Here is a 57,671-nt window from a genome sequence, read left to right on the forward strand (position 1 = left end):
TGTGACTGTCGAAATTCAATTCTCGATAAGGCATTAGGTGTCTCCTTTGTGGGTCATTGAAAACTCTAGGATACACCTTTTGTCTTTTACACACTTCTAAAGATATTACCTCGAACGCTGTTTCCGGGAAGTCAGACGGCGGTTGAAAGTGATGGGATACTTCCAGAGCTCAAGAAGCTATGATCGTATTATCTACGCCATCTTCAATTGCTTAACACCAAATGGCAGAAACCTAAAGGAAAGATCAAAACCATCAAACAGTTAATAAAGATAGCTGCATGAAGAATATGGATGCACTTTTTACACACAACTCTTGACACTGCTGTGGCTTTTGCTGCTCACAACGTCAATTCCCGTGGTTACCGCGAAACGACCTATACCTCTCCCCCACAAAGCAAAAGGGATGATCACACTTGAGTGTGTTCATCCCTTCGCCTTAAACTCTAGCGGTACGGGGAATCGAACCCCGGTTTGATGGCTGAGAACCACCCGTCCTAACCCCTGAACGATACCGCCAAAACTCAATACGCAAAGCTATAAAAGCAACGGGCGGAATATAGAGATTCTCGGCCCCTTGTCAATAGAATCAATAGCGTTGTTGTTCAATCAGTTACAGGCAGCACTCTCGTAATGTGAAGGAAACCAACCAATTAGCAGAGTACAGTTTTCGACAATAAGGGATCACTTTTTTTCTTGTCAGCAAGCGTCAACTTGTCGCACTACGCCTGTTTATGTCCACTAAGCTGTTGTCGTTTCTCATAGTTAGGAGTTCTCCGATCATGTGTAGGGGAGATCGGTAGAAAATTACAGGGATTTAAGTCAAACACGCCTTAAAGCCCTTCCTGCTGCGGAACAGGATGAGATTGACATATTGGAGTGGCGCTATCGTCGGTTGTCTTTTGTTGATTGCAATGAATCGTTACAACTATATTGGGAGGAAAAGCAATCGGGCTGCTTTGGCGTGTGACCGAACGGGCGGCCCATGGAATCCGAATGGAGGAGTGGATGGCGCGCAAAACAACGCCCTCGGCCAAGCAACCACGAGAACTCAAGGCCACCGATCTTGACTACAAGATAGACTTCAAGCCGCGAGGCGTCAAAACATCCGATGATATCTGTGCCTGTACGGGAGTGATTGGCCAGGAGCGGGCAGTCGCAGCGATGAAAACAGGGCTGGAGATCGACAGTCCGGGGTACAATATGTTCATCGCAGGAGCTGGCGGAACCGGTCGGGTGGCGGCTGTGAAACAGGTTCTTCAAGACGCCAAATCCAAACGGCCGAACCTATCGGATGTGTGCTATGTCAACAACTTCAAGAACGACGATTGCCCGATCATTCTGACTTTCAAAGCGGGTGATGGAGTACGTTTTAAAAAGGACATGGCGTATTTGGTAAATTCCATGCGTAAGGCGGTGCCAAAGATATTCATGTCTGAGGATTACAAAGATCGACAGAATCGTGTCGTGCGAGAGTTTGAGGGGCGCCAGAAGAAACTCATTCATGGTTTTGAAGAAAGACTTAGCGGAGCCGGATTTGTGATGGTCCAGCTTCAGGCCAGTATGGGGATTCGCAACGAGATTCAACCTTTGATTGATGATGAACCGGTATCGCTGGAGAAGCTGGAACAATTGGAACGAGACGGGAAATTCTCACTATCCCGGCTCGATGAATTGCGACGTACATGGGACAGTCTCCGCAGGGAGTTTGATGCTACCACTGTTGAATCAAAAAAGCTGACCAACAAAATGGAAGATGCCCTGGAGAAACTGAGCCTCTCGATAGTATCCCCTTTGGTTTCCGATAAGATCAGCTTGATCAAGAAACGTTTCCCTGATGAGAAAGTGGTTTCGTATCTCGAGGAGGCGGAGGAAGCAATGTTGAGCGATCTGGATCGCTTCCGGGAAGCTCAGCCCAGGCGCGGCGAAGAGGAACCACCACCATATCGAAAACGGGAACCATTCGAAGAATTTTCGGTCAACCTCATTCTGGATAATTCATCGACCGAGACAATCCCGGTCATAATTGAGAAATCCCCATCATACAAAAATTTGTTTGGTTCACTTGAACGCGTGGTCGATCGTTTTGGTTACTGGCGGACAGATTTCACGCGCATCTTTGCCGGTTCACTCCTCAAGGCCGCGGGCGGATATCTTGTCCTTGATGCGATGGACGTGATGACCGAGCCGGGCGTGTGGATGCATCTGAAACGAGCCCTACGCAACCAGGAAATCGAAATCACTGGATTTGATCCGTTCTATATGATGGCCGGTTCTGGTATTAAGCCGGAACCGATCCCGTTCAATGTCAAAGTGATCCTGATCGGAGAGGCACGAACATATCACTTGCTCTGGCGGCTCGATGATGATTTTAAAAAAATCTTCAAAATCAAGGCCGAGTTTGATACCAATGTCAAGAGCGACAACAAGCGACTACGAACTCATTATGAATTCGTGCGTCGGATAGTAGAACAAGAGCAACTGCCCACCTTTGATCTGAGCGGTATGCAGGCTGTGGCCGAGTATGGGATGCGGTTGGCTGGTCGCCGCGGAAAACTAACAACCCGATTCAGTTTGATCGCGGATATTATCCGAGAGAGTTCCTTTTGTGCTCGGACGCGAAGGGGGCGGCAAGTACAACGCAAAGATGTCTACCGCGCTATGGAGCTGAAGCGGTCGCGCGTTAATCTGGTTGAGGACAAGATTCAGGAGATGATCGATACCGACACTCTGATAATCTCATCATCAGGGACAGCCGTCGGTCAGATCAACGGACTGTCAGTATACAGCATGGGCGAGTACTCTTTTGGACGGCCGACCCGCATCACGGTCAGCACTTCAATGGGTCGAGCGGGTGTTATCAATATTGAGCGTGAATCCGATCTCTCCGGTCCCACACACAACAAAGGCGTATTGATTCTCAGCGGCTATCTGCGGGGTATATTTGCTCAGGACAAACCACTGCAAATGACGGCGTCAATTTCATTCGAGCAATCATATGGCGGCGTTGATGGCGATTCAGCTTCTTCGACTGAGATCTATGCTATAATCTCATCCCTCAGCGGTATTCCACTGAAACAGAGCATTGCAGTAACCGGATCGGTAAATCAAAAGGGAATTATCCAGCCTATCGGTGGCGTGAACGAAAAGGTCGAGGGGTTCTATGACGTTTGTCGAAGTAGGCGTCTGTCCGGTAACCAGGGTGTGATGATCCCGTACCAAAATGTTACTGATTTACTATTGCGACCGGATGTCATCGACGCTGTAAAGACAGGCAAGTTCCATATATATCCCGTCAAGACGATTAGCGAAGGTATTGAAGTTCTTACCGGCCGAATTGCTGGACGACGACTCAAGAACGGCAAGTTCACTTTGGGATCGGTTTTTGCCGCAGTGGACGAACGGCTTCAGGAGATGGCAATTACGTTGCAAAACTTTGGTCGTAAAGATAATGACAACGAAGATAATAAAAGGAAAGGTAGAAAGAACAGTCATTCATCGAGCAAGAGATGTTAACGAATTGTGATTGTTCTATGTGAGGTTCCAAGGTGACGTCGGTGATGGTGTCGCGTTTCTGCTCAATTGATCGTGTGCGATTGATGTTCTAATTGGAATCCATGTTGCCTTTTTTCTTGACACGTTACAATAAAAGTTCTTTTGTAACTGTTGACCATTAACTCTTAAGGGAGAAGCTAAATGCGCAAAGCTAAGAAAGCAACCCCCAAGAAGAAGAAGCCAGCTGCCAAGAAGAAAGCTGCACCGAAGAGAAAGGTCAAGGCCAAGAAGAAAGTGGTCAAGGCCAAGAAGATCCGCTGTGCTGCAAAGACTGCAGCTGGCCGTCGGTGTAAGCGCTTCACTAATGGGAAGAGTAAATTCTGCTCTGCCCATAAGAGAAGGTAGCTTGGCGACAGTTTGTTCTGAAGAACGCGGTCATTGACGACCGCGTTCTTTTTTTGTTTTATCAACTCTCTGTATAATAAACCATCCCTAACAAGCTCGAAAGTCAGGTTGCTTGTCAACCTGATCACTACTACACGAGTTGACTAGAAGTCTGCACCAAACGAGAAGTAGTAGGTTGGCTTGTCGGAAACGTTCTGGAAATCGGTGGACCAGGCCAGGTCATAACGCAGGAGAATGAACCCCATATTGGCTCGCATGCCAAAGCCAAAACCGCTTTTCATATCTACCAGCCGGTTACCATCATGGCGGGTGCCAAACTTGAAATTGTTATCGGTCCAGGCGGCACCAAGGTCGGCAAAGATTGCGCCGCCGACATTGGCGATGACCAGCGATAGTGGAAAGCGCATCACAAAGTATTCGATCATAGGGAACCTGAACTCGAAATTGGCCAGGACGAATCGGTTACCGGCCAATTCGTAGTAGGGCACGCCGCGAAGGGGAGTGACGACATCGGCGAAGTACAGATTCTCGACATCGTAAACGTTGGCATCAAGTGTCCGATTGCCGATCCAGTTGGTGGTGCCACCGAGAAAATACTGTTTGGGAGTTCTTCCAAACGAGGCTCCACCGGCCAGACGGAACGCCATTGAGAAGGTTTTGCCAAGATGTCGGTATTTGCGATAATCAAGTTCGACTGATTGGAAATCGATGTCCCTGGAGTCGAAGAGATTGATCCCGCCCTGGATCGAAAGCTTTGCCCTGCGTCCGTTGAGCGGACCGGTCAAACCCCAGATGATATTGTCGGTAACATAGGCAAACTCGCCGGTAGTTACTTTGGTGCTGCGATCCTCGCGGTAGTCGTAGCGGTCGTGATATTCTCGATCAATGAAGTATTGCGAAACAACAAATTGCAGGCGACTGAAGGTGGAGAATGGACGCCCGGCGAATGCCGTTAGCCCATAGAAGCGATCAGAGAATAGAAAGTCGGTATTGTCGATATAGTAGTTTTTCGAGTGAAAGAACCCCGCCCCTACATTAGTTCGATGGCGATTGTAGAAATAGAATGCCTGTATATATGACTGATCAATAGTGTTCACGAGATCGGTGGCAATCTGGATCTGATGATTGCCCAGATAATCGGAAAAAACAAACTGTGTCTGACCGCGAAGACCAAAAAACGTGTCATAAGCGAATCCACCTCCAATGTAATCGGGGGTGAATTTCGTTTTGTATTTCCTGATCGTATAGTCACCCGAAGCCAGAGGGGGCGGTACAGAGTCAAACAAAGCCGGTTCAGTCAGGCCGACAGTAAAACGACCAGTCGTATCGTTGATGTTTATCATCACCGAATCGAGTGGATCAATATCGGCCGGTGCTACGTAAACATATTCACCGTCGTGGATACCGGTTTCAGTTACAGTTGATCCGTCGGCAGTGGTGTCCACCTCGGCAGTCGATGTATCCAAGTTCGAATCGACAAGACTCGAATCATGCTGAGTCCATGTAGTAGAATCGGGTGTGTAGGTCTGGTAGTCGTTATCCCAATCAATGGCGTCCTCCGATTGGGATGAAGTATCATTCGTATTGTGACGAGTAACCAGGGTTTTGTTTCCCCGATGAGGTTTGAGCAGATCATACTTACCCAGTATGAAATCAGTCGGTGACAGAACACCACCTTCACCAGCCGGAATAAGGTCTTTAAGGATAAAGATATCGAAGGCACCTTGAAAGAACGCACTGAAAGCAATCTGTTTGCTGTCGGGAGACCATGAAAGCGATTTCACTCCGGAGATGATATCAGTCACAGCAAATTGTTGGGTGCTGTCGAGTAGGGCTACATAGAGATTGTCAATTCCATTGCGATTGGAAATGTAAGCTACTTTACTACCGTCGGGTGAAACGGCCGGGGCTTTGTTTTGGCCCGGGCCAACACCAAGTTCGGAAATGGTAAGATCCAGGAGATCTATGCGAAACAAATTATAGTATCCATATTCGAAGTCGCCGGGCATGAACGCGCCAGAGTCAACATAGAGATGCTTTTCGAGATCAATGGTTGGGCTTTGCTGGTGGGGACGGTCAGAGCAGAATATGAGTTGGTTACCTTCCGGTAGCCAGGAAGCCTCGACATCATCATATCTATCATTGGTCAGGCGTTTGACCTGGTCAGATTCGAGATCATACAAAAACAAGTCACGTTTGTAGCCTTCCAGAGCTGAGAAAGCAATTTTCTTACCGTCGGGTGACCAGGCTGGTGAGATGATGTTGTGGTATCCGGTACGTTTTTTATGAGTAACTTTCCCCTGCGACAAATCATACAGAAAGATGGACTCTTTACCTCCGGACTTGGCCGCAAAAGCTATCTGTCTACCGTCAGGCGACCATGACATACCCGAGACGTAGGAGTGTAGTGATTCCAGGTCTCCGGAGCGTTGCGCCTCGACCAACCGATCAACCACTTTGCCGTCGGCCGCAGATATTAGAACGATCTCAGTATAGTCGGACTTGTCGGTGAAGATCGCGATACGATCCCCTTCGGGTGAGAAGGCTGGTTTTTCGTTGAAGTAAGAGCCATCTTTCCTGGCGTGGGTAAGCTGTTTAGAGATTTCGTCGGGATCTTTTCGTATGGCTATTTCGGGCCAATAGCGGCGCTTCATTTCCTTGCTGAACTCTTGCCAGAATTTCTCCTCGTCAATACCGATGGTTTCCTTGAGGGTACGGTTCATGGTCAGGTGTATTTTGCCGTTGCGAAAGATCTCCCCCAGTTTCTCTTCGCCATACTTGTCGGCGATGTATTTAATCATCGCCTGCCCTTCCTTGTATGCCAGGTAACCTCCAAGCGCCCAGGGTGGAGCCAGGTAGCCATTGACGCAAGCATCCCGCACGACCATGTCGGACCAGTAGTCCCAGCCGTGACGAGAGGAATACTCCGCATAGCCTTCAGCGAGCCAAAGAGGCATGCTGAAAAACCGCTGACGAGAGATCAACGAAGAGAGGGCATTGCCGTAGAGCATGTCGAAAGTGACAGCATGGGTCAGTTCATGATGGAGAACGTGTCGAAAATCCTCGTAGGAACCGGAGAAGGGAATGACGATACGGTTCTTGAACATTTCCGTGAAACCGCCGGTTCCCTCGGAAATGAGCGACGAAATGATATTGGTCTGCTGGAAATCATTATGCGAATTGTAGATGAAGACCGGAATCCGACGTTGAACAAGATAGTTGAGTTCCCCGGAGATTTCGACATACGATGATTCCATCACAGCGGCCGCAAATTTTGCCGCCGGGTAGGCATCTTCATAGAAATGCATATCGAAGTGTCGGGTCTGAAGGTAGCTCCAATCGAATTGTTTGTAGCGAACCTTGTTTTTACCAAACCTTACTTCCTGGGCGGAGAGAAAGCTTGGGCACACGATGGAAACTATCAATAGAGCCAGGATCGATTTCTTCATTCCAACAAATCCTCTAAACAATAATACTTCTCATAATGGTCTGCCAGACCATCAATTATATCATGCCCCCCGGCCGTAATCTACCGAAGCGTTTACTACGCTCCTATTCTCCTGATATCGGCTCCAAGGGACGACAACTTTTCCTCCAGTCGATGATAACCTCGGTCAATATGATACACTCGCAACACCTCCGACTGGCCCCGGGCGGCCAGACAAGCCAGCACGATGCCAGCCCCGGCTCTGATATCAGACGCCATAACCTCAGCGCCGTGTAATTCTTTAACACCGGTGATGACTGCTTCGTTGCTCGAAATGGCAATTTTTGCGCCTAAGCGCCGCATCTCCATAGTGTGGGAGAACCGGTCTTCGAAAACGGTCTCCGTTACATGCGATGTTTCTGTGGCGACACAACCGGCAGCCATAATACAGGCCTGAAGATCGGTCGGAAAGCCGGGGTAGGGAAAGGTCGTAACCGCCACCGGCTTAAGGCGACGCGGAGCTTTCAAAGTCACGCTCTTGGCGGTCTGATCTACCCGGCACCCCATCTCCTGTAATTTGTGGAGCACGACCGTCAATGTATCCGATGCGCAGCCGGTGATTTTGATGTTACCACCGGTAATTGCGCCAGCCATGAGATAAGTCCCGGCCACGAGTCGGTCACCCGATACGGTGTATTCTACCGGCTTCAGGCGTCGCACCGGATCGATGACTATTGTCGGTGTACCGGCTCCATGAATACGCGCCCCGGCCTGGTTGAGAAAATTGGCGACATCGACCACTTCTGGATCGCAGGCGGCGTTGACAAGCGTAGTCCGTCCTTTGGCCATAACCGCCCCGTAGAGGAGGTTCTCCGTGCCGGTGTGTGAAGGTCGGTCAAAACAGATGACTCCGCCTTTCAACGGTTTACCTTTGGCCACAACATAGCCGCTGCGTTCGCTTACTTTGGCTCCCAGAGCGCGAAAGCCGGCCACGTGAAAATTGACCGGACGTGCCCCCAAAACACAACCGCCCGGCAATGAGACGCGAGCTTCGCCAAGACGGGCCAGGATCGGTCCCAATGCAAGGAAAGAGGCTCGCATCTGCCGCATCAGTTCATACGGAGCCGTATTCTGATTGAGCCCACCGGCTTTGACTGTCATTACGCAACGACGCGCATCGTAGGTTACTTTTGCTCCCAGATACTCCATTACTCTGATGGCGGTATGGACGTCCCGCAACGGGGGAACATTCTTGATAACACTCTCGCCCTTGTCGATAAGGAGCGCTCCGAAGATAATTGGCAGGGCGGCGTTTTTGGAGCCGTCGATTTTGACCCGACCCTTAAGGCGGTGACCACCGTTGATTACGAATTTGTCCATTGCATTCCCGGATGTTTCGGTTCACTTTCGGGCGTCGAGCGCCCGGTTATTATACACTCGCCGGAAGCGGCGGGTCGGTTTCGAATAAGCGTAAGATTGGCCAGAGGATAAAGCTTTAACTGGAGAATGAAGATCGGTCGATAGCCCACGGTCAGAAAATCGACCCTACATCGCTAAGTTTGGTTACCTCCCCCTCGCTATCGGTAGCATCAAAGCTCTCACGTACGCGATTGAATAAATCCATCGCCTCACTGTGACAGAAATCAGGATTTGTCCAGGGAAGCCGCATGAACTGCCCTTGAGAGTGAATCAATTCTATTTGGCCAAACACGCCGTTGCCGAGGTACAGCCGGTGGTTGTATTCCCGGTGTGAGGCCATCACCAATTTGTCGGGAGTAAGAATGCCAGGGTCGATATTGACCGTACGAAAATGGAAATCACGAACACAATCGGAGAACATCGGCTCGATCTTGTGGCAGTTGGCCTTGATCTCCGGGAGCGAGTCGACCGGTACTGGTTGCTCGAAAGAGAATATACGACGCTGGAGATTATCCCCCATTTCTTCACGGTATCGATCCTGAGTGCTGCACGGAATTTCAATCGTCTCACACTCCACACGGGAGAATTTGCGTTCGATCACACGCAACGAGTCAGCCAGCGCATCAAGCGAGGAATAGATAATCGAGACGACCAGCCGACCGGGTGGAGGTTTCTGTATTCGTGCCACAGCCTAAGGCTGTCTCTTGGGAAACTCAAAATCAACAAAAACTGGGGGGATGATGCCGGCGCGCGACTCGGTTCACTCGTCGCTGTCGAAGTCGGTCTCGTCGATGGCCTTCTTTAGGACATTGTAATAATCGCTCTTCATTTCACGGAGAATCTGTAGTTCCGAACGGGCAGCGGCCTCGTCTTTCATTTCGGCGTGAGTTAATCCCTTTGAGCACCGAGCCTGAGGGAAGTAAGGATCCAACATGAGAGCCTTGGAACTGGCGTTCAACGCAAGTTGCCATAGTTTCTGTTTGCGGTACGCTGCTGCGAGGTTACAATGAGCTTCCTTGTAGTCCGGCTTGATTTCAGTCGCCTGCCAGTACGCCTCTGAGGCCTTGGCATGTTGCTTGAGTCCAGTATATGCACGACCCAGCGAGAAGTAGATATCCGCTGATTCGGTTTCTAGCAAATCAAGGCCTTGCTGATAGAATGTCACCGACTCCTCAAACTGCTCCAATCCGAGAAAGGACTCAGCTTTGATGAGAATCCCAGTGACATCGGCGGAATCGATGGCCAGAACTACTTCGGCCGCGGCGATGGCTGCCTCGAAATCGCTCTTGTACCAGTAAGCCAGGGCGATCACTCTTTCAGTCCCAGGCACCTCAGGATCTATTTTTCTCGCAAGACCACATTGCTCGATGACTCCGTCGGCTAATTGCGGCGACACGATATGAAATGCACGGACAACCAGGGCTTCGGCCGAGCCGGGGTCGAAAACGGCGGCCAATTGGGCGCTGGCCGATTTGCTAAATCTACTCCACGAGTTTGATAGATGGGACAATTTGGCCGAGGCGAGATGGGCTTTGGCGAAGTCCTGGTCGTAGCGGAGGGCGTTCTCATAGGCTGCGTTGGCTAGGGCGGGGCTCTGAAAGATTTCATCGCAAGTGCCCTTATAGAACCAGCCCGGACCGAATGAAGGCTCAGCCAGTGCTAGTTCATTGAACAGTCGACGAGCGATGTCCAATCTCCCTTCCCAGAGGTGATTGAGTCCGAGCACATACAACGAATCAGATCGTTTGGACAATAGGTCTACATTCTTCTTCTTCCAGTCGTCTATCAGGTCGCTCTCTCTGGAGCCGATGTGGAAGTTGTAATTTACCCGCGCCCGATGAAGCACAGTCAACTGACCCGCCGGAATAACATAGGCTACGTCCGCTCCTGGCAGAGCCTGTCGACCTCTCCAGCCAATCAGTTTTCCCCGTCCTGAGAGGACGAGCTGCAATTCATCACTAGGGGGCGCACTCGTAGCTACAAAAAAGAGACGCCCAAAACCGGGTATTCGACGATCGTCCGTTACAATTCCTTCCCAGCACGACCAGGAAGTATCGGCAGACAATTGAACCAGAAGAACCGTATCGGTTATCTCAGGAATCGCAGTTTCCAGACCGCTGAACTTCTTCTTCTTGGAAGGAACACATATACGAGCAAGATTGTGATCCTCGCTGTCACTATGTATACCCTTGTTCTTGTATTTTTTGCCGGACATGCTCTTGATGTTTATCTTGGAGCACCCCAGTAGGAGATCGCGTCGTACTACAGGATGAGGGACAGTATCAACTACAAACCCCAGCGTGTAAACAGTCCCTATTTTCTTATCCTTGAGTTCTACCCGATAGACAGACTTCTCCAACCCCTCTATCAACCGGGCACAGATGTCACCGTCGTCGTCCACCGTCTCATAGCCCAGTGCTGTTACCGCGAGTATCAAGAGACATATCAAAGTTGGGAACAATAGTGTTCTTCGAGGGAGGGTCGAGTTCAGATTAGTCATGGTCTATATGCCATTCCTCTCGCAGGCGTTGCTGTAATTGAAACTATGGTCAATATAGACAGCGTTGGTTGAGATGGCAAGGAACGTGGACATGTTATCGATTACACGTCGCGTGTCAGCTACTTCTCAGCCTTGATCTTCTGGAGGGCGTCGATGACTTCGTCGAGCTGGTCGCGGCGGAAGGTCACGCCTTTTTTGGTCGGGAGCCATTCGTCCTCTTTGGACTGAAAGTAAATCCTGAGTGACACCAACTCGTGGCCTTTGAACTCACTACCCTCGATGAAAATTCGTTCTGTCGGTGTTCTTTCCAATTCGTAGCGCATGATAAAACCTCCATAATGTAATCATTGTTGTCGTCATCATTATCAAGCTCGATGTCTCCGGCTTCGTGTAACTACAGTGCGCCTGCCGATACATGATGGCGGAACCGCAAAAGGATTCCGCCCTACTACTACTCAGCTAAAGCCTCAAGTGCTTCCGCTGCTGCTTTCAACATCGGCTCGGTTGTGATCGGATTTCCTACCGCCATTTGCATCCACATATCAGGTGTCAGCGATCCCTGGGTGCACATACGCTCCATCTCGGTCGCAAGGTCCTTGTCCTTCAAATACTCCTCGATCTGGAATTCTATAACTGATCCTATTGGGTAATCCGGTAAATACAGACCAGAGCTGATCATGTGCGAGTAGACAGCCAGCAACTCGATATCCTTGATACCAAATACAGGCGCGAAATACTCATTCCAGACATCTTTGGCAATCTGGATAATTGCTTCTTTCAGCTCTATCGGAGTGGCCTGTGGATTGGCGTACATCCAGCGCCACACGCGCATATCAACAAGCGACACACCGCTGATCTCATAGGCCCCCCAGACATCATCCAGAACTTTCAACTGCTGCGCGTCTGGATTATCGTTTTCGATACCCAGTAGCCACAGATCACGCGACTGGAATACAAACGCAAACGCCTCCGTGAAGGCTGTGTTAGGCACGCCTCGTAGCTGGGTGTGATCGATACGGCATGTCGAAAACACTTGTTCAACATTATGCCCAAACTCGTGCATCGCGATATTGTAACCCTTGTAGTCCATTCCTGTCGGTGTCACGCGTGTGCGAAGCCGAGCTTTGCCGTTCTTATCGGGTGGACCAGCAGCGTGACCAATACCGCGTGAGGGATCAATGTCAATATGGTCATCCAGGAATTGCGCCGTCGCCTTGTCGAACCCTAGATTCTGAAGGATATTCGGTATGTCAGTCTCGAACGCCTCAACGGTTGGGTATTTCTCGCGGACAATCTGGTCAAGCTCATCCTGGCCAATAGCGGATCGCGCCTTGAAACCATCGTACCAAATATCGAACGGGCGCAAATCACGGCTGAGTCGCTTTTTTATCAACTTACCGATTTGAGGCATTACGTTCGAACCAAGGATTGATGTCAAAAGTTGCTCGACTTCTGTTTCTTTCATTTCCCGATTGCGTTCGAACCGTCGGTCAATCATCGTCGGCAGTTTGGGATTATAGGGATCAACAAGTTGCTGAGCTTTGAAGATATTCAATAGATGCTGATAACGCGTGTTTGGCTCAGGGTTGTTGGTAAGGTTGTCTGCTGCACCGTCGGGCTTCCAACCTTCGCGTGGGTCACCATCAACGATCGAAGAAATAAAAACTTCGCCCGTCGATGGTTTCCAATCAACGGCCGGATTATTTATCACGGCTTCCGGAATGTCCTGGCGGATGATATGATTCATAACATTATAAATCATTTCCTGGCGCACAAGGCCGTCATCTTCTCCATACTGTGCCTTGAGTTCATCGCGTAGGTTCCAATGTGTAACCAGCTTCTGACCTTCGGGGAAAAGACGCTCACCGTCTGGCGTGAGTAGATGATGCATCCAAATATTGTACTGACTGATGTAGTTACTGGCGGCTAGATAAGCCTCGCTGATTTTCTGAGAGGCTTCCGGTGGAACACGTGATGAAAAACTTTCGGCCAGTCTAGCCTCAGCCCATTGCTGACGAGTCCATGTCGGTCCCAATTCCTGGATTTCGGAGAGCGAATACTGAGGGTAGTTAAGCAACACGATAAAGGCAATCTTGTTGTTGAACATGTCCTCGCTCAGATGTGTATACGGAGAATATCGAGCCAGTTCGTAGTCGATAGGAAGCAATGGTCCGGTTTCGATATCGAGATTCCAGGAAAGATCGCGTCGTATTCTGCCCATATGACCATAGATTGACGCCAACGCGCTTTCCAGTCGATCCGTGGTTTTCTGGCGTTGGTCTTCATCAGCGATGAAATTGCGTTCGCAGAACGTGGCAAACCCATCGGCATTACCATCCTCTTCACGCCACAGATGTGCGGTTTGCCTTACTCCTCGTTCTAAACGAACCAGATCGACCTCGGTGTGTATAGCTTTCAACTTATTAATTGCAGTTGTGATCTGAGTCTCATTGATGTAATCAGTTGCGGCCATCGCGACTCCCATCCCCATAATCACCAGCAGAGTGGCTATCACTATAAAGATAAAGGGACACCATGTATTCTGGTCTATTCCCACCACAGCAATCCGTTTCTTCATCATATCCTCCTGGAGGAAGGTCTTTTCCGGTTATTAACACGAAGAACATTATTTGCAATATCCTGTTTTATCAGTGGTCGGGAAAAACGGCAGCCATTTTCCTTCGTCCGGTTTGGGCGAAAGCAAGCTGACCACAACCAAGCCAGCCAAAGACAGCGCGAGTGCCGGGTAGACTGTCGGAATATCCCACGGTGAGCCCATCACTTCCCACACAATGGTAACAACCATACCGGCGGCAATTGATGTAACGCCGCCAGCGGCTGTGGCTCGTTTCCAGAAAAACGCTGCCATCACAGCAGGAGTGATTCCGACCCCATACATTGTGTACGCATAGATGGCCATCTCCAGTATTCGTTCAAAGAAGCGAACCTGGGCAAAAGCGAAAATTCCAAGTATGACAACCACAATGCGAGAGTATAACACCATCCGTTTCTGTGGCAGATTGGGATTAATGAACCGTTGATAGATATCCCGCATGATATTGATTGACGGCACCAGCAGGAATGAATCGGCTGTAGATACAATCACAGCTACAATTGCCGCCAGGCACAAACATCCGGCTATGGCAGGCAGGCCGTGACGCACCAAATGAAGTATGATCATTTCGGATTCGATATCTGTATATAATGCACTCCCGATCACAGCCAGAACAATTATCAGAGTCTCGATAACAATTGTTCCGATAATCCAGCCGGTCACAGCCCGTTTGGCAGTGCCGGTATCTTTGGCGGAGAAGAAACGCTGGTACATACCCGACTCGCCAAGTAACAACAACATTGCGGGAAGAGAATAGCCAAACGCCTGCAACAATGTGAGTTCACCAAGTGGTTGTAAATGTGTCTCGGGCAATCTGGCTGCGATTTCGCTCCAGCCGCCAGCCTCGCCGAGAAGATAAGGAAAAGCAATCAGCAGTCCCACGCTCATGATGATACCGTTGACAACATCGGTGTATGCTACCGAAATCAGTCCCGCCAGAACGGTATACCCGATAACAAAGGCGGCGGTTATTATCATACCCTGGTCGACAGAGATGCCGGTAACCAGATTGAGAACCATACCACCGGCGCGGAACTGATAACTGACAATGGCAGTGTAGGCTACGATAGTCACAATTGTCCCCAGTACACGTGCCCATTTATTGTAGCGTAGTTCAAGTAAGTCGGGAACAGTATACTGAGCCAGTCCACGAGCTCTTCCGGCAATGAAGTATAGGACCAACAGGGCGACCCATACTCCGACACTGAACCACAGAGCCGGCAAGCCCCGATCATACGCCAGTCCTGCCCCCGCGATGATCGATCCCGATCCGATCCAGGTTGCAAGCAGTGTTCCAACCAACACCTTGGCGGACAGTCGTCGCCCGGCGACCATAAAATCATCCTGCGTTTTGACCTGCTTGCTTCGAAATGATCCCACACCGATTAAGACAGCCAGGTAGGCAATGATAACCCAGAAGTAGAGCATCGTATAATGTGAGTCATTGACCTCCTTTTGTCAATCGCTATGGTGGGTAGAAGATGACGTTTAATCTGGTCGTCAATCGCCGGGTCTGGTTTATTGTTTGGATGATCATTTATCAGAAATGGAAAGGTACGCTATGAAAACCGTTCTTTGTCTCGCATTATTTATTACGCTCATTTCTTCTGCAGTTACAGCCCAGACAGATTCGGATATTCTTGGTCGCATTCTGAATGAGGTGGGGTTCACCCGAGCAGATTTAGGTTATCAGCCGAAGGGTTATTGGAACAGGTTCCCCCTGGACGCTCCGCATCGCTTGACCTCGTTTGACGATCTTTTCGCCGAACCATTCAAACTGTACGACTATGCTATTGTGATGGGGAATGTCGTGGAGTTGTATCTTGATCCGGCCTATGCTGACAGTGTTGATGACGGTCTGTACAAGATGGTTTACAATCTGGGTGTGGATCGCAAGCTGGGTGGATTCCGGTCGTATTCGGCCAACCTTGTTCCTGCCCCGGATGGGCCAACGCCGTTGGTAACTGCAGTCGAGCGTCTTTATACTTTGGCAGGTCGTCAGGTCGAATACTATACTTTTGGCAGCCGTGTCGAATCACCTGACATAGAACAGGAGATAAGAGATAAGACGAAGTCTTTACCGGACACGGTCAAGACCATCCTGGCGGAACTGATTGTCAACCTGGCCGACGCGATAAGATGGCGCAATCTTGCTTTCCGTAACTGTGATCGCGATGATATGGAAAAGGCGTTCACTATCCGCGACCTCGCCGAAACCCAGGGGGACGGCATGGTGTATTATCCGGAGCTTGACGATATCGCCGCCACAATTGACCTGCCATCTTTGCATTATGCCGCACTCAAAGTTGCTGCCGCCGCCGAAAAAGCAGAACGCGCCCTCCTGCCACTGGCGAAGGACATCCCGCATGATTTTGATATGGTGTTGGAAACGCCTTTTGGCAGTATTGTTATTCTCTCGGCAAGCTACAGAACCGAATCGGTCCCGCCACCCAAATCACAGGCAAGCCTGAGAGCGTCAATTCCCGGTTGGTACGAATATGACGCGACCAATACGCTACTTGTGATTGATTTCGGACGTAACTCTATCTGGCAAGGTACCGGAGGTACAGTCTCTTCTCTCTTGAACCCGGTTTCGGTTTTGATCGACCTCGGTGGTGATGATTACTATGGTTACCAACGCAACAGCTACCCCCCAAATGCCGGAGTGGGTTTGCTCGGTGTGGGGCTGGTCATTGATTCGGAAGGTGATGACCACTACGCTGGTTCTGTGTATGCCCAGGGAGCTGGTCTTTTTGGGGTGGGCGTTCTTCTGGATCGAGCTGGAAACGATAACTATCGGGCCGATATGTCCGCGCAGGGATGTGGTTACTTTGGCATCGGGCTATGTCTCGACGGTACCGGCAAAGACGATTACTATCTCTATGCCGATGGCCAGGGAATGGGTGGCGTCGGGGGCGGAATCGGCGTTTGTGCCTCGTTTGATGGTGACGACAAATATACCGTCGAGCCATTCTCAGAAGTCTACAATCGCGGCGACTACCACAGCGGGTACAAAATCAACATTAACACTGCCCAGGGAGCCGGGTTCGGGCGTCGTGGCGACGGTTCCGATGGTCACGCCTGGGCGGGTGGTCTCGGAGCAATTATCGATATTCACGGCAATGACCACTATTATAGCGGTAATTGGACACTGGGGGTTGGCTACTGGTTTGGCACCGGCATGGTGCTTGACCGCAACGGCAATGACAAGTATGAATCATGCTATTTCACCCAGGGCTCAGGGGCGCATTTCTGCAATGGCATCCTCCTTGATGAGGACGGTGATGATACCCACGAGCTGTTTGAGACAGCCGGAGCAGCTCTTGGGTTCGGCTGGGACTACACCAACGCTTTTCTTATCAACAAGGGGGGCAATGACAGCTACCGGGCGAAGATGATCTCTATGGGTTTGGCGCAGATTCGATCTAATGCTTTCCTGATCGATATTGGTGGTGATGATAGCTACTCTCTGGGTGAAAACACACCTGGACTTGGTGAAGGAACCTTCCGCAAAGGTTATGACAAGCCGGGCCGACTCACTCCGTACTATAGTTATGCCAAATCGTTCGGCGGTTTCATCGACATCGGCGGTACGGACACCTATCAAGTGTTTACCGATTCTTCACAGGGAGATCATCCCCAGGCCAGAAACGGAGCCGTTTGGCTCCAACCTGCACGCGATGATTCGCTGTATGGGTACGACAACTATGGAGTCGGGATCGATATCGAAGAGGGCACAATACCGGAGTTTTTCAAGTGGGAATGAGTATGCCATCGCGTGCCATCATCTCCTTCTCTCCTGAAATCTCTTGACTTGATAGGCCGAGGGAATAAATTAGTAAGATGTCACAGAGTAAGCATCAAGAATTCTTTGACCAACTAGCTGCGGAATGGGATCTTATGTTCACCGCTATTGATCTGGAATTCCTTTCTCACATTGTAGATGGTCTTTCGGTTGAGGAGGGAATGGATATCCTTGATCTCGGGTGCAGCACCGGAATCCTTTTTGATATGCTCCGACGGAAAACAGGGAAATCCGGTTCTGTAACCGGGGTTGACTTCTCGTTTGAGATGGCCCGGAAAGCGCACCGCAATTTTCCTTTTCCAAATGTGAATGTCGTTGGCGCCGATGCACACAATCTCCCGTTTGCCGATTCTACCTTTGACATGGCGGTAGCCTTTTCGGCCTTTCCACATTTTGCCGACCAGCGAAGGACTCTTGAGGAAACCCACCGGGTGCTAAAAAACAATAGTCACTTTTGCATAATACACTTGGCTTCATCCAAGGAAATCTCGGAAGCGCATCATCGCAAAGGTGGGGTTCTCGAAAACGATGATTTCCCTCCGGCCGATAAACTGCGCGAGATGTTCCACAACAGCCAGTTTACTAACGTGACCATCGAAGATCACCCCGGCTTGTTCTTCGTCTGCTCTACTAATCTCAAGTAGTCGGATTATGGCACCTGTCGCACGTACCCGGATCATTTCCCATAGCGCTCTGTTCCTGGCCATAGCTGTTCTTTTACCGGTAGGGTTTCACACCTTTGGTTTGGCCGGACGAATATTTCTCCCGATGCACATTCCCGTTTTACTGGCAGGATTTCTGGCCGGACCGTGGAGCGGTCTCGTGGTGGGACTGTTGGCCCCAACCCTGTCGTATCTGTTAACCGGTATGCCACCAACCTACGCCGTGCCATTGATGTCTATGGAACTGGCGATCTACGGTTTCGTGGCCGGGATTACCTATAATCGTCTCCGACTCAACATCTATATTGCACTCATCTTAGCCATGCTTCTGGGTAGGCTGATGTTTGCGGTTGGCCTTATCGGGTTGGGACTATTCATGGAGCTGCCGTATACTGCCGCCCAGTTCATCGCCGGTGGCGGTGCACTCTGGTCCGGTCTACCGGGAATAATGATACAGCTGGTTCTGGTTCCTGTCGTTGTGGCAGCAGTCAACCGCGGTCGGCATTCTGAGTAGACTCCCCGGGGTCAGTGATTTGTTACCGTAACTTCCCCGCATGTGATTGCCATCGTCTCGCCATCCTTCTCAACCAGAAGAGCCCCATCGGGACCAATACCAACCGCTTTCCCCTCAATAGTGCGGTTGCCGGATACAAGCGTCACCTGCCGACCATTGAGATACGAATAACGGCGCAATCGGTCAATACAGCCGGTAAGCCCATCTGTGCAGAAAGATTCGTATTCTGTTTCAAACTTCTGGAGAAATGTTCGCACCAACTCGATCCGGTTGATTTCCCTACCGCAGGCAATAGACACTGAAGTAGCCAGATGACTAATCTCAGTGGGGAAATCTGAGTCGGTCTGGTTAATGTTGATTCCCATTCCAACCACAAGATGGTGAATGTTATCCGATTCGGCGGACAGTTCGGTCAGGATACCGGCAACTTTTTTACCGTTGATATAGACATCGTTGGGCCATTTAATCTGTACCGCGCCGGGACAATATGATTGCAGGCATTCGATCAGTGCCAACCCGGTCAGAAGCGAAACACCGGGGGCCCGGTCGGGCGTGAATGGAGGGCGCAGGAGGATAGACAGGTAAGCTCCCGATGACGGTGCCGAATACCAGTGGCGCCCCAGTCGTCCGCGCCCTTTGGTCTGTTCCTCGGCGATAATCACGGTGCCATTGTCGGCTCCTTCGTTTGCCCGTTCAGCTGCCAAGTCGTTGGTTGAGCCAACCCGGCGATAGGCCAGAATGCGATTCCCGATGGAATTGGTGTTCAACCCATAACTGATTTCCGTCTCAGTTAGAACGTCAGGGATGGCCATAAGACAGGCATCGGTGGTAGTTATATTAAACTCATAACCCCATTCCCCTAACCGCGCCAATCCCCCATTGATTTCCAACAAAGAGACCATACACTTGGCTGCCAATTCGCCCAGAGGTACTATGCTACCCTGCGGCTCACGCAGGAGGAGAAGAATATCTTCTGCGAGTTTGTCCACCGCTGTCTGGTTCATACAATGGTTACTCTACCATCCGCATACTCAGGTCAACGGCCGGTGCAGAGTGCGTCAGGGTACCAATGGAAACATAGTCCACGCCGGTGGCGGCGATCTCGGCCACGTTGTCGAGTGTGATGTTACCCGACGCCTCCAGAGAGATGTCCTTGTCGAGAGTTCTTGCTCTTTTCACCATTGCTCGAAGCTGGTCGGGAGTCTGGTTATCCAGTAGTAATCGCTTTACGCTGACAGCGATCGCTTCTTCCAGCTGAGCCGTCGATGATACTTCGACTTCAATTTCAACTTGTTGTCCGTCTCGGCCGAAACGAACGCCGAAATCCGGCGCAGCCAGAAATTCACGCGTGCGGACGACAGCTTTTTCAATGGAGCCAGCGGCAGTAATATGGTTGTCTTTGATTAGAACCATATCGTACAAGCCGTGTCGATGGTTGGTTCCTCCGCCATGGGCTACAGCTTCTTTTTCAAGAAACCTCCACCCCGGAGTTGTCTTGCGTGTGTCAAGAATCCGGCACTCCGTGCCACTAACAGCTTCTACGAATCGAGCCGTCAAAGTAGCCACACCGCTGAGATGTGCTAGAAAATTGAGTGCCACCCGTTCCGATACCAGCAATGTCTGATTGAAACCGTCGATTTCAATGATGGTATCCCCGACTTTGAACGAATCGCCATCATTAATAAGCGGGCGTACTTTGTTGGCCGAGTCTACCGCCTCAAAAGCAAGCAACGCCGGTTTCAACCCGGACAGAACCCCTGTCGATTTGGCAATTATAACTGCTTTGGTTTGTTCTGGAACGAGACACGCCTGGGAAGTAATATCACCGGGTCCAATATCTTCCACAAGAGCGGCTCTGACCAGATTTCGTACTGATTGACCGAAATCTATCATAGAATTAAGACAATGAAGTTCGTGTCATTTGTCAATTGGCAATGCACTGGTCAACAGCTATATTTGTGACATGAACAAGACACAACCTGATCAGAATTGCATGATTGCCGTTATCGGTTATGGTTCCCAGGGTCGTGCGGCTGTGCTCAATTTCCAGGATTCCGGCTACGAAGTAGTAGTTGGCCTGAGAAAAGATTCTTCTTCAATCGCTGCCGCAATGAAGGACGGAGTCTCTACTGTGGCGACGATTGCTGAGGCCGTCAAAACGTCGGACATTGTCTGTTTTGCTTTCCCGGACCATCTCCATGAGCCGGTTTTCGCAACAGATATCGGGCCGAATCTGAAAAAGAACTCAACCTTGCTATTTCTACACGGTCTGTCGGTTCACTTTGGCTTGGTATCGCCTCCGGAGGACGCTGATGTCATCCTGGTGGCACCGCATGCTCCCGGAGCAACAGTACGCGAGAATTATCTCGGCGAGCGATCTGTCTCAGCTTTCTATGGCGTGGATCAGGACATTAGCGGCAAGGCGGAACAGAATGCGATTGACCTGGCTCTGGCGCTCGGTATCAAGAAGAAACTGCTGGTAAAAACCACGTTTGAGCATGAGGCGGTCGGTGATCTGTTTGGTGAGCAGGCGGTTCTCTGTGGTGGATTGGCCTCACTGGTCAAGAATGGATTTGACGTACTGGTCGCAAATGGCATCCCGGCTGAGAATGCTTATCTCGAAGTAGCCCACCAACTTGACCTTATTGTTGATCTGGTCAAGACCGACGGTATTGAGGGTATGTTGCAGCGTATTTCTGTGGCTGCCCGGTTTGGATCGCTTCAGGCGGGACCAAAAATAATAGATCAAGGCACTCGTGCCCGGATGCAGTCCGTCTATGATCGTATCCGCACCGGTCGATTTGCCGACAGCCTCAGGAAACTGACGCCGGAAAAGATCGCCGAACTTGATCACGCTTGTGCTGAAATGTCCGACCCTCGGCTGGAGAATGTGATCCGCAAGTACTCGCGGTGATGGCAAACCGACTATTTCAAGTCCATCAAACAAGTTGACGGCTGTTTCCAGTCGTCTTAGATTTCCATTATATGAAAAAAGCAATTAAGAAAATCCGCCTGGCGGCGTTAGTGTTAATACTGGTCCTTGCTGGCCTTTACGTCATAATGGTTCTCCAGCCGGCTACTCTCAACGATAAGCTCGCCACGATAATCCACCTTGAGGATCGACGGGAACTCTCAGGTCGACTAAAACAGTACCTCAAAGATGACAACCCGCAGGTCAGGACTCGTGCCACACTGGCTGTTGGTCGCATTGGCGGTTCACAAGCTGGCGGACTGTTGATGGAGATGCTTTCTGATTCGGTCTGGAATGTCGCCTCAACTGCAGCCTTTGCATCGGGTCTGACCGGGGACAAGAGCCTAGCTCTTTCGCTTCTGGATTTGGCCTACGAAGCTCCTGCGGCTATTACTGTTAAGGCGGTCGAAGCAGCCGGTCGGCTGGCCGACAGCAGCATGACCGAAGAGATTTCACTCCTATTGACCTTTCTGGACCACGCCTCGCCTGATGTCCGGGAAGCTACCCTCATGGCCCTCTTTCGCGCCAATGCCAGAAACACAATCTCACATATTGTCCAGTTTCTGGAAAGTGAACCTGACGATATTGTCCGCCAGGCTGGTTTGTATATGTTGGCTCGGATGGGTGCACCTGAAGCATTGGACCTTTTTGTTCACTATTTGGGTGATCCCGATCCGTATCTGCGCACTCTGGCCGTTCGGGGTCTGGACCGGTCCAGGTTACCGGAAGCCGACCAGTACATCAATATCGCTCTCAATGATGCAGATCATTATGTTGTCGCCCAGGCCATTGGAGCCATCGCATCCGGTCAGAAAAAGGCTTCGGCGTCCAATCTTGGTCGGAAACTCAATACCGAGTCTGATGAGAAACTAATAGTGGCTCTGATTGATGCTCTCCGCCGCTTGCATGATACAGCTGGAGTGGGAATCGCCACTACGCGTGCAGCTCAGCTTCGACGGCCCAATATCACGACGGCTACGGTCAACTATGCCGCAACGGTACTCGAGGAACGTGCCTATAATTATGTCGATTCTCTGATGCGGGAAGATGATCCCACGCTCCGGTCCGCGTGTGCCTCGGCACTGGAAGCCATTGGCACGGACAACGTGATTCCACGGTTGGCTATACTCTTCGGAGATGAGGATCCGACTGTGAGAGCGAACGCCTTTGATGCTCTGACACGAGTCGATAGCGCCAATATCAGTTTCTATATCGATCAGGCGCTTAACGACCTTGACTATGTTATAAATAGTCTGGCGGTTGACCAGATAGCACAACACCAGCGAGCCGGTTATTTGCCCATCTTACACACCCTTATGTCACGTGGGTTTGTGATTGATGTCGATCTTCGGCGCGCACTGGTGGATGCTATGCGGTCCTTCGTTGATAAGGAATCTCGTGATTCCGTCGCGCTGGACATCGTACGAATGGGGTTGACCGACCCAGATTTTGTGGTACGTCGAGAAGCCGACGAAATACAACAGACTCTTCCCGAGGACTTGCAACAACCTGTGTCACTTATCGCCCAGACCCGAATCAGTCGCGACAAGATTAAGAGCGCCCTGAGCAAGTACGAAATAAACCCCTATGCCATGATTGTCACTTCCAGTGGTGAAGTCGAGATGGAGTTGTACTTCGATGCGGCTCCGCTGACTGTCCTGAATTTCATCGACCTCGCCCAAAGCGGATTCTACGATAATCTGCTTTTTCACCGTGTCATCCCCGGCTTCGTGGCCCAGGGCGGCGACCCGCGCGGCGATGGCTGGGGCGGTTCTGATTATTATATCCGCTGTGAATACTCCGATGAACCATACCTCCGAGGCACCGTTGGTATTGCCACTTCCGGCAAAGATACCGGCGGGTCTCAGTTCTTCTTCACAACCCTGGCGCAACCCCATCTTGAGGGACGATATACTGTTTTTGGACAGGTATTATATGGGATGGATGTTATTGACGACCTGGTAGTGGGTGATACTATAAAGACCATCCGCATTGAGAAGGGATCAAAATGAAGGTTGTGTTGTATCTCGGAATATGGGTTGCGTTGCTTTGGCTGTCCCCCACCGGAGCGGCTCAGCAACGGACGGACGGAATCGACCCCGAAGCCCTTATCGAACAAATCGTACACGTCGAGGAGGGACAGCGAGAGCAAGTTAGGGACATTGTGTTCGATGTCGAATTGCTCAGTGGCAAACATGACAAGAACAAGGGTTTCCAGGAAGAATCCCGCTTTGTAATGAAAGTCTTCTTGAAATTCCAGACCGACACCACCTGGTTCCACCAGGAGTTTTTGGAGTTTTACGATAAGGGAAAGTTGCAATCACCGAAAAAGTGTGCCGAGAAAGCCAAAGAAAAGATCGAAAAGGACCACAAGCGCAAGGCAAGAAACGTCTCTCACCCGATGCTTCTCCCATTCTACCCCGAATCGAGAGAGTTTTACGATATCAAGTACGAAGGGGTGACGGAAGATAAGATTGACGGCTATGTCTGCCACCATTTTACTGTCCATTCAAAGCTCGAAGAAGACAATTATATCCACGGCGATTTCTTCTTTGAGGCCGAAGATTTTCACCTGGTCCGAGCCGATTTCCGTCCGGCCAAATTGACCAGAAGTATGATGTTCAAACTCAAGACGCTGAATATGTCGATCAGGTATGCACCCACCGATGAGGGTTTCTGGCTGCCGCGTCAGTTTGATATTCAGGGTAAGGGAAAGGCGGCCTTTCTGTTCGGTGTCAACTTCGCCGCCATCCAGTATTTCCGCAATCCCCGGATAAATACGAACCTGTCAGACGAGATATTTGAGGCAAATGAAGATGAATGATCATGTATTCAGAACTCACATTGTGAAAGTCGACATTCCCGAGGATATGAATGTTGTCTTTGGTATGTCGCATTTCATCAAAACGGTGGAAGACCTCTACGAAACGTTGGTTGAATCATCGCCCTCGCTTAAGTTTGGCATCGCTTTCTGTGAAGCCTCAGCCAAACGATTGATCCGCACCGACGGTAACAACGATGAGTTGATCAAGCGGGCTTCAGAGGCGGCGTTTGATGTCGCCTGCGGGCATACGTTTTTTGTGTTTCTCAAAGACGGCTTTCCGGTCAATGTCCTGGGGCGGATCAAGAATGTCAGCGAAGTGGTCCGGGTATTCTGCGCCACAGCTAACCCGCTGGAAGTGATCGTGGCCGAGACTGAGCAGGGTCGGGGTGTTATAGCAGTTGTGGACGGCCAGGCGCCGCTGGGTATCGAGACCGACGAAGACAAAAAGGAACGCATTGCCTTCCTCCGCACGATTGGGTACAAGCGGTGATGTGATTTCGTCACCCAACCAGGCGATGTCTGTGAGCGGAGTCGAAGGGTGGAATAACGAGGACAATGGTCGTCTAAAAAGAGATGGCGTGAATGCTTAGGAAACAACTATGATCTCTAATATAGACAAGTACAGAGAAGATCTAGAGCATCTGGCTAGAGAAGGCGACACGCTTCATCTTGCAATGATTAAACAGTTTGGCCAAGATACGCATGACAAGACGTTTCGGCGTTTGTCAAAAGACAACGAAAAGGCAGCACAAATCCTGGACTCTCTCCCATCCTTCAGAGAAGGATACCAGACTTGGTATTCGGAAGCACTCGTCTTATTAAGACAACTACTTCCACTAAGAGTTCAAGACTTCACGAGGCTCTATGAGAAACCGAAGACCAAACGAAAAGAAATCACTGCCGAAAACTACAGCATAGAAGACGCCTTGCAGGGGCTAACGGTTACACGAGGTGAGTATAATCCACAGACAATCGTAGGGCCTGATTCTGCTATACCTAGCTTTTTCCAGCAAGTGAATATCGTTAAGTCAGTGCAAAAGAGGTTTGAGAGTTCCCTCTTCGACATAAAGCAACTCGTGCAGGCCGACCTCTTCGATTCTGAGCTTGAAGTTGCCAAGGAACTGAACAAGAAAGGATTTGTTCGGGCCGCTGGTGCTGTTGCAGGTGTTGTGTTGGAAGGCCACCTTGTTCAAGTGTGTGAAAAACACGAATTAAAGGTGAAGAAAAACCACACCATAGGTGCGTTGATACTCTTGTTGCATGAGAATGAGGTCATAGATACTCCGTTATGGAGGAAGTTGCAGTATTTGGCGGATCTGAGAAATCTATGCGACCACAAGAAAAAGACCGAACCTAAAACTGAAGACATTGAGCAACTGATCGCAGGTGTATCAGCAATCATCAAGACGCTGTTTTGACATACCAGAAGTGATTCGCGGAACCGCTAAAGGGTTCCGCGCTACGACACCGGGGGTTTCTTAATCCGCTCCAGCTTCTCCAGCAACTCCGTTGCCTCGCGTTTAGACAAACCTTGTCTGACTATGTCATCAATCGAAGGTACCTCAGAGGTAAGTAAAGGACGCAATGCGTCCAGTTCCGGGCCGGAAAAACAGGCGGCGTTCAGACGATAATCAACAAACGCCTCGTACGCCATCGGGCATACCGTCTTGACCATATCGGCCATCACATTGGCATAAACCCTGATTTCCTGCTGGGCGTGGCTATCCATCCGCAGACTGAGGAAATGAAACAAATTATGCAGATCAATTTTCCAGTACCATTCGGTATATAATGACAACGGCAGATTGATCCGGGCCAGTTCACGCGCCAGTCCGCCATCGACAAACTCACTATAATGTGCAAAGGCGTCACTCTGCGACTTCTTGAGCACTTCCAGTAATCGATGTTTCAGTTCGTCGGGAACTTCCTCCGGCGACCGTCCCTGTTTGTTGACCGTTGATTGGAAGCGGATATCTTCCGGTTGGGGCAGGTAGAACTCTTCCTTCATCACCGAATATCGCCCGGAGTATTCATTGACATTGGCGGTGCGATGACGAATCCACTGGCGGGCAACAAAGATAGGCAGCTTGACGTGAAACTTAAACTCCACCATCTCAAACGGGCTGGTATGACGATGTCGCATGAGGTACCGGATAAGCCCGCGATCTTCCGAGATTTTTTTAGTGCCAGCCCCGTAGCTGACTCGCGCCGCCTGCACTATAGCGCTGTCATCCCCCATGTAATCAATCAGACGAATAAACCCGTGATTGAGGACTTTGAATTCTTTGTCCAGCAGTACGTCGGCTTCTTTTTTCACGGCACGCGCCATAACTCTCCCTCAGTGAAATCAACAGAACATACAACGGACAGAAAAACAAGGCAACGGGGGAACCCGTTGCCTGTTCAATATCTTACAGCCCTTCCACAGTCACGGCTGTACCACTGGCAGTGACCATCAGCATATTGCCGCTTCCGGAACCGATCGTCTCGTAGTCGAGGTCAACCCCGATTACGGCATTGGCTCCGTGATGCTGAGCCATCTGACACATCTCGGCAATAGCCATTTCTTTGGCAGTGCGGAGTTCCTTTTCGTAAGTACCGCTTCGGCCGCCGACGATATCGGTGATACTGGCGAAAATATCCTTGAATATGTTCGCGCCAAGAATAGCCTCGCCAGTGACCAGACCGTAATACTTCGTAATGTTCTTACCGTCAATATTGGGTGTTGTCGTAACCAGCATTTGTTGTCCTTTCAGATAGTATCCTTACCAACAGGCGTCTTACTTAAGATACTACCAACATAGCAAACAATTCATTGCGAGATAGCCCTATGGCTTTGTAGCGCTGACCAACTCCACATCAAAATTGAGCGTTGCGTTCGGAGGGATAACACCACCCGCTCCGCGTTCGCCATAGGCAAGGTCCGGCGGAATAATTAGTTCTCGCTTGCCGCCCACTTTCATACCCGTGAGGCCTTCGTCCCAACCGGGAATAACCCGACCGGTGCCGAGTGCAAACTTGATAGGTTGACCGGTGGCGCTACTATCAAAATAAGTACCCCGAGCGTTGGCTTCGTACAAGTAACCAGCATAGTTAACTTCAACTGTCATACCGGCCTCGGCTACTTCTCCGGATCCCTTTTCATGATCAATGTATTTCAGTCCAGAGTCGGTTGTCACCCATCCATCACTGCAAGACTGTGCCATAATCAAAGCTCCAATTGCAAGTGCAAAAATCAATAGTTTCTTCATTGCCATCTCTCCTGTTTGTATCAATCAATCATTATGGTGTCTTCACGTCGAGGGCCAGTCGAAACCAGCTTGATAGTCACTCCCAGATCATCAGCCACGAACTTCAGATAGTCCTGGGCGTTTTTTCCGAGATCACTAAACGAGGTCAGGGCTGTGGATTTCTCACTCCAGCCCGGTAGAGTTTTGAAGATTGGTTTGACATGGCTCAACTCGGCCAGATCAAGAGGTACTTCGTGGAGCGTATCACCGTTGAGGGTGTAGTCGGTGCAGACCTTGATTTCGTCCATGTGGTCGAGTACGTCGAGTTTGGTAACGGCTATGGAATCCACGCCGTTGACCCGAACTGCATGTCGTAATGCGACCAGATCAAGCCAGCCACAACGACGGGGCCGTCCGGTGGTAGCGCCGTACTCGTCGCCCCATTTGCGTAGTTTCTCACCGGTGTCATCAATCAGTTCGGTGGGAAAAGGTCCGGCTCCCACACGGGTTGTGTAAGCTTTGATAACTCCGACGACCTCATCAATAACTCTTGGTCCGACGCCCAGTCCCGTCAATGCGGCACCGGCGGTAGTGTTCGATGAAGTCGCAAAAGGGTAGGTTCCAAGATCGACATCAAGCATCGTTCCCTGAGCGCCTTCAAACAGGATTGTTTTTCCTTCGCGATGGGCGTCGAAAAGAGCCTTCGATACGTCCGTCACTAATGGACGGAACAATTCGGCCATAGCAATCAGGCGTTCATACGTTTTATCGAGATCGGCGCGTTCATCGTCGGAACCGGTCAGATACTTAGCTTTCACCTTCCGTTGATAGTCCAGGCGTTTGCGTAAACGGTCGGGTGCAAAGAGGTCAACCACCCGGATGCCATACCGGGCAACTTTATCGACATAGGTCGGACCGATACCGCGCATGGTAGTGCCAATACTGGTAGTTCCGCGTTGTTTCTCCTGAACTGCGTCAATCAGCTTATGATAGGGCAGCACCAGATTGGTCGCCGGTGAAATCCATAGCCGCCCCTTGTAGTCGATGCCCTGTTCGGTAAGGAAATCAAGCTCCTCGGAGAAGCTCTCCGGATCGAGAACTACACTGTTGCCAATGAAGCACATCTTGCCGGGATGAATAATACCGGAGGGGATCAGGTGTAGCACATATTTCTTGTCCCCGACGACAATCGTATGTCCGGCGTTGGCACCACCCTGGAAACGGGCAATGATATCGCAATTGGCCGCCAGCAGATCGACAATCTTTCCCTTGCCCTCGTCACCCCACTGACAGCCCAGCACAATCGTGTTATTACTCATTTTTTCTATGATCTCCGACCTTTAGTGTGTTCGTTGATCAGATCGCGTACCGACCCCAGCAGTTCTTTCTTACCAACCCCTGTAACCGAAGAGCACCCGATGGCGGGTACCCGCAGATCTCTTTCTACCTGCAGAACTTTACGTTTGGCCTTGTCGCGATTAAGCTTGTCTGTTTTAGTTACTGCGACCATTACCGGTACGCCTGCCTTCGCCAGCCATTCCAAGAGCTGATCGTCTTCCGGGGTGATGTCGCGACGACAATCCAGAAGAAGCACCAACCCTACGAGATTTTCCGAGTGCTGCAGATAGGTCTCAATCAAGGTTCCCCAGTCGCGGCGCATGGCTTTTGAAACCTTGGCATAACCGTAGCCCGGCAGATCGACAAGGTAGTATTGGTTATTAATGAGAAAAAAGTTCAGCGATCTTGTTTTGCCCGGGGTGTTTGACACTTTGGCCATTTTCTTACTCCCCACCAACCGATTGAGAAGCGATGACTTTCCGACGTTGGACCGACCGGCAAAAGCCACCTGTGGCCGTTGATCCCGCGGCAACTGCGCGAGATCAAAAAAGGACCCAACAAAGGAGCAGGTCGATATTTTAGTGGCCGATACTTTGGTCATAACTGGTGCACGGTCATATCCTGACGTTTAATCCAAATCATTGTCGTAGCGACTGTCCCAAGGTAGAGTTGTTGCGGGTCCTTGATCGCACAAAAGGTGAACGCGTCATCATGATCCGAAGCGCGTCGTTAATCGTCTTCGCATAGTGGAGATCCAAACCGGCGCGTAGTTCTTTGGGTAGTTCAGTTATATCATTGCGGTTTTTCTCAGGGAGTACAATTTTGACTATACCGAGCCTTTTGGCCGCGAGCAATTTCTCATTTAGTCCGCCCACCGCCAGCACATCGCCGGTCAGAGTCAGTTCGCCGGTCATAGCCACATCGGTCCGAACAGGAATATCGGTCAACGATGAAACAATTGCCGTCAGGAGCGTGATCCCAGCCGAAGGCCCATCTTTGGGCACTGCTCCTTCGGGAATGTGAATATGCAGGTCTATTTTGTCAAAGAAATCCTCGCGCAGACCGAACTTCGCGGCATGATTGCGTACATACGACATAGCAGCTGTGGCTGATTCCTGCATGACGTCGCCAAGCGACCCGGTCAGAGTTAGATTGCCCTTGCCAGTCATCGGAACCACCTCGACCGGTAACACCTCGCCGCCCATTTCGGTCCAAGCCAGTCCAACGGCGTAGCCGGCTGTGGGATGGGATTTGATATCGGTACCGACATATTTTGCCACTCCCAATAACTTGCGTACCTTACTCACGGTGACGGTCACACGGCGTATTTTCTTGCCTTCGGCGATCTCGACCGCAACTTTTCGAAGAATACTACCCATCTTGCGTTCCAGCTCACGAACCCCCGCCTCACGGGTGTAATGTCGAATGATCTCATAGATGGCGTCATCCTTGAAAACCACGGCCACTTTGGCCAGTCCGATTTCTTTCACCAGCTTGGGCAACAGGTAATCGGTAGCAATAGATGCTTTCTCGAAATCAAGATACCCCGGCAGGTGAATAATTTCCATGCGATCATGTAAAGCCGCTGGAACCGACGCGACACTGTTGGCAGTCGTTATGAATAGAATACTCGAAAGATCGTAATCGACTTCGAGGTAGTTGTCCGAAAAAGTATTGTTCTGCTCAGGATCGAGCACTTCCAGCAGAGCCGAAGAAGGATCACCTCGGAAATCTGAGCCGATCTTGTCAATCTCATCGAGCAGGAAAACCGGATTGGTTGATCCAGCCCGTTTGATTCCCTGGATTATCCGGCCTGGCATAGCACCAATATAGGTGCGACGATGGCCCCTGATTTCGGCTTCGTCATGCACTCCGCCCAGAGACATGCGGACAAACTTACGATCCAAAGCTCGAGCCACGGAGCGACCCACCGAAGTCTTGCCAACCCCCGGAGGTCCGACCAGACACAAAATTGGCCCCTTCACTTTCCCGGCCAGCCGGATCACAGCCAAATGCTCAAGAATGCGCTTCTTTGGTTTTTCCAGACCAAAGTGGTCACCATCAAGAATCGATCTAACTTCGGTGAAATCGAGTCGATCCTCCGTCATTGTTTTCCATGGCAGATCAAGCAACCATTCAAGATATGATCGGACTACCCCGGACTCAGCCGAGTATGGGTGCATCTTGGATAGTTTGCGCAATTCCTCTTCAGCTCTGGCCACCACTGGTTCCGGATATTCGCCGGTTTCCAGTTTCGCGTAGAGATCATCGACATCAGCGGCCGGTTCCTCGAACTGACCCAACTCGTCCTTTATGGCTTTCATCTGCTGTTGCAGATAGAATTCCCGCTGGGAACGCGACATGGACTCCCGCACAGTGCCGTCAATTTTCTGCTCAATCTTGAGAATCTCAATTTCTTCCCTGAGAATTTCCGCTAACAACAGGAGACGCTTTTCAATCCCGAGCGCTTCCAGAAGCTTCTGCTTGTTTTCATTTTTCTGGAGGATGTGCGCTCCAATTGTGTCCGCTTGCAGATCATAATCCGACTGGGAGGTCAACGTCACCAGAATCTCATCCGGGATACGGCGATTGAGACGAACATAATCAGTGAACATCTCCAGGACCGTTCGCGACAGGGCTTCCATCTCACGCGCCCGAGGTATCTTTTCCTGACTATGGACGATCACATCAGCCGACAGGAAATCGTCGCCGGGACGCCACTCATCCACCGAAGCCCGCACCAAACCCTCCACCAGCACTTTCAGTGTGCCGTTGGGCATTTTCATCACCTGCAGCACGCGAGCTACTACACCCACGTCAAAGAGGTCTTCGGGGACAGGTTGATCGATCCCGGCCGAACGCTGGGCCACCAGCAACACAAGCTTGCTTCCATCCACCGCCGAGCGCAGGGCGTGCATCGTACCCTCGCGACCTATCAGCAGGGGATATATCATATGTGGAAATACGACTACATCGCGCAGGGGAATAACCCCTAGCGGCGACTCGATAGTAATCTCTTCTGCGTTGTACTCAATTCTATGTGTAGACACGAATCTGACTCTCCAATTATCAACTTGTCAACGTTTCAGCCAAACGGCACAAGATAGGCAATTCCGGACGATTGGTCCACATGTTTTTACAGTTCTGCGTACCTTCGACCGAAAAGACTGTAATAATGTGAGATTGCCTCAAAGAGACCGGTTCAGGCGGCCCCCTTGCGCTTCTGCTGTTTCTGCCCCATATTGGGCTACGAAAAAATAACTGCGAGCAGCAAAGAGGAATAACATGACTACCGCCACAGAAACTACAGCCAAAGCTGTCCCCACCCGCGATGATATTGATGACAACCACAAATGGAACCTGACCGATCTTTTCCCTTCCGACGATGCCTGGGAAGAAGGTGTCAATCAGGCCGAGAAGATAATCGAACAGGCCAAAAAGTTCTCCGGCCAGTTGGCAACGGCGAAAACACTCTACGAATGTCTCGAAAGCCGGACCGAACTCAACCTCCTGACTTCCAGACTGTACCAGTATGCTCGCCTAAACCAGGACCTCAATAACCGTGTCTCCAAATATCAAGCGACTTCCGATCGGGCAGCGGCGCTGTCATCACGAGCAGGAACCGCGTTTGCCTTTGTTGAACCGGAGTTACTCCAACTTGATGAAGCCAAGCTGCTTGAGATGGAAGCATGCTTCCCAAAAACTGGTGTCTATGATTTCTACCTCAAGGAACTGATCCGCTCCAGCAAACACGTCCGCAGTGAAGAAGTCGAAGAACTACTCGCTATGTCCGCCACCGTGGCTCGCGGGCCGGAGACGATTTTCACGATGCTCGACGATGCAGATCTCACCTACCCCACCATCAAGGACGAAGAAGGGCAGGACTTGCCCCTGACCAAACAACGCGTTGCGAAATGTCTGGAGTCGAGCGACCCCCGCGTCAGAAAAGATGCGCATTGCGCCTTTTATTCAGTTTACAAGGAGCATCTTAATACTCTGGGCGCTTCGCTTAGTGCAACCATCACCAAAGACCTATTCTATTCTAAGGCGCGACGTTTCGATGATTGCCTCTCTGCGGCCTTGTTCGGTAACAATATCCCGACCTCTGTCTACAATTCCCTGCTGGACTCGACTGAAGCCAACCTGACCGGTCTGAATAAATACACCAGCGTACGCAAACGCATCCTTGGTTTGGACGAGATCCACACCTACGATATGATGTGTCCCCTGTTTCCCGATCGCGACTACGAAGTGCCGTATGACAGCGCCATCAAGGAGATTCTCGAAGCGGTGAAACCGCTTGGAGAGGATTATGTTAAAGTTCTTAGCCGTGCTTTTGATTCGCGCTGGGTTGATGTTTTTGAAACCGAGAGCAAAGGAAGCGGCGCTTACAATTGGGGCAGCTATGGTGTACATCCGTTTGTCCTGATGAACTACAACGACACTATCGACAACATGTTCACTCTCGCCCACGAAATGGGCCATTCCCTGCACAGCTATCTGTCCTGCAAGACTCAGCCGTTTGCCAAGTCGCAATATTCGATATTTGTCGCCGAAGTCGCCTCAACGCTCAACGAAGGATTGGTGCTTCAGCACCTGTTGAAAAAAGCAGCTGACGACCGCGACCGGCTCTACCTGCTCAATCGCTACCTTGACAACACCTGGGGAACGTTCTTTAACCAGGTCATGTACGGCCGATTCGAATTGAAGATTCATCAGGAAATCGAAGGCGGTGGGGCATTGTCGCCGGACATGATGAGCACATTGTGGAAAGAGCTGACCCGGAAATACTATGGACCGGACATGACTATCGATGAGTTCTCTCCACTCAAATGGAGCCGTATCCCACATTTCTATCTGAACTTCTATGTTTTCCAATACGCCACTTCATACGCCGCTTCACAAGCCATTCTAAACAAAGTGACTTCTGGCGAAGATGGCATCATCGACCGCTATTTGGAATTGCTGTCATCGGGCGGCAATGATTACCCAATAGAGCAGCTGAAGAAGTGTGGCGTTGATATGTCGACCCCGGCCCCGGTCGATGCTACGCTCAAATACTTCGCGCAGCAGGTAGATGAACTGGATAAATTGGGGTAAGGGGGCGGCACAGTGCCGTAGTTATTACCGGACTGCCTACGCTACTTCACCGTCTTTTTTGGGCTGAAATACTTGCGTGTCAGGTTCTTAAGGCGTAGCTCGAGTTCCGGGGAGGGTGATTCTACCACTTCGCGGTGGATTTCCTCCCCAATACCCATGAAACTATTGAGAAGCTCCGGATCGAAGTGCGAACCGGATTCGTCTCGCATGGTCTTCATTGCCCGATCCAGTGAAAGGGCTGGCTTGTAGGGACGCTCAGAAGTTAATGCATCAAACACGTCCACGACCGCAAACAGCCTCGCGTTGAGGGGAATCTTATCCCCGGCCAGACCGGCCACGTAGCCGCTGCCATCCCATTTTTCGTGATGATACAGTATAACATCACGCGCATCATCCAACCAGTGCGCCCCCCGGACAATATATGCCCCCCGTTCTACATGGCTATCCATGATGTGGCGCTCGTCAGAGGCCAGTTTCCCGGGTTTGATCATAATCGCATCCGGGATGCCTATCTTTCCTACATCGTGAAGAAACGACCCTTTCATTAGTGACCTGATTTGCTCGTTCTCCAGACCGTGGGCTTCCGCCAACAGCACGGCGGCAATTGTAACGCGAAAGTTATGATCGTTTGTGCCGGTGTCACGCTCCGCAATCGCACTTCCCAATGCCCCGATCATGTCCATATGAGAAAACAGCAGATCGCGGCGAAAAGCATGCATCAGGCCATCAATGATTTTGTCAAAATCCATCGGAGTACCGGGTTGCCCCGCCTCGCGGACCGTTATTGACTCTGCAGGTGAATCCCCATTATCACACTCCCCGGTACACACATCAGCTACCTGTTCCTGCAATTCAGAAAGCAAAATATGCACTACTTCCTGGCAATAAGCATCAAAACTCAAACCCGGCGGTTTGAGGCTGCACATTCTCACCATTTCATCGGCAACGATTTGTTTCACCTGCGAGTTGGACAGTCGCAGGGCGATGAGTCTGCGAATAGTAGCATCAAGCACAACAGGCTCCTCCCGGCTTCCGGCTGGCGGTGGAACACCTGGGTTGGAGTGGTTCCGACCGTTAGCCTTTTCCCAGATATATTATACACTCAGATCAACCGGGACGCGAATGGATTTTTCGACACGCAGATACGTGTCGTCAGAGTAGCTCTGGCCTAAAGTGGGCCAATAACGCATTGGCTTAATAAGTCTTTATAAAATATAGACTAAAGAAGAACTCTCGTCTGCCGCATCGCTCATAACAACCCGGTAAGCTTGTCGGTAGCACTGAAGGGTTTTACCCGGCCTATTTTTTGAGATGATAGTAGGCCCAATTGTTCGAGTTCTTCAAGGTCTTTTCTGGCTGTTACTCTGGAAACGTCGTAGATCTGAGAGTGAGTCCTAATGGAGGTAGTTGCCTCGGGATTCTTGTGGAAGAATCGAATCAACTGCACCTGACGGTCGTTCACTGTAAACCTTTTTCTGATCGTAGTCAGCATTTTGCGATTTTCAGCCCCTTGCCTCCTCACATGGCGTTCAAACTGCCTCCTTGCCTGTGAGATCTTCCTAAGGTTGTAATCAATGAAATAGGTCAGGTCGTTGTCGTCCTGTTCGGAATACACATATGCGTCACGGTACTGAACCGGGGATGCCTTTATCACTTTGGAGACAGGCAAATACGAGAATGCCCAATAGTCTTTTCTCAGCAGATACCAATAGAAAATCGTTCTTGCCAGTCTTCCGTTTCCATCGACAAATGGGTGGAGAAACCCAAGCCAGAAATGTAGTATGATCGCTTTTATCACTGGATGAATGAACTGTTGTGGTGTTAGGTCGCTGTTGGCAAACTGTACAAACTTTTCCATTTCCCGCCTAATGAATTTCTCCTTCGGTGGGATATGATAAATCATCCCCGTCAAGCTGTTCGAGATCACAATGCCATCTGCATTCTTGCGGTAACGCCCACCATTCTGTGCCTCTTCCGTGCTTTTCAAGAGGGCGGCATGCATCTGGAGCAATAGGTCCTCGCTCAATTCCTGATTTTTGATGCCTTCCTCAATGTCGCGCATAACACAGTAGTTATTCAGGATCATTTGTTCGGATTCATTCTTCGGCTCTCGCTGCTCAAGAAGCATCCTCTTGGCGACACGGCGAGTGGTGTTGGCTCCTTCAAGCTGCGATGATGCAATGGCCTCCTCCATGATTCCGCGCGCTATGAATCGCTGTCGCTGGGATTGGTCATCAACCTTCACGGATGCTAAGAATCCCCCAAGCCCCAAGTCCGCCTCATGGAGGAAGTAGTCAAACCCGGGAACCTTCTGCCAAGTGAAGTAAACACCCTTCTCATCCCTCACGGGCGTGCGTACTCTACTCGGCGAAAGCCTACGCGCCGTCTTTACTAGCGCCCAAAACTCCTCCGGTGTTACTCCATCTGGTAAAGGCTTGAAACGAACTTTGTCCCAATGAAGGTATTTGGGCTGGCTCGTGGATTCAATCCAATTGTAGGCTTCTGGAAAACGCCTCAGCAATCTTGCAGAGGTTTCCACAAGGTTATCAATTTCAGGCTTTGGAAGCTTGAAGAAGTCCATGTGTGATTTCCTGTCTGTCGATAGCTCTCTAGAAATTTCTTCGGCTAAGGAATTTAATATACTTATTCCATGTCAATATGTAAAGTGTTATCATATACTTTACATGTTGTATATATATTCGGCCTCGTACTGAATTCCCTGAATTGCAGTGTATATGTAAACTGTTTACATAAACTTTACATATACTTTATATGTTTTCTTCACCCCAAACCTATTGTTTTATCATAAGTAACGAGAATCATAACATGACTTCCTACTAACATGCTCCATCACAACGAATTACGAAGTGAAATTTTCGTTCTCCATAGCCCGTCCATGCCTGGACCACTCCGCGATCTTCCGGTAAGCCTGTGTATCGCAGTATATTGCAAGATTGGGGTTGACTTTGTTGGTTGTTTCTCGTATCTTGTCAGTTCATTGAGATAGAATGAAATGATAGACTTAAGCTATTGATACATAAGGCGTTATATGTTAGGTGTAATTGGCGATCGGTTCTCTATTGGCAAGGAAACCCACGCTCCGTTTTCAGCGGAGCTCCACTACTTCAGGATTGATAAGCGCTACTGGTCGATATGTTTCGAGCGTATCAAGAGAGCGGGTTTCAAAATCATAGCTACTGCTGTACCGTGGAATGTTCATCAGGATGAGGCTAAGCATTTTGATTTTGCTGGTCTTACCGACCCGAAGAAGGATCTTATTGTCTTTTTGGAGCTTGCCCGCGAGTTCGGTTTCAAAGTTATTCTCAGGCCGGGACCGTGGGTAGCTGGCCAGCTTCCTTATGGCGGTTTGCCTAAGTTTCTGTTTAACGATCTGAAGATATTTGCCCGAGATGCGGCCGGTCAGGAAACGGCCCTGGAGTCAAGTTACAATGTCGAGGCCGGCTATTTGCCGAGCTATCTGCATCGCAACTTCCAGTTCCATCTCAAGAGTTTTTTCAAGACCTTCATTGAAATTACCAAAAACTATGTTCATCCTCGTGGTCCGGTGTTCATGGTGGAACTGGACTACGAGACATCTTTTGGCCGCCTGCTTGATCCGGCTAGTGCCGACTACAATCCGGATGTACTGGCAGAGTATTACCCGGAATTTCTCGAAGACAGGTACGGGGATATCAAGAAACTCAACGCTGTGTACAAAGAGAAAAACACTCGATTTGACACCGTAGAACCTCCCCGTAAATTCACCAGGCTGGAGATCAAACATTACCCCAAAATTCTGGATTGGTTCCGGTACCGAGAGTATATGCTGCGTACTTATCTTCAGATGCTGGAGGATATGTTTACCGCCTATACGGTGGAGCCTCTCGTATTTCGATCACTGTATTTTCGTGAGGGTGACTTGCTGCCGTCCTTTAATCTGATCCCGGATGACATGGCTCCATTTCTGAGTGCCAGTACTTTCCCGAAAGGGACCTACTTCGATCTGGCTATGAAGGGTCGATTCTTAAGGGCTGAGTATGGTTTTGCGTTTGCATCGTCCTTTACATCAGGCGCAGCTGCTTCTGACCCGGAGCGCGAGGAAGAACTTGCTCCGATCAGAAACAATGTGCGACGTTTCTATTTTGCGGCGACTATGGCGGCCGGCTTTAAAGGCATTAACCACTACATGTTTGTGGATCGAGATCACTGGTATGGTTCTCCGCTGCATAGCGACGGTACCGTGTCTCCGGGATATGAAATAGCAAGTCGCTTCAATACGGCTATCTCCGATGTAGGCCTTGAGGAAATGGACCATAACTTCGAAATCGCGGTGGTCGGAAACCGTCTGTACTCATGGCTCAATCTTACGCCCGACGAGAAGACTTTCCCTTATATACATCGCTTGTTGGATGAATCCTCAACCGGCTTCTGTCGCGACCTGATGAGACTCAAAATGAACTTCGGTGTACGCGAAAACAGGGACTGGGCATCGATGGCAAAATACCGGCTCCTGTTTGTCCCTTCAGCCGAGGTGATGTCGGCCAAAGATCAGGAAGCTATTGTGGAGTTGGTAAAGGGCGGCCAGAGTGTAATCCTGTGTGGCTTGATGCCAAAGTATGATGAAAACTTCAAGGATTGTCAAATCCTGGCCAAGTGTTTCCGACTCAGGACGACCCTTGACTGTCGTATTGCTCCTATCGAATACAAGACGGAATCTTTCCCGACCCATGTATACGGCTCCATTCGTTCGACCGACCAGACCAAAACCCGCAAGTTGGTGATGTCGGGTAATAAGTTGGTTGGGGCGTGTTGTTCACGTTACAAAGGGAATATGTATTTCTTCAGTTTTGACATCTCCTCCGGAGGCAATCATCGGAAACTGGCCTTTGTGGAATCGATTCTGGAGACCGAGAAGATCAAATCGGCTTTGTATTGCAGCGACCCGTCGGTTGATATTTCCTTCCAGATGGGAACCAAAAAAGGTCTGCTGTCGATAGTAACTCCGCCCCCCGGCGAGCTGTCAGGCGGATTTGAAGCACCGCAGAAGGAGATTATCATCCGGGCTGATCTCAAAGCACTTGGCATGAAAGCTCCGCGTCTGAGGCTGATTGATCTGTTCTCCGATCCGGAGGAACCAAATGTGATCCGCACGACACCAAAAGAGCTGGCCGATGGCCTGGCTATGAATGTATCTGTGCCCGACGGGATGGTTTTTCTCGTGAAGAGGTACTAACCCGGATTACACTGAAGCATGAACAAGAAGCTCAATTCAAACCAGCGCTGTAATGTCCTGATGGCGCTGGTTTTTCTATTGGTTATCAGCCTGATCAGTTGCAATGGGTTGATTGTCTCGCATTACTACGAACATGGTGTGCTGGCAACGGCATCGCCCATAGCAACTGGGGTTGGCACTGAGGTATTTCGCGAAGGGGGTAATGCTTTTGATGTAGCGGTGGCGGTGGGTTTTGCTCTGGCCGTCACGCATCCGGAGGCGGGCAACATCGGGGGCGGCGGTTTTGCGATAATCCGATTGGGAGAATCTAATCAGGTACTGGCATTGGATTTCAGGGAGACAGCGCCGGGGGAAGCATCCGAGGAGATGTATCTTGATGATTCCGGTGCGGTATTACAGAAATCTTATCTTGATGACTCCGGCGAAGTAAAACGAAACCTGTCTACGACGGGAGCTTTGGCTTGCGGCGTACCCGGAACAGTAGCCGGTCTGCATGAACTCTGGGAACAGCACGGATCACTGCCTTGGAAATACTTAGTCGGTTTTGCAACCTCGCTGGCCGATTCAGGATTCGTAGTCGATGAATACCTGGCCGAATCATTGACTGAATACCGACAGTCGTTGTCCCTTTTTGAAGAAACTGCATCTTTGTTTTATCCGTCCGGCTTGAACGTTAAGTCGGGGCAAAAACTGGTGCAAAAGGATCTGGCCGGTACCCTGTCGTTGATAGCGATGCAAGGAAGGGACGGCTTCTACCGTGGCCAGGTGGCCGACACAATAGTGGCATGCATGCAACGACATGGCGGCCTCATTACCGCCAAAGACCTGGAATCCTACCAACCAATCTGGCGTACCCCTATCCACTTCAAGTTTGACTCTCTGGAAGTGTACTCAATGCCGCCCCCCAGTTCCGGGGGAATCGTTCTGGGTCAGATTCTTAAGCTGCTGGAACCATATGATCTGGCTCCGTACACACCTCAATCAACTGAGTTTGTACACCTGTTCTGTGAGATGTCACGTCTCGCCTTTGCGGATCGTTCGGAACATCTGGGTGATCCGGACTACTACCACGTTCCTGTTGGTTTGCTGGACAGCGCCTACCTGAAGCGGCGACGCAGTACCGTGAAAACAAACCATGCCGGGTCATCTGAATCGACTGGACCCGGATCCCCCCGAACTGAATCGGAGCAAACCACACACTATTCCATCTGCGACGCTCAGGGAAATATGGTAGCGATCACGTATACCTTGAACTCCTCCTATGGAAGTAAGTTGGTTGTGGGCGGTGCAGGCTTTCTGCTCAATAACGAAATGGACGATTTCTCCGTGAAGCCCGGAGTTCCCAATCTCTATGGGTTGGTGGGCGGAGAAGCCAACAAGATCGAGCCAGGGAAACGGATGTTATCGTCCATGACCCCCACCCTGATTCTTCAGAATGATCGTCCCTTTGCTGTTCTGGGATCACCGGGCGGCTCGAAAATTATCACGACCGTGGCTCAAGCCATCGTCAACTTCACACGCTTCGACCTCAGCTTGAAAGAAACCGTCAGCGCTCCCAGGTTTCACCATCAGTGGTTGCCCGATAAGGTCTATCTAGAGGAAGGCTCTTTTGACATCAATTTGCTGCAGGGTCTCATCCGATATGGCCACAACATCAAGGAACGCAGCCACTATGGCGATCTTCAGGCTGTTTACATCACTCCGGACGGATTGATGACGGCTGCTTCAGACCCGCGCAAAAGAGGTAGCTCCGGCGGATTTTAACTAGGTTGTTACGGCATTTCTGTCGCACCATTCTCCCAATGACAATTGTTGTAGGGCTGCACACAATTGCCGAATAGGCATCGATTTGCATACTGATCCTGCAGTTTTGATGCAACTAGTGTGATCTCGCCTGCTTTAGTTATTGCTGAGCTTACTTGCTATATTGTTTCTATACTGGCAGTTAGCTACTTCTTAGAAAAAGGGGAGGCAATACCTCCGACGGCATGGGCTTTGCAAAAAGAGCCGGTGCAGATAGATCGGCCTGCCTGAGAGTGGGCACTTGAAAAGGAGAAGAAGTATGTCTACTGATAACGAAAGGAAGGTTCGGATGAAGACCAAAGCTTTGCTGCTTTCTGTGGCGCTGATCCTGGTCGTTACCGGAGCCTCCAGCTCGGTTTGGGCCTATTCGGGTGTGATTTCAATTGATACAGTTGAGGCTGAGGCTGGTGACCATATCGCGGTCCCTATCCGTTTGAGCAATAATGATGAACCGATTTCGGCGGTGAGAATACCATTACAAGTAGTTGGGCCCGGGTTGTTATTTGACTCGGTTTCCATCGTAGGTTCGATACTGCCGTCCGATTTCTTTGCCTGGGTGAATCCGGAGAGCGGTCCGAGTGACAGTGCATTTATTACGCTCATCCCCAATCTATTGGGCACGCCTTCCGTCTTAACTGCCACAGAAGGATTGCTTGCAACTTTGTGGGTTTCGGTCGCCGTGACAGCTCCAGGCGGCTTAATAGGCATCGATTCCTTTCAAATTATCGACTCATTCTGGCACGACAATGGTTACTGGGTACCGAGGAATGAGCAAATCCTGGCCTCTGACACATCCGGTATGATCACCTACTTCCCGGACTTCATCGAGGGCGGAGTGATTGTCAAGAGCTCTACGGCCATCTATGACGACAAGGACAACAATCTTCCGGGTAGCTTCTGTCTCGCCCAGAACTATCCCAACCCGTTCAACCCGGTAACGACTATTGAATTCTCTATTCCGAGGTCCAGTCGAGTTCGCCTGGAAGTGTTCAATATCCTCGGTCAGAACGTGGTTACGCTGGTGGATGAGCACTGTTCCGCGGGAGCCTATACCACCGAATTCGATGCCTCCAACCGACCCAGCGGAATATATTTCTACCGCCTGACCCATAACGAGGGTACCGAAACAAGGAAAATGACGCTAGTGAAATAACAATTTCGGTCAAACTGCCGATTATTACAGGGATAGCGGAATAATCCGCTGTCCCTGTTTTATTAGGGCAAATCGAAATGACCGAGGCCACAAAAGAGAAAAACCCAGCAGCGAAGCCTAAGAAGCAGATCAAGATCGGCAGCTATGTTGTCACCGGCAAGGTTGGCCAGGGTGGTATAGCTGAAATTTACAAAGCTCGCCAGGAATCTCTGGACCGGGATGTAGCTATCAAGATTCTCTCCACCAAGCTGACCAATGACCCGGATATCGTCATGCGCTTTGAGCGTGAGTCTTTGGTTGTGGCTCGGCTGAATCATCCCAATATTGTCCACGTCATCGACAAGGGCAAGGCGGGCAATCGGTACTACTTCGTCATGGATTATATCGACGGCACCTCATTGCGGGAGGTGATCGACTCAGATAAGATTCCGCTTGCGACCAAACTGGATATGATGATTCAGGTCTGCAAAGCGCTCGACTACGCTCACAAGAACGGCGTCATTCATCGCGACATCAAGCCGGCTAATATCCTCATTGACCGGCAGGGCAATGCGCTGGTGGCGGACTTTGGCATTGCTCAGATTGTAGGTGTGCCGGAAGGAGAGATGACAGCCTCTGATGTTGTTATGGGGACATTCTCATACATGTCGCCCGAGCAGAAAATCAGTTCGGCCAATGTTGATCAGACCACCGACATTTACGCCATGGGTATCATGCTCTATGAAATCCTCTGCGGTAAGAAGCCTTTGGGACATTTCAAGATGCCGTCCGAAATTGTAAAGGGCGCCGACAGCCGGTTCGACGATATCGTTCTGAAATGTCTGGCGCAGGAGTCCAAGGATCGTTTCCAAGCAGCGGTAGAGCTGAAAGATGCTTTGCTTGAGATCACCGGTGGCGGATCACAAAGCGGAGATACCTGTAGTCTATCGGTATCCGGGACTGAATCGTTCCTTGGCAAATGTCGCTATCTGGACACTATCCGCGAAACCAGCTTCGGTTCGACTATCCTTGTGGAAAATCAGGTAACAAAAAAGCTGTATGTTATCAAGAAACACTCCAAGGGTGAGATGGGGCGCAAGGAAGCCAAACTGCTCAGTTCGATGAAGCACAAGAATATCATCAATATCTTTGGGGCCGGTGGCGACAAAAAGACTACGGTGGTAATCTCGGCCTATGCTCAGGGTGGATCGCTGGCCGATCGCATGGTTCGCTGTTATGATTGGGAGGCTGCCTTCAAGATCATCCTTGAAGTTGCGATCGGTCTTGATTTTGCCCACAAGAATAACATCATGCACGGTAACCTGCGTCCATCCAACATTCTCTTCGACGCTGATGAAGTTGTTAAGCTGTCCGACTTTGGATTGCCGATTCATTACGGTGGTCCCCGAAAGAAAAACTGGTACAGCCCGCCGGAAAGAAAGATCTCCCGCCAGGGGGATATTTTCGGATTAGGCGTGATTCTTCATCAACTGATCATCGGTCACAATCCGAACTACGATAGTGGCAACAACCTGATACTGGACGAGTTGCGTAACAAAATGCAAGAAGAGCTGGTGCAGATGATCAGCAAAATGCTGGCCATTCGTGTGTCTCGACGCTATCAGACCACACAGGAGTTCCTGCTTGACTGGGATGATTTCGAGCGACAACTTCAAGAAAAGGCCGCCAAACGTAAGACACGCCCTGTAATGGTTGCACCGCAGGTAAGGAAAGTACCCGTTTGGGCCGTGGTTCTGGTAGGGTTGGGGGTTCTGATAGTAATTCTATCCGCCTTATACTTCAGCGGCAATTTCGGGTAGCACTCCGGCTCAGGTTGTCTCTTAACTTGTAATATCCCACTTGCGATCTTATTATCTTCCATAGTTCGGTAGTGTCGTTTCACGTTTTGTTCGTTTGAAAAGGTATTATGTGTCGGTGAACTCACAAACCAAACGTCAACTAACTATTTGCTTTGTGCTGTACTATGCTGTCCTGGCTGGACTGACGACGGCAGCTTTCGTGATTGGCCGCTACTGGTGGGGGCTGTCAGTTTTTGCTTATGTAGATGGAATTGTTCGCTTTGTCATTCTGGCTTTGGCGGCTGTCATACCAATCGGACTCGCGCTGAAATATAAAAAAGAATCCCAACTAGAGTCAGGAATAAGTCGAAGTTCTACCAAGGTGATCCTGGGTACGGCTATCACAGTACTGGCCGCTGGTGGTCTGTTCTGGCTGTTTCGGGCGCAGGCGTTCTACCTTGGTGATGGCTACACTCTGCTATCGACGCTGGCTTCGGACAATCCTTTCATCAAGTACCGCGAGATAGGTGAGTCAATGGCCCACCTGTGGTTAAAGCAAACACTCGGATCCGGAGAGCAAGCCGCTCTGCTGAGTTTTCAGATCATCAGTATTGCGACGGGTGTTATCTCGATAGTCGCTCTGATAATCGCTTCTGTAAGACTTTTTGAGACGACCAGACAGCGTCTGCTGTTCGTACTGGGCGTATCTACCGGTGGGCACATGCTGTTATTTTTCGGATATGTCGAGAACTACTCCCTCCTTGTGTCGGCCACACTGATCTACGGCCTGGTCGGACTTCTGGGTGCGACCGGGAAAATAAGCCGCTGGTGGGCGGTAGTGCCATTGCTCGTTGCTATCCTCATGCACGTTCTGGCCGTGGTCCTTGTACCGAGTGGGCTGTATCTATTACTGGGACCAACGATTATTGGGCACACTCTTTCCCGAATGACCCGACTATCGAAAACCGCTCTGGCTATAATTGTCTTTGCCGTTTCGGCAACAGTCTTTCTGTACTTGTACAACACTACTCTCTTTTTCCAGTTGGCGTTTGTCCCGTTAATGGCTAATCGATTCACCATTGATGGCTACACGCTGTTCTCATTAATACATTTGTCCGATGTCGGTAATCTGGTCTTTGTTCTCGCACCAGCCCTGGTGGTGATTCTGCCAGCCCTTTGGGTCAGGCGAAAAGTTGAAGCATCTTCAAAGCGGGCAGTATGGTTTCTACTACTTATGGTTCTGGGTGGTCTGGGGGCAGCATTTATGTTTGATCCAAAATTGGGTATGCCACGTGACTGGGATTTATTCTCGTTTGCTGGTGTGCCGATAGCATTGCTGCTGTTCTACATGGCTCTCGCGGTCAGAACGAAGCGACCGTACATGGTTGCCATAGCCAGTTTGGCTGTCGTTCTGAACTTGCTTGTACTTGTACCGCGCGTCATCACACAGACAAACCGACCACAGGCAGTGGAACAATTCCGACAGTACATATACTGGGATCATCAGCGCAATCAAAACGCATTGGGCTTATTGGTAGAGTATCATCAGGATACTGGTGATTCTGACCGTGCTGTAGAGGAATCCCAGCAGTGGCACAACGCTTTCCCCGCATGGGGCATTAATCACCATGGGCTTCAACTGGCTAATGTTGGACAGTACGACGCTGCGATTATGGAGTACCGCCGTGTTATTCAACTCAACCCGGTTTTTCCAGTGGCCTATGGTAACATCGGTGCAGCCTTGCTGGAATTGAAGAAGTATGACAGCGCCCTGGCTTACCTGGAGATTGCTCGAGGGATGAATCCCTACAATCCGCGCGTGGCATACAATTACGGTTCTGCTCTCTTTTTCCTGCAGAACTATGACGTAGCTGAGGCAGCCTGGCTAGAAGCTTTGACCATTGATTCAACTATTCGGGGGGCTTGGCTCGGTCTGGCTCAGCTATCGAAGACCCAGGGCAGGCGCAACAAGTATTTCGAATATCTTTCCCAAGCAGTGTCCTACGGTGATGCACCCGTCGCACCATTGAAAGAACTGGGGCTTTTCTATCTACAACAGGGCGACTACCATCGCGCCTCGGAGCTGTTCGATGAAGCCCTGAAAAAGGGATTAAACGTCAACTTCATGGACAGCCTTCGGCTGCGGTTCCCACAACTGAGACGATGAATCTGGAGTATAGCAGAAAATGGTGTAATGAAATGGCGGCTGACAAAAATGTCTGCCGCCTTCGCGAGGGAATTTGATGCAAAGAAAGGGTGGCCTGTCACCTATAGTAGGTCAGGACCTTTACGGTCCTGACAATTCCAGCAGGAATGTAGGGCTCCTGCCCTACGGGACTATAGCATCCTGAAGACGAATCCTATCGCCAGCGTTTCTTTCCAACGCCCCTTTTTCTCGACCTGTTTGTCCCACAAAAATTGCGTGTACAGATTTACTGTGATGATCTTCGTGATAGAAGCGCTTACGATGTTCTCCAGGCTGACATCGACTGCTTTCCAGTCGTCTTCCTCCGGTAAACCTTTCACCTCGTCCTTTTTCGAATACGTCACCGCCTTATAGAGTGTCAGCTTACCGGTGTATTTCAGGTTGTCACCGAATGTCAACTCGGCATCGGTGACGGATTCTAAACCGCCGTCTGTGGTAGAAATCGTCTCGGTTTCGTAGTCAACCAGATCGATGAACTGCTTGGTGAAAATCTCACGAACTGCCAGGCCGAGACGGCTGGTGATAAAGTCCTTGTCCTTCTTATAGAACATGTGAGCCAGACCGACCGACTCGGTCAATTTGAGAGGGCTCAGCCAGCGTTTGTGATTCTCGACTGAGCCATCGAAAAACTGTGATTCGATACGGAAAGCCACATAGGGATCGACAAACCATCCTAGCGTGAATCGTCCAACATTTTCCCAATCAATCAGATCGGTCGATTTTTGGGGTTTCTTCCATGGCTTGCCTTCCGCGTCGATATTCTGGGTCAAGGTTTGTCCGAAGGACAGTTTGAGCGAAGATTTGAAATCAAACTTCGGAGAGAACTGCCTTTGGGCGGTTCCATTGAGATTGGCCGCCCAGTTCACAGACCCGGCTTCACCACCCGTCCATGAATCAGAGTAAGACGTTTGAGTCGTTGTAAAATCGATGATCAACGAATTCTGCCAACCGGTCTCTACCTGGTCCTGGGACCAGGTAAAAGTGGTTGTCAACATCATGGCCAGGATCAGGTTTATGATTATACGGGAAGATTTCATGGTCGTCGAACTCCTTCTAACTTGTAGCCTGAAACATGTGAACATCCTGCTGCGGGTACGGAATCGAAATCCCTTCAGCATCAAAGGTCAATTTCACTTTCTCAGTCAAATCCCAGAGCACAACCCAATAGTCTGCGGTCTTGACCCATGGGCGAACAACAAAATTGACCGAACTGTCGGCCAGTTCCGAAACTGCGACTACCGGTGCCGGGTCCTTGAGAATGCGATCATCCTCTATCATCAAGCGTTCGAGAATTCCCTTGGCCTTTTTCAGGTCGTCATCGTAGCCAATACCGAACACCAGATCAATACGGCGGGTTTCCTTGGCGGAGTAATTGACAATGTTGCCGCCGGTGATATTACTGTTGGGTATTATAACTCTCTTATTGTCGCCCGTTCTCATGATAGTACTGAAAATGCCAATAGCCTCGACTACACCCGTCGAACCTCCGGCCTCAACAAAGTCACCGTTCTTAAAGGGACGGAAGATAATCAGCATAACGCCAGAGGCAAAATTGGACAGCGATCCCTGCAGGGCTAAACCGATGGCCAAGCCAGCGGCACCTATGATGGCAATGAACGAAGTCGTTTGCACGCCGAGTTGGTTCAAGGACGCCAGCAGGACAAACACCATCAAGCCAATTCGAGTCATGGCAACTACAAATGAAATCAGGGTATCATCAACATTAGCCTTCTTCATTAGACGTCGCACAATACCGGTGATAATACCGACAACGATGCGACCTATAATCAGAATCGCAAGAGCGCCGATAATCATGGGGCCGTACGCAACAGCCCACTCTACGATTTTGTCACCTAAGTTCTCCACGTTATCCTCCTTGATGTGACTACGCCTACGCAGTCAAGTAGTTGTTCGATATCGATAATCTGTTATAAACCTAATAAGAAACTTCTAAAAGGACTCGTCTTCCGACGGATAACTGCCGTCGGTAACATCTTTGATGTACTGACTGATTGCGTCCAGGATAGTCGGTGTTAAGTTCGCATACTCGCGCAGGAACTTGGGATGAAATCCCTCGGGGCGAAACCCCAGCATATCATTGGTAACTAACACCTGCCCGTCGCAGTTTGTTCCTGCCCCGATACCGATAGTAGCGGTGGTATTGAGCGCGGCGGTTATGTCGCCGGCGATGTCAGCTTCGAGTAGCTCCAATACGATCGAAAAACAGCCCGCCTCCTGCAATGCCAGGGCGGACTCCATGAGATACGATCGAGATTTTTTACCTCGTCCCTGCACTTTTGGACCACCAAAGCGATTAATCGATTGGGGCGTAAGACCAATATGCCCCATGACCGGGATACCACATTCGATTACCCGTTTGATGGTCGGAGTCATCTCTATACCGCCCTCCATCTTCACAGCCTCGGCGCCGGCCTCTTTGAGAAAGCGACCGGCATTGAGAATAGCTGTCTCCTCTGACGGTTGAAACGACAGGAATGGCATATCGGCGATTATCAATGCTCTGTTTGTTCCTCTGGCGACGGCAGCGGTGTGAGCCACCATAATGTCCATCGTTATAGGCAAAGTGGAATCCCAACCATGCACAACATTACTGGCCGAATCGCCAACCAGAATAGAGTCGATCCCGGCTTTGTCCAGCAGAGAGGCCATGAAAGCATCGTAGGCAGTAAGGACAGTAATCTTATGTCCTTTTGATTTCTTGCGGAGAAAAGTACCGACCGTGTGTTTTTTCCTGTCAGTTGTGTGCGACATAATTAATCAGATTGCAGCCAAATCACCGGCTGGCGAGTAGTATTTCTTGCCAGCCACCGGTTTGCCGATCTGCTCCACAAGGTCATCAAAGTGACCGGGCGTATTTACGAAATCAATGTTATCAGTTCGAACCACCAGTAACGGTGTTTCCTGGTAGTCAAAAAAGAAATAGTCATAGGCTTTGTTGAGACTGTCGATATAGTCGGTGTCAATGGATCGTTCAAAGGGAAAGTTGCGTTTGCGTATTCTCCGCAGTAGCATTGGCGTCGAAGCTTGCAAATAAATCACCAGGTCCGGTTTGGGAATATCCCCGGCCAAAACCGGTGCAATGCGGTTGTACAATGCCAACTCACGGTCGGAGAGATTCACCGAAGCAAATATGGAATCACGAGCATAGAGATAGTCGGCTACAATCCGTCGGGCAAAAAGATCACGGGTCTGCAACTGTTGCTGTTGCTGAAAACGGGACAACAGAAAAAATAGCTGGCAAGAGAATCCGTAGCGTTTGCGATTCCTGTAGAAATCAACCAGGAACGGATTACCGAAGACCTCGTCGTTCATCTGTTCGGCACCGAGAGACTTGGTCAGCATTTCGGCAAAGGACGTTTTGCCAACGCCGATTACGCCCTCGACGGCGATATAGTTGGGTTCAAATTTGTCGTGCAACTTGATCCTTGTACAGTATTATCTCCTCGCGACCTTCTTCGCTGAGGAATTCCGCCACCGGTCGTTTGGTCACCGGGTGCACCAATTCAGGGTCAATCTCAAGCAACGGAACCATTGCAAACGGACGATTCAGCAATTCTCGATGGGGGACTGACAGCGTGTCGGTCTCAATGATTTCATCGCCAAAGAGAAGAATATCCAGATCCATTGGTCTCGGTTCTTTCTTTCCTTTACCGATCCGACCAAGGTTTTTTTCAATCAGTTCAAGCACGTTCAGCAGTTCACTCGAGAGATATTGGTAGTCTACCTTGACCACCTGGTTCATAAAGGATGGATTCTCACCCTGCATACCCTGGGCCTCTGAAACGTAGATGCCGGACTGGGCAATTACTTCCAGGCCGGGGACAGCTTCGAGCTTCGTCACCGCCGCCGTAAGGTTCTTATAGCGATCACCGAGATTGGAACCAATAAGGATATATACTGTCGTCGTCATGCCAACTCCTAATCTTGCTCTTGGTTGTTTATCAACTTGGACACATCCGACTGATAACGTGTGATTTCGGCCTCCACATACTTGATTTCACCGGCAATAGGCGGTGTCATCTTGCGGACTCTTAATGTTACTCTGTAAACGGGAAAGGTGTCAAGCACTTTGGTGGCTAAGCTCGTTGCCAATCTTTCCAGGAGTGCGAAAGCAGAGCCTTCGACCGTGTTCTTAATCAACGCATAGACTTCTGAATAGTCGATGGTATCAACCAACTCATCGGTCTGTCCCGGCTCGGAAAGATCAACTTCTAATTCGCAGTCAACTTCGTAGCGGCGTCCTGTCTCTTTCTCGGCAGCAGTGACACCATGGTAGCCATAGAATGACATGCCTGCGATGCGAATAATATCCTTCACTTTTTCCGGTCCCGTCTAAGGAGGTGCTGTTTCCGTCGGACACGTTCCTGCGCCAGACGGTAGTCATCAATCGGCGCTGTGGTTGAGAAACGAAGGAATCCTTCTCCGGCATTCCCGAACGCAATGCCAGGTACAGTCTGGATGCGGAATCGTCGAAACAGTTGGGCCGCCGCCGATGATGATTGACGGCGACGTTTTATTTGCGCCCACACAAACGGCACTGTCTCGAACCCTGCCTTATCCAATCCCAACGATCCCAGCAGCGAAACCACCTCCGCATTGGCTACGGTCAAGTTGTTGCGGAGCTGGAGCAAGTCCTCGGAGGGGAACTTGCGCACCGCGGCCAGGGCCATATCGACACAGTATTTCGGAATGCTCAGGGGCAGTAACTTACGCGACTGCTCCAAACCAGCGATCATTTCTCGATTTCCGACTGCAAAGCCAAGCGGGATCGCCGGCAACCCAAACGTGTAGGCGAACGAACCGACTTCCACACCGACTTTTTTCCCTCCGCGAACAGCCAACAGCGAGGTCGGCTTACGCCCGGAGAGGGTAGAGTAAGCGGTATCGTTGACGATGGCAAGATTCTCGCGGGAGGCAATCCAGATCAGGTCGGATAGTTCCTTTTCGGTTAGCTCGGCTCCGGTCGGATTATGGGGTGTATTGAGAAACAGTAGCCTTGCCACGCGTCCCAGTCTGGAATTGATTCGATCAAAATCAGGGAGCCAGTGATTACGAGCACTGATGCCATAGTGTACCGGTTGTCCTCCGCACGCTGTCGCCAATCGTCGATAGGTCGGTAAACCGAGTTCTGGTACAAAAACGATATCTCCATGATCGACAAAGGCAAGCGCGAGCTGCCACAACAGCCCGGATATTCCCGGTCCCAGAATAATCTCACGGCTCGGGTTCAGACGAACACCATGATAAGTGGAGTACCAGCCGGCCAGAGCCTCTCGCAGATCATTCAATGATGATTCGTCAGCGGGTCGGAGGTCATCTGCTGAAAGTGAAGAGGTTGTTTCGAACGGTACAGGCCATTGAAATGTGGCCAGATCAAGAGTACTTGTTTTTTTAATTCTGATCGAACGCGCCAATCCCGGTATGAACGACAGCAGATCGGGCGGCAATTGATGAAGGCGATCAGCTTTGTCCACCAGAACTTTTTTGACCGGCATCGCCAAATCCTTCCGCGCTACTGCTTCTCGTCCCAGGCCTGGTCGAGCTTATCGCGCATCTTCTCCAACCTCTGAAAATCATCCGATGGAATACTATCAAGATTGCCCAGCTGACGCGCCAGATGTACTACCCGGGCATAATGCTCCACGACTTCGTGTCGATGATAAGCCTCGTTCAACGAGTGGCCCACCGTTAATAGACCATGATTACGCAAGACAAAGGCGTTATTGCTTTCGATGAACGGCTCAAGAGACTTGGGAACGGCATCGGTGCCGGGAGGGGCATAATCGGTCAGGGGCATCCCTCCTATCGAAACGACCACCTCTGGCAGAACGTCTTCGGCCAAATGGATACCTGCCACCGCGAAGGCAGTCACATAGGGCGGATGAGAGTGCACACAAGCCTGCACGTCGGGTCGATTGCGATAGACAAAGGTGTGCATGAGGTACTCGCTTGAGGCTGTGCGGGAGCCTTGCAGGTGTTTACCGTTCTGATCGACAATAACCAGATCGTCGGGATTTAGATTTCCTTTAGCCAGACCGGACGGTGTAATCATAATCCGGTCATCATCGAGACGCACTGAGATGTTGCCATCCGTACCCGCTATCATCCCGCGTTCATAGAGTCGGCGTCCAAGGAGCACCAACTCCTTCCTGATTGTAAACGGTGAAGCCATAATTAGCCGCAAGGTAGGGGGTCATCGAGCGATTGTCAACAACGACGCTGATTTCATGGCAACTGTTGAAACTAGAGCACTTGCTTGAAGAGATTAAAATATACTAGAGTTGCATATTCTGCGAAGCCTTGTACCGTTAATAGGTCCGCACGTGCCCGACACTGTACAACCCATCACCTCCGTTTCCCTTGATCACTAGTCCATCATAGCCTATTGATGTCGTAAGTGTGTCAATAGCAGCATGCCTTATAGACAAACCTCTCTTAGGTATCCACTTTGGTGGTATACGAGTTATGGATAGCGGAATTGTGTCTCGATAGAAAGTCACTTCATATTCATCATTGCAGTCAGCACTCAACTCGATTCTCTCAGCGTACTGGGGCTGAGAATAGGTAACACGCAAGCCAGTGACGGGTAGAACAACACAACCCTTTGAATTCCATACAGTACCTTCTTCCTTGGGCAAGGAAAGCTGGCTATACGAAATAGTCACCGAAGGTCGGGAAAGATACCTCCCTAGAAGATGGTCATAACCTCCCAGGTTGAACCGGAAGATTTCCCCCAGTCGGTTACCTCCGAGGAGATCACCGGAGATGATTTCAGACAAGACATCGTAGTATTTAGCGAGGTCAGGATCATCTATTCTATTTGGCCCACCTGGTACAGTCTGCAGATACCCAGCAGGAATAAGGCGTGTGAAGTGTCCGATGCGCCATCGTTTGGGAAGGTGCGATGGTAATCGTGACAGTAGTGCATCAGACAATGCATGCTTGTCCACGATTCGCGCATCGGGTCCTGCAAAATACCCCATTAGGCCAACGCCAGCCCGATAGATTACAGTGTCTCCGGCCTGACGAGCTGTAAGACCATCACCTGCCCACGGATGGTTTGGAGTCAGTGAGTCCGTGCATTGGAGAAGCAGGCCAGTCTTCTGATAATAACCAGCACGCTCATCGCTGATGCCATTATCCCAGAATCTGGCCTCCGGGCCCTGTCCATAGTCCATGCCATGATAGAGAGGACACCCTGTAGACAGAGTTCCAAACACAAGTGTAAAAACGGCTGTTATAAATTTCCACTTGTTGGACGGGGACCAATCGATCCGCGACAACAGAACAATTCCAACTAGGAATGGTACTGCGAGAAGGCGCCCCGACATGAAATCGCCGCCAACGCGAGCTATATACAGGATGTAAAGGAACACTCCAAAGGACAATGCGACCCACTTCATTCTGCGTGACGCAAGGCCCACAATAATTCCAGTGGCCAGAATAAACGCTGTATAGGGTTACCATAAGGCGAGATTGACTAGATAGGTTATTCCTTGTTCCCACAATAGGGAACCTTCAATACCCGTATTTAGCTTGGCGAAAGCGGTGTTGGGGAACAGAAAACCGTAGTAGAACAACGAAAAGAGCTCCCAAACGACCAATGGCAGGAATCCCATCAGCCCTGCCATAAATCGCCTGGGTGTCGATCCCTGGACCAGCAGGTAGCACAACGGCGGCAAATAAATGAGAGCATGATCGAGTCGTGTGAGCATCGCCAGTGATGCTAACAGGCAGAGACCCAGGAAGGCGCGATCGTTATGCTTGTCGCGGAAGTAGACGACCATGAACGATACAAGAAGCAGGTAGGAAAGTGGATTCTCAAGTCCCGAGGTAGAAAAATCCGTGAATGCCTTTGAGAGGGTAACTGCCAACACCAACATAACCCCAGACACCCAGGATCGTGCCACCTTCAGAGCAGCAAAAGCGATAGAGGCGAGCGAAAGAACGATGGAAAGAATTATCGTAGTGTAGAAGGCCTCTCGCGTAAACAGGTATGCAAATGACAACAGAAACATCCACAGAGGATGAGTATATGCCTGGACTCGCTCCCCCACGTTCCATGTAAGGCCGTGCCCATTGATGAAATTGTCGACTGTTCTCAGCGTTATGTACGCATCGTCGCACATCCACGCAGTGCGGAGCTGGACTGCAATCAGAATCAACAGCGCCGTAATAATAATGGCGGACAGGACCTTTTGACTATAGCATAACATCTTTCCATTCTATTGTAGGATGTGTAGTCAGAATTGTCAACGTCCGCGTTGGTTCATCGACGGATCGCTCGGGAGTACAATAATCTTGACTGACGCCATCGTTGATGCTATGATGCGACTTGCCTATAGTGGAATTGGTGGTTTCCGAGGACAATCGCAGAGCGTTCTCGGACTGTGTTAGGATGACTTAACTCTAACCCTTGTATACTGAGGGAAGCTGTGACCAAAAACACCATCATTGGCCGGCTGGAGAGTCTTTCGACAACAGTCGTTGTGGTAGCAGCAGTATCCTTCATCGGCTATTTCCTCGTGCTGGCCATCATGCGTGCTCAGTATCCATTCGAACTGGAATGGATGGAGGGCAGTATGGTTGATCACATCGTCCGCATTCTCCATGGACAGGCTCTGTACTGCAAACCGTCGCTTGAATTTGTGCCCCTTAGATATGCACCCCTGTACTATTATTTAGGAGCGGTGATTTCGTCTGTGATGGGGATTGGATTCCTTCCCTTGAGACTGATCTCGATTATCAGTGCTCTGGGTTGCTTTACACTGATCTACATGATCGTTAAACGAGAAACAGGTTCATGGAAACCGGCTCTTGTTGCGGCTGGCTTTTTCGCAGCCACGTATCCAGTTACAGGTTCGTTTATGGATATTGCCCGAGTGGACTCGCTATCATTGTGCCTTACGCTTGGGGGAATCTATGTCTTCCGCCACACGGTTACGGTACGACAAAGTCTTCTGGCCGGACTTCTGTTTGCGCTGGCATTTCTGGCCAAACAGTCGGCTCTGCCGATTGCCGCCGCCGTACTTCTGAGTGGTCTAGTAAGAGACTGGCGTCACGTTCTTTGGACCGGTAGCACGCTTGCTATAATTCTCATCTTGAGTACGGTCGTTCTCAATATTGCCTATGATGGCTGGTATTCGCTCTACGTGTTTGATCTGGGCAGTGAAATTATCTTCAAAGAGAATCCCTTCATATTGTTGCTGAAGTTAGGGTACCAACTCTTCAAACCGTTCGGTATCGCTATGCTTTTTTCTCTATGGTACCTGTTCAACCGCCTCCATCACGACTTTCGATCAACAGGGATTTTCTTCTTTCTTATGGCAGGTGGAATGATCTGCGCCACATATCTATCGCGGATTCAACCTCACGGTTGGATTAATACTTTCATGCCAGCTGCGGCGGCGTTTGCGATTCTGCTCGGTCTGGCGGTTGACAGGCTCCTGACTATTGTTAAGGATAAATACGGTCAACACACTGTGTGGCACTATGTCCCCTTCTTGCTGATCCTTCAGTTCGGCATACTTACTTACGATCCTCGACCACATCTGCCAACCGCAGAGGATGAGGCTGCCGGATGGGAGCTAATTGCAATGATAGAGTCAATCGATGGCGAAGTATTCCTTCCCTTTCATGGTCATCTTGCATCTATAGCCGGGAAGGGCAGGTATCTTCATTCCCACTCGATTCTAGATTTCACTGGACCTGAAGGAGAACGATTAAGGCAGGCACTCGATCAGGAAATCAAGGAAGCAATCAGCAAAAAACAGTTCGAGACCATCATCCTTGACCGCTACTGGTATATGGAAGAAATTGCGCGTCATTACCGAATAGTTGGACCTGTCTTTAACAAACCGGATGTCTTCTTACCGGTGACAGGATGTAAAGTGAGACCAAGTGCCGTATATGTCATTCGCCAGGACTAATCGTGAAGTCGTCCAGCTTTACAACTATAAAGTTACTTCTTGTTGGTCAGGAACCACTCCACTGTCCGGCGTAAACCCTCCTCAAGCCCGATCTGCGGTTGCCAGCGAAGACGAGTGCGGATTCGCTCTATGTTCAGTACGCGACGTCTGATATTATCAATGTCACGACGATCAATGTGTTCCGGAGTGACATCCTTGCCCATCAGCCGGGCCAGGATCGTAACTAAGTCGGCTATCCGTGTTTCCGTGCCTGATCCCAAATTGAAAACCATACCTTCGCTCTTAGGCGATAACAACGCGGTCAGAGTCGCATCGACGGCATCATCCACGTATGTGAAATCGCGCGTTTGCTCACCATCACCGTGCAGTTTTGGCGGTTTGCCAATATCGATGGCTTCGATGAATTTGGAGATAACGCCGCAATATGGGTTGCTCGGGTTCTGCTTGGGACCATAGACATTGGAATAACGCACCGATGATACAGGCGTTTCATAGGTCTCGTAGAAGGCATGACAGTAGTTCTCCCCAGCCAGCTTGGAAACAGAATACGGCGAAAAAGTATGCGTGCGCTCATCTTCAGTAATCGGGATCATCCGCGGATTACCGTACACCGAAGCCGATGACGTATACACTATACGCTCCACTCCAAATTCCCGCGCAGCCAACAAGACGTTTAACGTCCCGCCAATATTCACGGCATAGTCGCTACGCGGATTCTTCGTGGATACGATGATATTCCGTGCCGCCATGTGAGCTACATAGTCGCTTTCCTTGACCAGCCGGAACACTAAGGTCTCATCGGTTACGGAACCTTCGACAAACTCAAAATCTACTCCTGAGTCGATATTATCAAGCGAGCCGGTGAACAGATCATCCAGGACAGTAACGATGCCACCGCATCGCACTACTCGTTCAACCAGATTAGAGCCAACGAAACCAGCTCCACCAGTTACGAGAACTCTCTTACCGGAAAAATCAAGATCGGTCATAAGCTTATCTCCGCAGCCCAAGTCTCAGGAATACAAGCGGTCGCGCCAAACGCCACCAATCCCGAAACGGCCTCATTTTCGAGTACTGTTTCGTTTCACCTCTATAATACACTGTCACAGGTGCTTCGACAACTCTCACCTCGGATGATTTCACGGCCCGCCACAGAAGGTATGGCTCGAGCTCGTAGGTATTGAGCCAATCCTGATCAAGATTGATAGCATCGTTATCGAGAATAGACAGGAAGAACGCTCGGAAGC

At 50.2% G+C, this 57,671-nt stretch carries 47 protein-coding genes and 1 tRNA gene (1 of these 48 running past the window's edge); 18 read left to right on the top strand and 30 right to left on the bottom strand.

Going from position 1 to position 57,671, the window contains the following annotated elements:
* Positions 1 to 444: 444 nt before the first annotated feature.
* Positions 445 to 516, bottom strand: a tRNA-Glu gene (locus KOO62_07280).
* Positions 517 to 1,005: 489 nt separating this feature from the next.
* Here KOO62_07280 and KOO62_07285 point away from each other — a divergent pair.
* Together KOO62_07285 and KOO62_07290 are read left to right on the top strand one after the other, a co-directional pair.
* Positions 1,006 to 3,513, top strand: a complete 2,508-nt coding sequence (locus KOO62_07285) for an AAA family ATPase (protein ID MBU8933794.1) — start codon at positions 1,006 to 1,008, stop codon at positions 3,511 to 3,513.
* Between the two features lie 180 nt (positions 3,514 to 3,693).
* On the top strand, positions 3,694 to 3,897 hold the full coding sequence (locus KOO62_07290) for a hypothetical protein (GenBank protein MBU8933795.1): 204 nt from the start codon (positions 3,694 to 3,696) through the stop codon (positions 3,895 to 3,897).
* A gap of 143 nt (positions 3,898 to 4,040) precedes the next feature.
* Here KOO62_07290 and KOO62_07295 read toward each other — a convergent pair whose 3' ends face one another.
* The 7 genes from KOO62_07295 to KOO62_07325 form a co-directional block, all read right to left on the bottom strand.
* A complete protein-coding gene (locus tag KOO62_07295; GenBank protein ID MBU8933796.1) occupies positions 4,041 to 7,346 on the bottom strand; it encodes a DPP IV N-terminal domain-containing protein in 3,306 nt (1,101 codons plus the stop codon).
* Between the two features lie 95 nt (positions 7,347 to 7,441).
* Positions 7,442 to 8,704 (bottom strand): UDP-N-acetylglucosamine 1-carboxyvinyltransferase, encoded by a 1,263-nt coding sequence (gene murA / locus KOO62_07300; protein ID MBU8933797.1) that lies wholly within the window; start codon positions 8,702 to 8,704, stop codon positions 7,442 to 7,444.
* A gap of 151 nt (positions 8,705 to 8,855) precedes the next feature.
* Entirely contained in the window at positions 8,856 to 9,431 is a 576-nt protein-coding gene (locus KOO62_07305; protein MBU8933798.1) for a DUF4416 family protein, read from the bottom strand.
* A 72-nt stretch (positions 9,432 to 9,503) separates the two neighbouring features.
* Positions 9,504 to 11,243: a tetratricopeptide repeat protein gene (locus KOO62_07310; GenBank protein ID MBU8933799.1), complete on the bottom strand. Its 1,740-nt coding sequence runs from the start codon at positions 11,241 to 11,243 to the stop codon at positions 9,504 to 9,506.
* Between the two features lie 119 nt (positions 11,244 to 11,362).
* Complete coding sequence (locus KOO62_07315; GenBank protein MBU8933800.1) at positions 11,363 to 11,566, bottom strand: transcriptional coactivator p15/PC4 family protein; 204 nt, start codon at positions 11,564 to 11,566, stop codon at positions 11,363 to 11,365.
* A 128-nt stretch (positions 11,567 to 11,694) separates the two neighbouring features.
* Complete coding sequence (locus tag KOO62_07320) at positions 11,695 to 13,824, bottom strand: hypothetical protein (protein ID MBU8933801.1); 2,130 nt, start codon at positions 13,822 to 13,824, stop codon at positions 11,695 to 11,697.
* A 45-nt stretch (positions 13,825 to 13,869) separates the two neighbouring features.
* Positions 13,870 to 15,285 carry a sodium:solute symporter family protein gene (locus tag KOO62_07325; protein ID MBU8933802.1) on the bottom strand — a complete coding sequence of 472 codons (1,416 nt, stop codon included), beginning with the start codon at positions 15,283 to 15,285 and terminating at the stop codon, positions 13,870 to 13,872.
* A 133-nt stretch (positions 15,286 to 15,418) separates the two neighbouring features.
* On the opposite strand from KOO62_07325, the gene KOO62_07330 reads away from it, so the two are divergent.
* From KOO62_07330 to KOO62_07340, 3 genes are all read left to right on the top strand, one after another.
* A complete protein-coding gene (locus KOO62_07330; GenBank protein MBU8933803.1) occupies positions 15,419 to 17,623 on the top strand; it encodes a hypothetical protein in 2,205 nt (734 codons plus the stop codon).
* A 77-nt stretch (positions 17,624 to 17,700) separates the two neighbouring features.
* A complete protein-coding gene (locus KOO62_07335) occupies positions 17,701 to 18,306 on the top strand; it encodes a class I SAM-dependent methyltransferase (protein MBU8933804.1) in 606 nt (201 codons plus the stop codon).
* 7 nt (positions 18,307 to 18,313) lie between these two features.
* Complete coding sequence (locus KOO62_07340) at positions 18,314 to 18,838, top strand: ECF transporter S component (protein MBU8933805.1); 525 nt, start codon at positions 18,314 to 18,316, stop codon at positions 18,836 to 18,838.
* Between the two features lie 11 nt (positions 18,839 to 18,849).
* Here the strand turns inward: KOO62_07340 and KOO62_07345 are convergent, their stop codons facing one another.
* Positions 18,850 to 19,842, bottom strand: a complete 993-nt coding sequence (locus KOO62_07345; protein MBU8933806.1) for a biotin--[acetyl-CoA-carboxylase] ligase — start codon at positions 19,840 to 19,842, stop codon at positions 18,850 to 18,852.
* Positions 19,843 to 19,849: 7 nt separating this feature from the next.
* A complete protein-coding gene (gene nadC, locus KOO62_07350; protein MBU8933807.1) occupies positions 19,850 to 20,731 on the bottom strand; it encodes a carboxylating nicotinate-nucleotide diphosphorylase in 882 nt (293 codons plus the stop codon).
* 70 nt (positions 20,732 to 20,801) lie between these two features.
* Here nadC and ilvC point away from each other — a divergent pair, with 70 nt between their 5' ends.
* From ilvC to KOO62_07375, 5 genes are all read left to right on the top strand, one after another.
* On the top strand, positions 20,802 to 21,752 hold the full coding sequence (ilvC, locus tag KOO62_07355) for a ketol-acid reductoisomerase (GenBank protein ID MBU8933808.1): 951 nt from the start codon (positions 20,802 to 20,804) through the stop codon (positions 21,750 to 21,752).
* A 71-nt stretch (positions 21,753 to 21,823) separates the two neighbouring features.
* Positions 21,824 to 23,821, top strand: a complete 1,998-nt coding sequence (locus tag KOO62_07360; protein ID MBU8933809.1) for a peptidylprolyl isomerase — start codon at positions 21,824 to 21,826, stop codon at positions 23,819 to 23,821.
* A complete protein-coding gene (locus KOO62_07365; GenBank protein ID MBU8933810.1) occupies positions 23,818 to 24,633 on the top strand; it encodes a hypothetical protein in 816 nt (271 codons plus the stop codon). Before KOO62_07360 ends, KOO62_07365 begins: the two co-directional genes overlap by 4 nt.
* Positions 24,626 to 25,123 carry an adenosine-specific kinase gene (locus tag KOO62_07370; protein MBU8933811.1) on the top strand — a complete coding sequence of 166 codons (498 nt, stop codon included), beginning with the start codon at positions 24,626 to 24,628 and terminating at the stop codon, positions 25,121 to 25,123. Before KOO62_07365 ends, KOO62_07370 begins: the two co-directional genes overlap by 8 nt.
* A gap of 109 nt (positions 25,124 to 25,232) precedes the next feature.
* Positions 25,233 to 26,051 (top strand): hypothetical protein, encoded by an 819-nt coding sequence (locus tag KOO62_07375; protein MBU8933812.1) that lies wholly within the window; start codon positions 25,233 to 25,235, stop codon positions 26,049 to 26,051.
* Positions 26,052 to 26,092: 41 nt separating this feature from the next.
* Here the strand turns inward: KOO62_07375 and thyX are convergent, their stop codons facing one another.
* The 6 genes from thyX to lon all read right to left on the bottom strand — a co-directional run bounded on the left by thyX (position 26,093) and on the right by lon (position 32,251).
* Positions 26,093 to 26,962: an FAD-dependent thymidylate synthase gene (gene thyX, locus KOO62_07380; protein ID MBU8933813.1), complete on the bottom strand. Its 870-nt coding sequence runs from the start codon at positions 26,960 to 26,962 to the stop codon at positions 26,093 to 26,095.
* Positions 26,963 to 27,044: 82 nt separating this feature from the next.
* Entirely contained in the window at positions 27,045 to 27,374 is a 330-nt protein-coding gene (locus tag KOO62_07385; GenBank protein ID MBU8933814.1) for a heavy metal-binding domain-containing protein, read from the bottom strand.
* Positions 27,375 to 27,461: 87 nt separating this feature from the next.
* Positions 27,462 to 27,890: an FKBP-type peptidyl-prolyl cis-trans isomerase gene (locus tag KOO62_07390; GenBank protein ID MBU8933815.1), complete on the bottom strand. Its 429-nt coding sequence runs from the start codon at positions 27,888 to 27,890 to the stop codon at positions 27,462 to 27,464.
* Positions 27,891 to 27,904: 14 nt separating this feature from the next.
* Entirely contained in the window at positions 27,905 to 29,182 is a 1,278-nt protein-coding gene (locus KOO62_07395) for an adenylosuccinate synthase (GenBank protein ID MBU8933816.1), read from the bottom strand.
* Between the two features lie 5 nt (positions 29,183 to 29,187).
* Complete coding sequence (yihA, locus tag KOO62_07400; protein ID MBU8933817.1) at positions 29,188 to 29,802, bottom strand: ribosome biogenesis GTP-binding protein YihA/YsxC; 615 nt, start codon at positions 29,800 to 29,802, stop codon at positions 29,188 to 29,190.
* A gap of 37 nt (positions 29,803 to 29,839) precedes the next feature.
* Entirely contained in the window at positions 29,840 to 32,251 is a 2,412-nt protein-coding gene (gene lon / locus KOO62_07405) for an endopeptidase La (GenBank protein ID MBU8933818.1), read from the bottom strand.
* A 235-nt stretch (positions 32,252 to 32,486) separates the two neighbouring features.
* On the opposite strand from lon, the gene pepF reads away from it, so the two are divergent.
* The gene (gene pepF / locus KOO62_07410; GenBank protein MBU8933819.1) at positions 32,487 to 34,301 is read left to right on the top strand and encodes an oligoendopeptidase F; all 1,815 of its coding nucleotides are present in this window, start codon (positions 32,487 to 32,489) and stop codon (positions 34,299 to 34,301) included.
* A 41-nt stretch (positions 34,302 to 34,342) separates the two neighbouring features.
* Here the strand turns inward: pepF and KOO62_07415 are convergent, their stop codons facing one another.
* Both KOO62_07415 and KOO62_07420 read right to left on the bottom strand, forming a co-directional pair.
* Complete coding sequence (locus tag KOO62_07415; protein MBU8933820.1) at positions 34,343 to 35,314, bottom strand: HD-GYP domain-containing protein; 972 nt, start codon at positions 35,312 to 35,314, stop codon at positions 34,343 to 34,345.
* 236 nt (positions 35,315 to 35,550) lie between these two features.
* The gene (locus KOO62_07420; protein ID MBU8933821.1) at positions 35,551 to 36,882 is read right to left on the bottom strand and encodes a Fic family protein; all 1,332 of its coding nucleotides are present in this window, start codon (positions 36,880 to 36,882) and stop codon (positions 35,551 to 35,553) included.
* Positions 36,883 to 37,350: 468 nt separating this feature from the next.
* Between KOO62_07420 and KOO62_07425 the strand changes: the two genes are divergently transcribed.
* The 5 genes from KOO62_07425 (at position 37,351) to KOO62_07445 (ending at position 46,435) form a co-directional block, all read left to right on the top strand.
* Complete coding sequence (locus KOO62_07425) at positions 37,351 to 39,534, top strand: beta-galactosidase (GenBank protein ID MBU8933822.1); 2,184 nt, start codon at positions 37,351 to 37,353, stop codon at positions 39,532 to 39,534.
* A gap of 18 nt (positions 39,535 to 39,552) precedes the next feature.
* The gene (ggt, locus tag KOO62_07430; protein MBU8933823.1) at positions 39,553 to 41,298 is read left to right on the top strand and encodes a gamma-glutamyltransferase; all 1,746 of its coding nucleotides are present in this window, start codon (positions 39,553 to 39,555) and stop codon (positions 41,296 to 41,298) included.
* Between the two features lie 298 nt (positions 41,299 to 41,596).
* Positions 41,597 to 42,490, top strand: coding sequence for a T9SS type A sorting domain-containing protein (locus KOO62_07435; protein MBU8933824.1), 894 nt, complete (start codon positions 41,597 to 41,599; stop codon positions 42,488 to 42,490).
* Positions 42,491 to 42,567: 77 nt separating this feature from the next.
* On the top strand, positions 42,568 to 44,289 hold the full coding sequence (locus tag KOO62_07440; protein ID MBU8933825.1) for a protein kinase: 1,722 nt from the start codon (positions 42,568 to 42,570) through the stop codon (positions 44,287 to 44,289).
* 115 nt (positions 44,290 to 44,404) lie between these two features.
* Positions 44,405 to 46,435 carry a tetratricopeptide repeat protein gene (locus KOO62_07445; protein ID MBU8933826.1) on the top strand — a complete coding sequence of 677 codons (2,031 nt, stop codon included), beginning with the start codon at positions 44,405 to 44,407 and terminating at the stop codon, positions 46,433 to 46,435.
* 170 nt (positions 46,436 to 46,605) lie between these two features.
* On the opposite strand, the gene KOO62_07450 is transcribed toward KOO62_07445, so the two are convergent.
* The 10 genes from KOO62_07450 to KOO62_07495 all read right to left on the bottom strand — a co-directional run bounded on the left by KOO62_07450 (position 46,606) and on the right by KOO62_07495 (position 54,711).
* Positions 46,606 to 47,511, bottom strand: a complete 906-nt coding sequence (locus tag KOO62_07450; GenBank protein ID MBU8933827.1) for a DUF3078 domain-containing protein — start codon at positions 47,509 to 47,511, stop codon at positions 46,606 to 46,608.
* Positions 47,512 to 47,527: 16 nt separating this feature from the next.
* Entirely contained in the window at positions 47,528 to 48,340 is an 813-nt protein-coding gene (locus KOO62_07455) for a mechanosensitive ion channel (protein ID MBU8933828.1), read from the bottom strand.
* Between the two features lie 84 nt (positions 48,341 to 48,424).
* Positions 48,425 to 49,246 (bottom strand): 3-methyl-2-oxobutanoate hydroxymethyltransferase, encoded by an 822-nt coding sequence (gene panB / locus KOO62_07460; protein ID MBU8933829.1) that lies wholly within the window; start codon positions 49,244 to 49,246, stop codon positions 48,425 to 48,427.
* A gap of 6 nt (positions 49,247 to 49,252) precedes the next feature.
* Complete coding sequence (locus KOO62_07465) at positions 49,253 to 49,912, bottom strand: deoxynucleoside kinase (protein MBU8933830.1); 660 nt, start codon at positions 49,910 to 49,912, stop codon at positions 49,253 to 49,255.
* Positions 49,896 to 50,405, bottom strand: coding sequence for a 2-amino-4-hydroxy-6-hydroxymethyldihydropteridine diphosphokinase (gene folK, locus KOO62_07470; protein MBU8933831.1), 510 nt, complete (start codon positions 50,403 to 50,405; stop codon positions 49,896 to 49,898). The genes KOO62_07465 and folK overlap by 17 nt, the downstream gene beginning before the upstream one ends.
* Before the next feature lie 8 nt (positions 50,406 to 50,413).
* A complete protein-coding gene (folB, locus tag KOO62_07475; protein ID MBU8933832.1) occupies positions 50,414 to 50,785 on the bottom strand; it encodes a dihydroneopterin aldolase in 372 nt (123 codons plus the stop codon).
* Between the two features lie 23 nt (positions 50,786 to 50,808).
* A complete protein-coding gene (locus tag KOO62_07480; GenBank protein MBU8933833.1) occupies positions 50,809 to 51,990 on the bottom strand; it encodes an aminotransferase class I/II-fold pyridoxal phosphate-dependent enzyme in 1,182 nt (393 codons plus the stop codon).
* 17 nt (positions 51,991 to 52,007) lie between these two features.
* Positions 52,008 to 52,667, bottom strand: a complete 660-nt coding sequence (locus KOO62_07485; GenBank protein MBU8933834.1) for a class II aldolase/adducin family protein — start codon at positions 52,665 to 52,667, stop codon at positions 52,008 to 52,010.
* A 136-nt stretch (positions 52,668 to 52,803) separates the two neighbouring features.
* A complete protein-coding gene (locus KOO62_07490) occupies positions 52,804 to 53,673 on the bottom strand; it encodes a hypothetical protein (GenBank protein MBU8933835.1) in 870 nt (289 codons plus the stop codon).
* A 282-nt stretch (positions 53,674 to 53,955) separates the two neighbouring features.
* Complete coding sequence (locus KOO62_07495; protein MBU8933836.1) at positions 53,956 to 54,711, bottom strand: hypothetical protein; 756 nt, start codon at positions 54,709 to 54,711, stop codon at positions 53,956 to 53,958.
* 19 nt (positions 54,712 to 54,730) lie between these two features.
* Here KOO62_07495 and KOO62_07500 point away from each other — a divergent pair, with 19 nt between their 5' ends.
* Positions 54,731 to 54,892, top strand: a complete 162-nt coding sequence (locus tag KOO62_07500) for a hypothetical protein (GenBank protein ID MBU8933837.1) — start codon at positions 54,731 to 54,733, stop codon at positions 54,890 to 54,892.
* A 38-nt stretch (positions 54,893 to 54,930) separates the two neighbouring features.
* On the top strand, positions 54,931 to 56,424 hold the full coding sequence (locus tag KOO62_07505) for a glycosyltransferase family 39 protein (protein ID MBU8933838.1): 1,494 nt from the start codon (positions 54,931 to 54,933) through the stop codon (positions 56,422 to 56,424).
* 32 nt (positions 56,425 to 56,456) lie between these two features.
* On the opposite strand, the gene KOO62_07510 is transcribed toward KOO62_07505, so the two are convergent.
* The gene (locus KOO62_07510) at positions 56,457 to 57,413 is read right to left on the bottom strand and encodes an NAD-dependent epimerase/dehydratase family protein (GenBank protein ID MBU8933839.1); all 957 of its coding nucleotides are present in this window, start codon (positions 57,411 to 57,413) and stop codon (positions 56,457 to 56,459) included.
* Between the two features lie 4 nt (positions 57,414 to 57,417).
* Positions 57,418 to 57,671, bottom strand: partial view of a glycosyltransferase family 2 protein gene (locus KOO62_07515; GenBank protein MBU8933840.1) — the end only. Its footprint extends 472 nt past the window's final position; 254 of the gene's 726 nt are visible here — the last part of the coding sequence; its start codon lies beyond the right edge, outside the window; the stop codon is at positions 57,418 to 57,420.

The sequence above is a fragment of the Candidatus Zixiibacteriota bacterium genome (assembly GCA_019038695.1).
Taxonomy (GTDB): domain Bacteria; phylum Zixibacteria; class MSB-5A5; order GN15; family FEB-12; genus B120-G9.

What these genes read in the sequence shown, in the direction of transcription:
- KOO62_07285 (MBU8933794.1), top strand. Translation starts at nt 1,006, where the DNA reads ATGGCGCGCAAAACAACGCCCTCGGCCAAGCAACCACGAGAACTCAAG.
- KOO62_07290 (MBU8933795.1), top strand. Translation starts at nt 3,694, where the DNA reads ATGCGCAAAGCTAAGAAAGCAACCCCCAAGAAGAAGAAGCCAGCTGCC.
- KOO62_07295 (MBU8933796.1), bottom strand. Translation starts at nt 7,346, where the DNA reads ATGAAGAAATCGATCCTGGCTCTATTGATAGTTTCCATCGTGTGCCCA.
- murA (MBU8933797.1), bottom strand. Translation starts at nt 8,704, where the DNA reads ATGGACAAATTCGTAATCAACGGTGGTCACCGCCTTAAGGGTCGGGTC.
- KOO62_07310 (MBU8933799.1), bottom strand. Translation starts at nt 11,243, where the DNA reads ATGACTAATCTGAACTCGACCCTCCCTCGAAGAACACTATTGTTCCCA.
- KOO62_07315 (MBU8933800.1), bottom strand. Translation starts at nt 11,566, where the DNA reads ATGCGCTACGAATTGGAAAGAACACCGACAGAACGAATTTTCATCGAG.
- KOO62_07320 (MBU8933801.1), bottom strand. Translation starts at nt 13,824, where the DNA reads ATGATGAAGAAACGGATTGCTGTGGTGGGAATAGACCAGAATACATGG.
- KOO62_07325 (MBU8933802.1), bottom strand. Translation starts at nt 15,285, where the DNA reads ATGCTCTACTTCTGGGTTATCATTGCCTACCTGGCTGTCTTAATCGGT.
- KOO62_07330 (MBU8933803.1), top strand. Translation starts at nt 15,419, where the DNA reads ATGAAAACCGTTCTTTGTCTCGCATTATTTATTACGCTCATTTCTTCT.
- KOO62_07335 (MBU8933804.1), top strand. Translation starts at nt 17,701, where the DNA reads ATGTCACAGAGTAAGCATCAAGAATTCTTTGACCAACTAGCTGCGGAA.
- KOO62_07340 (MBU8933805.1), top strand. Translation starts at nt 18,314, where the DNA reads ATGGCACCTGTCGCACGTACCCGGATCATTTCCCATAGCGCTCTGTTC.
- KOO62_07345 (MBU8933806.1), bottom strand. Translation starts at nt 19,842, where the DNA reads ATGAACCAGACAGCGGTGGACAAACTCGCAGAAGATATTCTTCTCCTC.
- nadC (MBU8933807.1), bottom strand. Translation starts at nt 20,731, where the DNA reads ATGATAGATTTCGGTCAATCAGTACGAAATCTGGTCAGAGCCGCTCTT.
- ilvC (MBU8933808.1), top strand. Translation starts at nt 20,802, where the DNA reads ATGAACAAGACACAACCTGATCAGAATTGCATGATTGCCGTTATCGGT.
- KOO62_07360 (MBU8933809.1), top strand. Translation starts at nt 21,824, where the DNA reads ATGAAAAAAGCAATTAAGAAAATCCGCCTGGCGGCGTTAGTGTTAATA.
- KOO62_07365 (MBU8933810.1), top strand. Translation starts at nt 23,818, where the DNA reads ATGAAGGTTGTGTTGTATCTCGGAATATGGGTTGCGTTGCTTTGGCTG.
- KOO62_07370 (MBU8933811.1), top strand. Translation starts at nt 24,626, where the DNA reads ATGAATGATCATGTATTCAGAACTCACATTGTGAAAGTCGACATTCCC.
- KOO62_07375 (MBU8933812.1), top strand. Translation starts at nt 25,233, where the DNA reads ATGATCTCTAATATAGACAAGTACAGAGAAGATCTAGAGCATCTGGCT.
- thyX (MBU8933813.1), bottom strand. Translation starts at nt 26,962, where the DNA reads ATGGCGCGTGCCGTGAAAAAAGAAGCCGACGTACTGCTGGACAAAGAA.
- KOO62_07385 (MBU8933814.1), bottom strand. Translation starts at nt 27,374, where the DNA reads ATGCTGGTTACGACAACACCCAATATTGACGGTAAGAACATTACGAAG.
- KOO62_07390 (MBU8933815.1), bottom strand. Translation starts at nt 27,890, where the DNA reads ATGGCAATGAAGAAACTATTGATTTTTGCACTTGCAATTGGAGCTTTG.
- KOO62_07395 (MBU8933816.1), bottom strand. Translation starts at nt 29,182, where the DNA reads ATGAGTAATAACACGATTGTGCTGGGCTGTCAGTGGGGTGACGAGGGC.
- yihA (MBU8933817.1), bottom strand. Translation starts at nt 29,802, where the DNA reads ATGACCAAAGTATCGGCCACTAAAATATCGACCTGCTCCTTTGTTGGG.
- pepF (MBU8933819.1), top strand. Translation starts at nt 32,487, where the DNA reads ATGACTACCGCCACAGAAACTACAGCCAAAGCTGTCCCCACCCGCGAT.
- KOO62_07420 (MBU8933821.1), bottom strand. Translation starts at nt 36,882, where the DNA reads ATGGACTTCTTCAAGCTTCCAAAGCCTGAAATTGATAACCTTGTGGAA.
- KOO62_07425 (MBU8933822.1), top strand. Translation starts at nt 37,351, where the DNA reads ATGTTAGGTGTAATTGGCGATCGGTTCTCTATTGGCAAGGAAACCCAC.
- ggt (MBU8933823.1), top strand. Translation starts at nt 39,553, where the DNA reads ATGAACAAGAAGCTCAATTCAAACCAGCGCTGTAATGTCCTGATGGCG.
- KOO62_07435 (MBU8933824.1), top strand. Translation starts at nt 41,597, where the DNA reads ATGTCTACTGATAACGAAAGGAAGGTTCGGATGAAGACCAAAGCTTTG.
- KOO62_07440 (MBU8933825.1), top strand. Translation starts at nt 42,568, where the DNA reads ATGACCGAGGCCACAAAAGAGAAAAACCCAGCAGCGAAGCCTAAGAAG.
- KOO62_07450 (MBU8933827.1), bottom strand. Translation starts at nt 47,511, where the DNA reads ATGAAATCTTCCCGTATAATCATAAACCTGATCCTGGCCATGATGTTG.
- panB (MBU8933829.1), bottom strand. Translation starts at nt 49,246, where the DNA reads ATGTCGCACACAACTGACAGGAAAAAACACACGGTCGGTACTTTTCTC.
- folK (MBU8933831.1), bottom strand. Translation starts at nt 50,405, where the DNA reads ATGACGACGACAGTATATATCCTTATTGGTTCCAATCTCGGTGATCGC.
- folB (MBU8933832.1), bottom strand. Translation starts at nt 50,785, where the DNA reads ATGTCATTCTATGGCTACCATGGTGTCACTGCTGCCGAGAAAGAGACA.
- KOO62_07480 (MBU8933833.1), bottom strand. Translation starts at nt 51,990, where the DNA reads ATGCCGGTCAAAAAAGTTCTGGTGGACAAAGCTGATCGCCTTCATCAA.
- KOO62_07485 (MBU8933834.1), bottom strand. Translation starts at nt 52,667, where the DNA reads ATGGCTTCACCGTTTACAATCAGGAAGGAGTTGGTGCTCCTTGGACGC.
- KOO62_07490 (MBU8933835.1), bottom strand. Translation starts at nt 53,673, where the DNA reads ATGGACTATGGACAGGGCCCGGAGGCCAGATTCTGGGATAATGGCATC.
- KOO62_07495 (MBU8933836.1), bottom strand. Translation starts at nt 54,711, where the DNA reads ATGTTATGCTATAGTCAAAAGGTCCTGTCCGCCATTATTATTACGGCG.
- KOO62_07500 (MBU8933837.1), top strand. Translation starts at nt 54,731, where the DNA reads ATGTGTAGTCAGAATTGTCAACGTCCGCGTTGGTTCATCGACGGATCG.
- KOO62_07510 (MBU8933839.1), bottom strand. Translation starts at nt 57,413, where the DNA reads ATGACCGATCTTGATTTTTCCGGTAAGAGAGTTCTCGTAACTGGTGGA.